The sequence below is a fragment of the Ruegeria sp. YTSA219 genome, from assembly GCF_059609985.1.
This window is the reverse complement of the sequence record NZ_JBXWMT010000005.1, coordinates 1-56,497: the sequence shown is the minus strand read 5'-3', so window position 1 is coordinate 56,497 and position 56,497 is coordinate 1. Positions and strand designations below refer to the sequence as shown.

Below are 56,497 nucleotides of genomic sequence, written 5' to 3'. Positions count from 1 at the left end.
CCAATGGCAGTTTTGTCCGCATAGCAGACCTTGAAGCCCTCAGAACCGGCTCAATGTCCTACTGAAAATGTCGGATGACCGGTCTGAGCCCAACCTGTAAATTCGAATTTCTCGCTGCGTGCGCACGCAGCACCAGAAATGCAGCATGCACGTGAATTTCGGTGCCACCGCGTAGCGGAAGGACCGGTCATTCATGTTGACCGCAGCGAGGATCAGACGCCGAATTCACCAGGAGCGGACAATTCTGCCATTCGGCCTCGCGGTCCGAACGGCAGGTTTGTATTCCAAGCAAGTTTTCTTAGCTCATAGCGTTATACGTAATCAGGCGCATCCAACGTTTCGCCGTTCATATTGCCTTCGATGGCAGCAACGTAGGCCTTTGCAGTGTCTGCCGCCGATAAGCCCGTGCTTGAATCCATACCCATCATCTCCATCGTTTCTTTGACGAAGACGGGGCTGACGGTGTTTACGGGACCCATTCGCTGCGCCGCACCAAGGCAGCCGAGATTTATCGAAAGACCGGCAACCTCCGCGCCGTGCAGCTTTTGCTCGGACACACGAAAGTCGATAGCACAGTGCGATACCTTGGGGTTGAACTGGAAGATGCGCTGAGTATTGCAGAGCGGATCGACATCTGAACTATGTCGGCGGGCGGCACCTGCCGTTCGCTGATTCAGAACGGACCTATGACCTCCCGGCGACGAAAGAGGAATGAGAGCCCATTTTGACGGATACTGCACATCGAACGAATGACGGCTTACACAAGCTCAAGAAACAGTTGCATAATAGGTTTCAGGCAACCGCAATAATGTTCGGATAATTGTCGACTACTTGAGAAGCTCAAATAGACTTGTGAAAGGGTCAACACTATACACCAAATAGCCCGACATAGTTCAGCTTGGAGCCGATTTCTGCGGCACCGCTCTCGGTGCCGCAGTGCTCTTTAGATCTAGAACGACCAGCGAAGTCCGGCGCGCAGGAATGGCCCCTGAGCGTCGCTGCCGATTTCCTGTTCCGCCGTCAGTTCAAGCCGCATGTCCTGAATGAGATCTTGCTCGTATCCGACCACGACACTGGCGCCGGTAAAGTCGGTTGACGCAAAGGCCAGAGACTCGGTCTGAGAGAAGACGGTTACGTCGCCCTCGGAACTGCCTAGGTCGCGCCGCAACACGCCGCCAAGCTGACCGCTGAGAACACCGCCGTTTTCAAGGTCCTTTGATGCCTCAACCCCCAAACGGGCCTCGACAACTTCGGTGGTGATATCGCCGACGGTGGCATTCGCAGATGACCCCGTCTCGGTATAGCCGTCATCCTTTTGGTTGGTGTAACGGGCGCTGGCAAAACCAAGCAAACCGAAATCGTCACTGAGGTCGAATGCACGCTCGACCCCGATGTTCGCGGTCAACAGCCTGCTGTTATAATCGGCCTTAGCGTCAGAGCTGCCCGAGATCGACCGGCTACGATCAGTCGTGAGCCAACCAATGCCAAATCCGGCATCCAGCGTGTAGGCACCAAACTGGCGACCCACTGCGGCATCAAGATAGAAGCCATTTGTGTCAAAGTCGGTGGTGCTGTTGTCACCATCCGACGCGAACACACCCATGGCAACAGCCAGAGACACTCCGTTATCCATCTGCCCCGTATACCCGGCGCTTCCGCTGAACATCGTCACGTCCGTGTCATCGTTCGAGCCGGACTCGAACTCTCGATACTGGGCGTCGATCATTGCGAAGGGCCGGAAACCAGCGAAGGTTGCGCCCTGCGCGACCTGCGGTCCCTGACCATAGCTAAGCGCATTGCCACTGCCGCCGACAATGCTGCCGAAGAAGGCCGCGACATCGCCCGATGGTGCAATGTCATTGCCGTCGACCACAGAATAGATCGGGGCAGCGCCGCCCTTGTCCTGCACGAACCAAGCGGATTGCCCGTCAGACACGGTGGTCTTGAAGGTACCCGTACCCGGCGCGGCATCTTCGAACGCAAACACGCCACTGCCGCCTTTGGCTTCTAGGTTCACGTCATGGTCCTGAACGCGGATCAGACCCTCAACGTCGTCCATTGTATCGACATTCAGCGTCCCCGTGCCGGTTCCAAGGTAGACGGCGTAGACCTCATCATTCCCCGAAACCCTGATGGTCCCGAGATCATGAATCGTTCCGTCGAAATTGTCGAACTGAATACCGGCTGCACGGGTGCCGGAACTGCCGGTCGCGTGCACGGTAATCGGGCCCGTGTTCGAGAACGTTCCCTGCATGTCGCCGGCGTACACGCCGAATGCCTCAGATGCGTTTGGCGGTGGCCCACCATTCTGTTGCGCGCCATTGGCGGTGACGGTGATGCTTCCGGTGTTCTTGATGTCACCGGTTACGATTTCATCAACATAAATCCCATAGGCCTCGGCAGAGGTGTCATGCGAAATCGCAGTCGCTGTAATCTCGCCCGTGTTTGCCAGAGAGCCGCTTAGGTTATCGGTCAGGTAAATCCCCGAGGCTTCTGCAGAATCTTCGGCAGCTTCTGCGAAAAGCGTCATAGTGCCCGAGTTGCGAATTGTACCGGAAACGTCATCCCCGGCATAAATGCCCGTCGCGGTCGCCTCGTCCGCGGTGTTGAGAGACAAAGCCGTGGCCGTAATCGTGCCCGAGTTTACCACGATCCCGTCAACAAGGTCCTCAAGGTAAAGCCCGCCCGCATATGCAACGTCATCGGTATCCGCGCTGGCAAAGGCCTCAATTGTACCGCTGTTATGTACGGACGCGCCGGACAATACGTCATCATCGACGTAAATGCCGAAAGCAGAAGCGTCGGATTCAACACCGATTGCGGTTACCTCGATAGAACCGCTGTTATCGATCTGACCGGACAGGTCACGATCGACCAAAATTCCATAGGCAATCGCCTCATAGGTCGAAGGGGCAGAGGCCAATACTTCCAATGTGCCGGTATTGCGGATCACACCGTGCGCATTGCCATTGACTTCGATCCCATAGGCAGACGCGGTACTGTCACTGGTCGATATGGCAACCGATTTGATTGTTCCCGAGTTCACGATCTGACCGGTTTCTTCCAGGTCACTTTGCACGTAAATGCCCCAGGCATAGGCATAATCATCGGCGAATGATCTGGCGCGGACATCAATCGTGCCGCTGTTTCTGATCACACCCGCGACGTCGCGGTCGACCGCAATACCGTAGATTGATGCGGTGCTTCCGTCGGTGATCAGCCCATCAACCTTGATCGTCCCGGTGTTGACGATCTTACCTGTTTCAGAAACGTCACCGTCAACGTAGATACCCCAGGCCTCGATATCGCCATCCGTGGACAACACGTCGACATCAATCGTTCCGGTGTTTTGGATTACCCCGTCGGCGTCACCGTTCACCAGCAAGCCATAGATATCCTGAGGATCAGACCCGGTGACATCTACAGAAATGGTGCCATTGTTCATCAAAGCACCGGATTGCTGCAAATTTCCGTCCAGCAAAAGTGCCGTCGCAGTATCGGTATCCGTTGCCGTGACCGAAATCGAGCCGTTATTCGTAAATGTGCTCGAATAATCTGTCGTGATCGTCAAAGCTGCAGCGGTGGAAGAAGTTATCTCGATCGCGCCGCTTGCCGTTACTTTGTGATCCGCATCGGTCGAGAAAACCTGAGGTGTCGTCACCACATTCGAGATCGTATCCGCATGTACGTCCCCGGCCATCAGGGCAACCATTGATACTTGCGCCAGCAACGCAGCTGGAGCCGCGCTGACAATTTGGCCTTTCCACTTGAAAATACGCCCCCCACGGAGCTTGGGGGCGTTCGCCCTCGACCCATTATTAGACATTTACTATCCCGTTAGATTATCTTGTTTTTTTCTCGAAACTCGTCGCGTTTTTGCAATCGGCTCCGCTTACGAACCGTTAATAAATCGTTAACATGTATGCAATCTACCAATTTTCCATTGCACAGGATGACCTATTGCTGTTGGAAATTCGTAGGAAAACTGCAACACAATGTGGCGACTTGAAGGCGCTTGAGATCAGGCTGTCGTCATGCGCCAGCCCGGAGCTACTTGAATGCCTAAAAACCAGACATTATCCATCGGTGAGGCCTACAACCAAGGAGTTCAGGCCTACGATACAGGGCATTTGAATAAAGCTGTCAATGTTCTGAACCAAGTGCTCAAGGCTGCGCCCGAATACGCGCCAGCGCATCAACTGCTTGGCGTAATTGCGTTTCAAACCGGTCAAAGCGGGCCAGCTGAAAATGCTATGCGCGAAGCGATCCGATTACAGCCGGACAATGCTGGGTTCCTGTCGAACTTCACCGAGGTGTTACGCACGAACGGAAAACCTGAAGAAGCGATCAGGGTTGGCAAACGTGCAGTCCAGCTTGCTCCGGGGGTTGCAAATGGGCATTCAAACCTTGGGCTTGCCTATTACGATATAGGTGATTTATCCGAAGCCGAGGCATCTCAGAAGAGAGCGCTGGCCCTTAATCCAGATCTGATTGCTGCGCTGAATAATCTTGGATCAATCGCGCGCGACAACGAGGACAGGGAAGGGGCAATCTCGTTCTATCGTAGGGTGCTAGATTTGCGCCCGGACTATCTCGAGAGTGTCAACAATCTCATTTCTGTAATGATAGAAGCTGAGGAGCTAGAAGAAGCCAGAGATTTTGCAGATGACTGTCTTGGCAAGGGGCATATTTCCGCAGAGTTGCACCGCAATCGGGGACGGTTACACGTTTTGCAGAGCGAATGGGACGAAGCCGAACGCTGTTTTCGAAATGCGATTTCGCTAGATGAAAAAAAGCCCGAAGCTTATGTCGGGCTTGCGCAGGTCCTGATCGAGAAAAACCTGCATGAACTTGCCCTTGTCGAGGCAGAAAAAGCGCAGCACATAGACCCCGGCCACGCGCCTGCATACCACTATATAGCCGTTTGCAAATCGCACCTTGGCGACCTCGAGGCCGGTTTTGCCAACTACGAGAAGACCCTTGAGCTAAAACCGGAATTCTCGGCCACAATGATCGCATTGGGCCATCTGGAGATGGAGCAGGGCAATTTTGACGCTGCCCGCAGCTGGTTCAACAAGGCCGCAGAAAGGGACAAGGCGCGTTTGAATGCGCAGATCGCGTTGGTTAAGTTGGATAAAGTTACCGAAGACAACCTTGATTTTCAGGGTCTTGTGGCTGCGTTGCCTGAAGCCGACAAGATGCTTCCTGAACAATCGGTATCGTATCACTACGCATTGGGAAAATGTTATGAGGACCTCAAGCGCTACGACAGCGCTTTTGAGCATTTTGCAAAAGGGGCTGCAATAAAGCGCAGCATTATCGATTTTGATGCCGACCAAATCGAGGAAACGGCAGACGACCTGATCACGGCCTTTACACCGGAACTGCTCGAAAAACTTCACCAGAGCTCGGTGGACAGCAGCCAGCCAATTTTTGTTGTTGGCATGCCGCGGTCTGGAACGACGTTGACGGAGTCGATCCTCGCCAGCCATCCAGACGTATTCGGAGCCGGAGAGCTTAACTATTTGCACAAACTTTTCACCGATCAACTGCGCGGTGGAAACAAGAAAACTGGAAGTCTGATTGCGGCTCTCTCGGATCAGGAGCTTTCAAAACGCGCCCAACGATATGTCCAGCGGCTCGATGCGCACGCTCCTGGTAAACCTTATATCGTTGATAAGATGCCTGCGAACTTTCTGATGGTTGGCCTAATTCATGCGATCATGCCCAATGCGCGGATCGTGCATGTCGCGCGCAATCCGCTAGATACGTGTCTGTCCTGCTTCACCCGAGTGTTTCAGCGCAGTCAGCTCCACAGCTACGACCAGATCGAATTGGGTCGATACTTTAATGCCTATGTGCGCGTTATGCAGCATTGGCAGGAAGTTCTCCCCGCCGGCAGCTTTCACACCATTCACTATGAGAGCCTTATCGATGATATCGAGTTCGAAGCGCGACGCTTGATAGCATATTGTGGCCTCGAGTGGGATAATCGTTGTCTCGAGTTTTACAAAGGGGCACGACGTGTCCGCACTGCAAGTGTTCATCAAGTGCGCCAGCCATTATACAGCTCGTCAAAGGAGAAATGGCGAAACTACGAATCTCACTTAGCACCGCTTATCGAGACAATCGGAGAAGCAAAGATTCCGTTTTGATGATCTTTGGATGGATATTGGTTCTAAAAGGTGTCGGATCTACTAAGGCGTGCTGTTATTGAGGCAAATTCCTTTGAGCCGCACATGAAATTGAGTGCAAGCAATCGAACTTTGTTCATCCAGCCACAAGCGACGGAGAGCCAGCAAACCTAGCTTCTAACACCAAATTTTTGGCCGCATCTTTTCTCTTGGTTAGAAAAAGCATTCATTCGAGTCAAAATCATCAAGGTCAGCAAAGTCCCGCTCAATGGTTGTCTCTCAAAACTGCGGCGAAGGGACAATTTGGAAATCGCCGATTCTCGCACCATTGAATGGCGGGAAACGGGAACCCCGCTGCGGTGACTCGAAACTTATGCTGCGCTTGCGAATAGATGCTGCGCCAGCGTTCTTCGAAAATCCAAAGTCGGGAATGTCCGCATAGCAGTCATTTATGCCTTGTACAGCGATTGTCTACTTGAGCCCAAAGAGTCAAATGCTGCATCTTGCTTAGATGTCAGTTCCCAGGCGCAAAACCAAAGACGGGTTTGTCCTAGGTAGAAGCGACGCAAACAATCTGATCGAGGTTGATTTGACAGTAGAATTGCAGAACCTGATGCTAGGACAGCGAAATTAGGAGTGTTTGTATGTCCTTCAAACAACAGTGCCAGGAGGTATTCGACCACTATGTCGCCTGCTACCGACAAGGGGACGCCAATGGATGCGCTTCCGTGTTTGCAGCGCAAGCAGAGATGTACTCTCCCTTCGGCCCACCTTCCATTGGAAGGCAAGCTATTGAAGACACACATGCAGAGTGGGTCGCGGAAGGTGGAGAAGACAAAAAATCAATGTCTCTAGTGCAGGTCGAGACGGCGAACTCGGCTGGTGTCTTGCAGAATTTAGCGAAGGCACGACAGGTGAAGGCGTTTCGCTGAATGTGCTTGAGCGACAACCAGATGGTCGATGGCTAATCACCCTATGCAGTCTTAATGAGACGCATCCCTAGAATTTAAACAGCTTGCTGCCGTCTGTTCCCATGCGTCGAATTGCCGATGTTAAATAGTTTTTATCTAAACCAACCGAGCCGAGCTAAATTGAAAGGAATCTACCATAGCCTCGCAATTGAGTTGTTTGTTCGGTTTTGGGTTGAATTGTTCCAAGAATAACGCACTTTTGGCTGAGTTATGGTGCGTTCAAGTTGATCAAGCCACTGTACGACAATCGAAAATTGAGCGCGTATAGTGAACCGTGCAATCTTATGGGAAAATCGTGCAAACCTATGCGCAAATGCTGTGCAAAATTATGGGCGAAGACACCCAGATTTTCTGAATAAAATCAATGATAAGAATGCAGCGTTATGCGCGTCCCTACAATTTTTGTGTAGGATCGCCCAAATTCCTGTTTTGACCCAAAGCTCTGACTAAATTGCCCAAAGTTCTATTGGCGATGCAATCAAGAGTTGAAATTTTTAGTTTCTTGAGTGCGAACTCAACTTTTAGGCGATAGCGAATGCGTGGCGGCTGCGGCATCCTCTGATTTGAAATCTCCAATAGGCCCACTGATCGCGGCAACAAATCACCGCGGCCAGTTGGGCGCTGTACCTATCGAACCCTGAGGTGACCCTTTGGCAGTCAACGGTCGGCTTCGGATGACTGCACGACCTGGGTCTGATTTGGCAACTAGGTCCAATGCAATGGCTAAATTCTACCGTGCGCACCTGAAGCAGTTTGTGTCTGATCACAACGACGGATGGGCAGCACGCTTGGGCGTTGTACCCACGGAAACTAGGATTCTCAAAAGATGAAAACCCGGTGGGGGAGCTGTAAACCTGCCACAGGCCGCATCCTACTGAACCTCGAACTTGCCAAGAAGCTGTCTAGCCCCCATGTTGTGGGCCATTTCGGACTAGAGTTTCGGGGACTGGTGGGCTTTGTAAGGGTGGAGAGTTGCTTAAGTTTGACGCTGAAACAACGAAATTACTAGAAACCGCCTATCAGGGAGCCGAATTGACGCGGCGACGACAGGTGTCATTTGATGCGCTGTGCCCTTCTCCCGGTGAAACTATTTTGGACATCGGATGTGGCAACGGGCTGTTGACAGCAGAGTTGGCTCGCGCAGTTGGCTCGGATGGCTGTGTCATCGGGATCGACCCAAGCACTGACATGACAGCGGCCGCTAAAGAACGATGCAGCGACTACGCAAACGTGGAGTTTCGTGCTGGTGCTGCAAATAGCTTGCCCATTGAGAATGAGAGTGCTGACAAAGCGGTCTCGGTACAAGTCTTTGAGTACATCGAAGACGTAGACGGTGCGTTGGCTGACACGCTGCGGTGCGTCAAACCCGGCGGGCGGCTTGTCATCAGTGATCTGCACTTTGGTAGCTTGATTTGGTTCAGCGATGAGCCCGACAGAATGCAAAAGATGCTGACTTCCTGGAACCAGCACTTTGTGAGTGGTTCCCTCCCGGAAAGACTGCCCGCACTGATAAAGGCTCGCGGCGACCATGTGGAAGATGTCTTGTCGTTCACTATGACAGATCACCAGCTAAAGCCTGATGGCCTCGCAATCATGATGATGCACCTCATGAAGCAATACGCTGTCGCAAATGACTATGTTGATCCCGCAGTTGCGCAATCGTGGTTTGACGAACAGTTCAGCCTTGCAAAAGTTGGACGCTTCTTCTTTTCGATGACCCAATTTGTCGTCGTGGCGCGTAGAAAAGGGTGATCGAGCGAAGTAACTCGGCATAGGTTCTTCCGCAGGCTTCCTGAAAGTCGCGGTTGAAGAGACCCCCATTGGTGTCACAGTCGCCCCAATTGGTGCTGCAAATCTTTTGTCCATATTTAATTGTCGTCGGTGATGCCCCAAGGAAGTGCCAGACGTGCAGGCATTGATCAGACGTTCGAACGACCGCAGTGATAGGTGTGATGACAGAAGGTCTCGTGTTGCTACTTACTCTATGGCGACAACACAGGTGCGTGGCTGTCACTTCCAGCTTGCAGCTGCATTTTGGTGCGATCTAATCGCCTTATTCGGCCGATTGTCACCAAGTGTTGTCAGAACTTTCCTGGATACAGGTTCATCATGTTCTGCACGTCAAGCTCACTCGAAAACGCATCGGGATTACTCCAGATCACGTCATTAATATAGTCGCGTTCCGCGTGAAGATCGTTGGCTGTAGGCCGCAGCTTCCGGGTTTCGGGGAAGGCTCTTTTGGTCCAACCGAACAGTCCACCAAATACGGCCCAGAGGCTGGGTGACATTGTATGGGAAGCCATCTCATGGTCCTTTCCGAGTTAATTGCGCTGTCGCAACAACAGTAACTGTTCTCCCGTTTTTCTGGTATCCGGCACAAAATTGTGCTGTTCTACAAAAATGAAGAACGGGTTCCGAAATTGGTCGGATATTCGTGTGTTCCTCTCTGTCTTCAGAGAAGGGTCGACGCTTGCGGCCTCTAGAAAGCTAAAGGTCTCCCAACCAACGGTTGCCCGACGCATTGATGTTCTCGAAAGAGAAACAGGCTTGACGCTTTTTGAGCGCGGTACGCACGGGTTCAAACCGACCCCAGAAGCCCTTCGCCTCGTTCCCCTCGCCGAAGCAATCGAGACTTCAGTCCTTGAATTTGCCGATTGCGCGAAAGAATTGACGTCGACACAACCCATCCGTATCACCGCTTACTCAGCAAACTTCTCTGCACGCATGATTGAAATCGTAAACGAGTTTTCCGCCGACAATCAGGATGTCGCATTCGAGTTTTTGTCCAGCGTTCGGGCGCTGGACCTGATGGCGGGCGAGGCCGACATTGCTTTGCGCCTTGCAAGAACTGAACCTGATCCTGACCTGATCTGTCGTAAGATCAGCACGGCCCGCTGGTCTTTGTTCGGCAGCAGAAATTACGCGGACAAATTTGGCTTACCGGGGTCAACGAATGATCTGGCCGGGCATCAGTTTGTTACCTTTCAGCGGGACGATGTACCAAATGTATTCCACGAATGGTTGACCAATCACGTGGAGCCGGACCAGATCGTCATGTCTTTCACTGAACTGGAGCTAATGCATGCGGCGATCAGGTCAGGGCAAGGCCTTGGGATCAGCAATGTCAAGCTGGTGGAAACAGACATGTCTTTTATCCGATGTTTCGACGAAATCCCCGAACTTGCGGTGCCGCACCTAATGCTCATTTCGCCGGAAGCCTATCGTCGGCCAGAGGTTAGAGCCTTCGTTAAGTTCTTCGCACCTCGCTATGCGGCAATCTACAAGTAGTTATTTAGGCAAAAAAGGATTGAGAACACGCGAACAAGCTAGTTTGCATGTACGCCACGACCGCAATTGCGAATAGAAGCCTTATGTGGCGAGCCCAAGGATACTTTTGAAGATGACAAAGGGAGGTCGAATTGATCGCCGCGCCCAAGTCGCTGCAAACCGCCTTAACTCCGACATGCCATCACGTGGTGCATGACCAGGTTAAGAACTTCAACATCGTTCTGGTTAAATGTCTGGTATCGGAATTTGACCGTTCCCCGGTCTGGCTTCGAACGTGATGGTGTAATTGCCTCAACCGTGACTCGCACGCTGATCGTGTCACCGGAATACACCGGAGCCAGCCACCGCACCTCGTCCATACCATGTCCACCCAGATTGGTGCCGGTAAGTACACCAGTGTCGCGGAACAACCTGAAAGTAAGCGCAATTGTCTGAAATCCACTGGCGATGAGACCGCCGAAAATCGACTCTGCGGCAGCCACTTTGTTAACGTGGAAGGGCTGCGGGTCATGAACCAGTGCGAAGTCAATAATCGCTCCCTCGGTCAGCGTAACGCCACCGGTTTCGAAGGTTCTGCCAACCGACAAATCGTCGATGTATTTTCCGCTGGCCATGGCAAAAGTATAGTTTGATGCACACTCAACCGTCAACGCGGAGCCACGGTCGGCAGCCACTAATGCCGCATTGTCATTCGACCATGGTAAAGATCGTAATTGAGAACTGAGCCAGTGGTCGTTGACCTATGCCGTGGCGACAAAAAGGTGCGCTTCTTGCGGTACGTGCAATACGCCTTCTTTGTCATATCTAGACAAAGCGTCTGCAACCTCTTCCACGACCTTGTTGGTGACGTCGGCACCTGCATCCCTAAGATCAGTTTCGATTGGCAGCGCCAGGATCTGCGCACGAAGATCAATAAATCTTCGCTCTAGTACCAACGGCTCGTGACGAGCTATCTTGAAGCCTGCATCGACCAACAAGTTCGATATGAGGTCCCCATCTCGAAACGAAAAAGGCGCTCTGGCCTTGACTGCGGCATCTGTTCCAACATGCCGTTCGAGAGCTTTTGAAAGCGCTCCATTGAAGGGCGACACAGCGCGCCAACATGTCAAAAATAGCTGACCGTCATTGCGCAAGATCCTATGAACTTCTTGCAACGCGGCGGATTTGTCAGGGAAGAACTGAAGCCCCTGTTGTATGAAGGCATAGTCAAACGTAGCCTTTCCAAAAGGTAACTCGGTAACATCTGCTGCATACCACTCGAGCACATGACGACAATCCGGCTGATTGGACTGCGCGACCTCAATCATGGTTTCGTTCAGATCTACGCCAACAACCCGGCCTTCGCCGGTCAGTTTCCTTGCTATCTCTCGCGTCAAAGCCCCGGTGCCGCATGCAATGTCGATGACACAAGCGCCGCTTCGAAGCTGAACCTTCTGCATGGTTGCTTCAGCCAATGGGCCAAACATCGCAGGCACACTATGGTTGTTGTACTTCTGCGCAGCTTCTTTGGTCAGCCGGAAATTGTCCGTCATCAAAAATATCCTCCTAGCAACGCGTCAATAATTGGATCACCCAAAGTGACCCAAAATCGTAGTCTCACGAGGTTTCAACCGGAAGGCTCTCATCGGCGCTCCATTCAGCCCAGGAACCATCATAGAGGCGCGACTTGTCGAACCCCATGTGGCGAAGCGCAAGGAGACCGCAAGAGGCGGCAATACCGCGACCGCAATACGCGATAACCTCGTCGTCGGTTTGAATTCCCTTGTCCTGATAGTGCTGAAGGAGGCGGAGGCGATCCGCCAACCTGAATGAGCCTCGTTCCTTTAGTTTCGCTGCCCGCTCAGCAATGGGTGTGTGTGCCAAATCCGGATCGATGTTCGATATCGCCGGTATGTTAACTGCACCGGGGATATGTCCCGAGCGACCTCCCCATGTGTGAACACCGTCGCCTCGGAAGAGGTCGTTTGGCAGAAAGTCCACAACTCTGACCTCAGGCCTTCCTATCGCGTCCAGAACGTCAGTTTTGCTGGCAATCCAATTGCTCTGCACCTTGGGAGCGAAGTCGCCAGGCTCAACGGATGGATCGCCAGTTTCAGTGGGTCGACCTTCGAGTTTCCATTGCTGCAAGCCGCCGTCCAAGACCTGCGCGTTTTTATGGCCATAGTGCGAAAGTGCCCACCAAAGACGCGCTGAAGCCAACGGAAGCCCGGAATCATCGTAGACCAAGACATGACTGTCGTTGGAAACACCCAACTCGCGCATCTTTTTCCCAAAATCCTCTGGCCCGAGCATCATATCGGGAACGTTCTGATTGCTGTCTGCAAGCTCCGTCGACATGCCTACATACACGGCGCCGGGAATGTGCTCGGCTTGGAACTCGCTCCTATCGTCATAGGCCAAGCCTTTGCCGTTTTCCTCCCTAAACTTCCAGCGAACATCAATGATGCGTAGTTTCGGGTCAGTCAGGTTATCTGCCAACCAAGCCGTATCAATGAGCGGGCGAGTTTGGGTTGTCATACCTACGTTCTCCTCTAACCGGACGCGGGCCGGGCGGTATGGAATAATCCCCAAAATTGCTTTCGGAGTCCAATTTTAGGAAATTGGGATTTGATGAAGCAACTATGGTTTGATTGGCATTTCGATGATTTCATGAGACTTCTGAAAGAAACGGATGCTGAAATCAGGGCGCCTCGCAACGTCGATTTCCTTTGACTCGTTTATGGCTAGGCATGCTCATATAGCTCACTGACGGACAGGTTTGGTACAGATAGTGGAAGGTTTGGATGCTTGAAGATCGGTACGGAAGCCCGCTAACGACCACATCACAAGCTGCGCGAGACGCCTACGTTGAAGGCATCGATCGTTTTCTGGGTGCTTTTGATGATGTTGAAGAAGCTTACCGTTCTGCAATGCAGGCAGATGATAGTTTTGCCATGCCCCATGTTGGGCTTGCGCGATACCTTGTTACCGTCGGGCGTGGACAAGATGCAAAGCGTGAAATAGCCGTCGCAAAGGAACTGTCGCATGGCGTCAGCTCGCGCGAAGCCGCCCAGATCGACATTATCAGCGATCTCATCGAGGGGCGTGCACCGCAGGCTTACAGGCGCATCCGGGATCACGTCGCTGACCATCCACGAGATATTTTGCTTGCTCAGACCTGTACCAGCGTATTTGGCTTAATAGGGTTTTCAGGTCAGGCTGGACGCGAGGCGGAGCAGCTTGCGTACACGACCATGTTAAAGCCACACTATGGCGACGACTGGTGGTTTCTCTGTCAGCATGCATTTGCCCAGATGGAGGCCGGACAGATTGGCCCGGCCGCGGAAAACATCGAGTGCGCACTTGAGTTGAAGCCAGACAGCGCACACACTGCACATGTCAGGGCCCATCTCTACTATGAGAACGGTGAGACGGACGCTGGCTACGCTTATCTGCGCGAGTTTTGGCAAGACTATCCCTCCACAGCGTATCTGCACTGCCATCTCAGTTGGCACGTCGCTCTGTGGGCGCTTGAGAGCGGCGATGTGGCGGGTATGTGGAAGCTGTTCGATGATTATGTTTCCCCCGACCGACCTCCTGCGCCACCACTGAACGTTCTGACTGATAGTGTGGCAATTGTTCACCGCGCCTTTTTGGCTGGCGAGCAAATTCCCCAGGAGCGTTGGCAACAACTCAGCGACTATGCTGTTGAGTTCTTTCCTTCACCTGGCTTGGCTTTTGCGGATGTTCACGCTGCTCTTGCGCATGCGATGGCTGGAAACAGAGAGCGTCTGGAATCAACCATTGACGGCGCAAAGGGACCCGCAGGCCCCACCGTTGTTTCTGTCGCAGGCGCATTCCGTGCGTTGGCGGATGGAAATGCGGATGAAGCGATTGAGAAGTTCGTAAGTGTCATGTCTGAGCACGAACGCCTTGGTGGTAGCCGGGCGCAACGCGACATTATTGAGTTTTCATTGGCGCATGCGTTGGCAATTTCGGGACAATCGAATGAAGCTCAACGCATTCTCAACATGCATCGACCGCATACCTCTCACGACCATGCAGTTGCCACGCTCGAAGAATAGGGTCCCCCGTATTTTTGACGCCCGCAATGAGCGCAAATTACAGGTTTTCAACGCCACTTTGAACGGAAGCTGTCGCACGACGCTACTAGGTCCCAAAAGTGTTAGTTGGCGGAAAAGAACAATCTGACTGCTGACATCAGCTTTCTCAAATGCCCGTCTTAGGTGTGCAAGCGGTGATTGTGGTCTTGTCGGCGGGCTACTGTGGAGGGATTGGACCGTCCGTCACTCACGCGGCCGACAAGTTTATCAGTTGCCAAGAAGAGTGCTTCGATCAAATGGGGCTCATATAAGTCGGGTCTATGCCTTAGGTCGGCTTTGATGTCGCCAGTATCGAGAAACAGCCCATTGTGGTAAACTCCTCCCTTTAATTAGGGGGTTATTGTGATGGAATACTATGATCTCGGTCGCTACAGCCGAAAGATCACAACCTCGTCGGACGAAGCCCAGCTTTGGTTTGATCGTGGTTTGGCTTGGACTTACGCGTACAACCACGAAGAAGCGATTGTATGCTTTCAGAATGCCGTGGCTGCGGATCCAAATTGCGCAATGGCGCACTGGGGCATCGCGTATTGTATTGGGCCGAACTACAACAAGCCCTGGGAAACATTCGAAGAAGACGAGAAGCCTGACTGTATCGCCTTGGCGAAAGCGTCAATCGAGGCTGCTGCCTCGTTAAAGGACCGGCTGACGCCTGTTGAACGCGCGCTAATCGATGCCATTCCAGCGCGTTATCCATCCTCGTCGGATATTGAGGATTTCAGCCCGTGGAATGACGCCTTCGCTGATGCGATGCGAAAGGTTCACACCGAATTCGATCAGGACCTGGACGTGTCTGCGATTCTGGCCGAGTCGCTCATGAACCGGACACCCTGGCAGCTTTGGGATTTGCCGACCGGAAAGCCCGCCGAAGGGGCCGATACGCTCGAGGCAATATCCGTGCTCGAAAATGCGTTCGATACACTTTCCGGAGCATGGGAGCACGCAGGACTATTGCACATGTACATTCACCTTATGGAAATGTCGCCCCACCCCGAACGGGCACTGCGTCAGGGCGATGTGCTCAGCACGCTGGTGCCCGAGGCCGGGCATTTGTTGCACATGCCGACCCATATCGACGTGTTGTGCGGAGACTATATGAACGTAGTACTGCGCAATCACAAAGCCATATTGGCAGATCGCAAGTTTCTGAAGCGCGAAGGCCCTGACAATTTCTATTCCGTCTATCGGTGCCACAACTATCACTTTAAAATATACGGTGCGATGTTCTTGGGGCAACCATCGGCAGCAATCGAAGCTGCCGATGAGCTGATCGACACCTTGCCGTCAGACACTCTTCAGCCGATGGCGGACTGGTTTGAAGGCTTCATTCCAATGAAGCAACATGTGCTGATCAGGTTTGGTCGCTGGCAGGATATTCTCAATCAGGATCTGCCAGAGGATGAAGAGCTTTACAGCGTGACCATTGCCATGATGCGGTATGCAAGGACGGTTGCCTTGGCCAACCTACACAGGGTCGCCGAAGCCGAGAGTGAAAAAGCCAAGTTCTATGATGCTCTGGCCAGAGTTCCTGAGACCCGAATGCTGTTCAACAACACATGCCGGGACATTCTGAAGGTCGCTGAACAAATGATGCTGGGTGAGTTGGCCTATCACACAGGAGAGCACGAAACGGCCTTTGACCACCTGCGAAAGTCAGTCGAGATCGACGACAACTTACCATACGACGAGCCCTGGGGCTGGATGCAACCCACCCGTCATGCGCTGGGTGCTCTTCTTCTTGAACAAGGCCAGATGGAGGAAGCCGAATCTGTTTACCGTGCAGACCTTGGCCTGGATGCAACGCTTAGCCGGGCCTGTCAGCATCCGGGCAACGTCTGGAGCCTGCATGGTTTGCACGAATGTCTCACCCGGCGCGGTGAAACGGTCGAAGCCGCCCACATTAAGCCACAACTGGACAAGGCCACTGCTCGCGCCGAGGTGCCGATCAAGGCATCGTGTTATTGCAGGCAGAAGGCTTTGGCCGCCCAGTAATCACTGATCAACAGCAATGGCCGGGGTATTTGCGAGGCCCGCTTCTGCCGTTGACCGGGACTTATTTAACTTCGTTGATGGCAACAGTCTGGACGACGACAAGACTGCCAAGCATCGCTTCGGTGCCGATTTGCGGTAAATCAGCCGCATGGTAGCATAGCGCAGGATTTGCAGTCGGGGGGCAATATGGTCTTAACATTCGCACAAATGGAAGCTCAGGAAATATCCAAAGCAAATCCGATTTCAGCAACTGACGCGCTGGCAGTACTGATCGAAGACCCCAACGCACTTGTAGTGGACGTGAGGGATAGCGCTGAAATGGCGGCTACAGGTATCAGCCCTAGAGCAATTCCGGCTCCTGGTCGCGCCGTCGCTTGGATGGCAGACCTTGAAAGTGAATACAGATCTCAAGAGTTACAGGATCGTGGAAGGCGAATTTTCACCACTTGTGGCGGAGCTCCAAGCTACCGAGGCGCGGCAGCGGCAAATGTATTGACAGCGATGGGTTTTCAAAACGTGCAGTTCATCGATGGAGGGATGGCGGCTCTGATCGCTGCTGGCTCCTCCACAGAGCAGCCTTAAGAAACGGCGAAACCAACGGTCTTGAGCAAACAGAGCAGGGGGGGGGAATTAGATACGTCTCAGCTTCCAGAGTTGTGTCTCGATACGACTTGCGACTGAGATATAAGCCAGTTGACGAACACCTTAGCCTCGGGACGCTGAAATTCTGCTTGAGTCTGGATGTAATAGACGCCGAAGAGTGGCTCAGAGAACAACTCAATCATCCGACCAGATGACAGATCGTCCTCAAAAAAAGCTCTGGCAGAATACGTGATACCGTCACCCCGGCGAACCGCAGTCATGATCAGGTTCCCAGGCATGTGATTTATGGTCAATGGCTCGGCAGGAACAACCCCGTGATAGGTGAACCAGTCAGCCGCCTCGTTTGTGCCTAGTTCCTGCAACCAGGGCAGTTTCGTTAAAGAGGCCGGGTCACGCAGATCTTGGCCTTCCACCAGTGAAGGTGCTCCGATCACGACCATGTCGGATACAAGGACAGTATCCTCTTCTTTTCTTGGCATGCGTCTATCGTGATACCGAATGGCGACATCGATACCACCTGGCTTTATCTGAACCAGTTCAGAAGTTGGGTTCAGCATCAAAGTGATCTCTGGATGTTGTTGTTGAAACTCTGCCATTCTCGGCAATAGCCACTCCACCGCGAATGCTGGTGACATGGTCACTTGAACGGGACGGTGTGCTGCATGTTCCGCCAGTCGTTCGACACCCCTTCCGATAATTTCAAAGCCGATACCCAGTTCACGTGAAAGAATGATGCCTGGCTCTGTCAATTCAATGCTGCGCCCACGTCTGGCAACGAGAGCTACACCCAAATGTCTTTCCAACGATTTCACCTGCTGGCTGACAGCCGCTTGGGTCACGTTCAAGCGTTCAGCCGCCACGGTGTAACTCCCTGCTTCCGCAACTGCTGAGAAAGCGCGCAAAGCGTTCATCGGGGGAAGGTGCAACCAATCCATACTGTAGATTTTCTAATGCTTGGTTAAACTATTTGAGTCGCATGATATCGGTTTTCTTGACAATATTCATATCGAAATCTGTTTATAAGCTCCAAGAAAAATAGGTATAGGCATCATCATGGATGTCAGCCTAGCCGCATGCCAGGAGATCTTCATACGATGGAAAAACTTCAAGGTGGATGCTACTGTGGTGCGGTTCGATATCAGATCGCGACACCACCTGTCTGGTCGGGACATTGCCATTGTCGTTCATGCCAAATGGCCCTTGGCGGCGCCTTTGTAACTTGGGCTAAGGTAGCCGCCGAAGACTTCGCCGTTATCAAAGGCGAAATCCAACACATTGAGAAAACTCCGGGTATTCGCCGCGGGTTTTGTCGGGACTGTGGAACGACGTTGACCTATGCCGCCCTAAATGAAATTGAGGGCCAAGACTGGAGCGCTGACGCTTGGTTTTCTGCTGTAACGTTGGACGACCCATCGATTGCGAAACCCAAGGCCCACGTCTTCGTGTCACATCAGCAGCCATGGATAAAACTCGACGACGGTCTGCCGACGTTTCTTGAGTTCTAACCAACTTTCCGAGCGCACGGAGGAGAAAGCGATGATCACTGCATACTCATATGCCTGCAAGGATTGCGAGGGCATGGAGGCCTGCCCAGGCAAAGTGGTTGCAGCGACTAAGGACGAAGTATGGAAACTCATGGAACTGCACGCGGTAGTCGCCCATGGAGAAGATCCTAGTTCGTGGGACGCCGATACTCGAGAATATCTGGAAACACTGATAAAGCCCGCGTGATCAAATAAATTAGGCTTCAAATTCCTGCGGATACGCGCCACAGTTCACATCGCCAGCAATTCCTGATGAATTGCGACCATTGCCCAGGTGTCGCGCGTGCAATACGCCACAAGATCAGCATATACCTTAGGGCTGCAGCCGGACGCACCTGCGGACTGCCGTTGAAGACAAGTATTCGGAGCGCCTTTAATGCCGAAAATAGGCAGTTATTTTAGGTGATTAACGACCGGATACGAGAAGATCAGAGGCTGTTGAGCCGATGCTTTTCGAGTATCCCGCAAAGCATAGCCTGTGCTTGCAGCCTGTGTTCTCGATGACGTTCACGGGCGGCATCTGGACGACCTTCACTGATCGCTTGAAAAACAACCCGGTGATCTTCATTAGATTTAACGGGCAGGGGCCTGATGAACAACGTCGTTGCGCGCGCGCGACGTACCTGGTCGCTCATCATGGCGACAATCGCTTCGACTCGTTTGTTGCCGCCTAACCGAACGAGCTCCTGGTGAAACAACTCGTCGGCCTCGGCCCAGGCTTCAAGGTCTTCGGCTTCGATGGCTTGGTCCATCTTTGCAATTGATCCGGCAAGTACCGCCAGTTCATCTTCGCAGTAGCCCGCTTCGGCAGCGCGCTGTGCTGCGAGACTCTCGAGTTCCGTTAGGATGTCGTAGATTTCGCGCATATCATCTGATGAAACAGGCAGTATCCGAACGCCCTTTCGGGGTCGCATTTCAAGCAACCCTTTACTTTCCAACATCAGCGCAGCTTCCCGTATCGGGGTGCGGGACATGCCAAGGGTTTCGGCGAGTTCCGATTCCAGATGATCAGTTCCGGCCGCAAGTTCGCCGGACAGGATCATCTGTCGCAAATCCCTGACAGCGCGTTGTGTATTAGAAAGAGTTTTTGCGTCCTGATCCTTCACGGGGTCTCCAGGTTGATTTTTCGTCCTTCCGCAGCTGAGAGATAGATATTCTCTTCAATGCGGATCACATCCAAATATTCTCGGGCCGTGTTTTCCAGCGGCGTGCCCCGTAGAAGGCCCGAAATGACGTGACTTTGCAAGGCGTGGACGCAGTCTCCTCCAAATCCATCATGATCGCTTGGAGGTAGAATCTGCTGTCGCTCCTGTTTTCCAAAACCGCGGAGTTCTACTGAACCATCGCCATTAAGAACCAGTGATCCTTCCGTTCCTTCGATGAGCGCTTCGCCCATGGTCTGACGCAGGTTTTTGGCGCTGTGGTCAAGGCATCTGTTGCCATCGAACAGAGCATTCAAACCGTTTGGGTGGTCAAACAGGATGAATCCTGCATCCTCGCCCGCGATAACGGGGTTAATTTGGCGCAAGTCCGCATAAACGGCGCTTGGCGCATCGAATAGAAACCGGAACGTGTCTACCCAGTGAACCGCTGTTTCATGAACCAGGAAACGCGGCATTTCCTGAAAGTACGGCTGCCGGTCTAGGTAGGCTCGTGGTCCCTGTCCGTCGCCGGGCCGAAGCCGGAAAGTAGCTTGGAGAGGTGTACCAATTCGACCCTCGGTCATCGCCACCTTGATCGCACGATACCAGGGCTGAAAGCGAAAATTCTCATGCACGACAATAGTTGCACCTACCGCCTCAGCCTCTGAAACAATCTTCTCAGCTTCATCCAGAGATAAGCAAAATGGCTTTTGGCAGATCAGCCACTTGATACCAAACCGCAATGCCGAGCGGATTGCCTCGGCCTGCGCCACAGGCGGAAGGATGATGTCCACGAGATCTGGTTTTTCCGCCTCCAACATTCTTGACAGATCATCGTAAGCGGCCAGTCCTGTTTCTTTCGCCTTGTTGATATCACGGTTGCAGGATGCAATCGGAACCGCACCGGGCATTCGGGACCAGCTTTCGTAGTGGAACCTGCTGAAATACCCCGCACCCACACACGCGACACTGATGGCTTGTTGAGTATTCATGCCCGCATTGCTTCCAATACCGATGCGGCGGCACCCTTCGTTCCGGCCGTTCCACCTAGGTCACGGGTCAGGTTCTGTCCGTTCGCCGTCACCTTTTCCACGGCTTCACGCAATCGTTCGCCGTCGCTGGACAGGTCTGGATGATCATGGGTGAACCCCAACCATTCAAGCATCATTGCTGCGGACAGGATCATCGCAAAAGGGTTTGCAATACCCTGTCCCGCAATGTCCGGGGCGGAACCATGGCAAGGTTGGAATACAGCGTGATTCAACCCGATATCCGCTGATGGCGCCAGTCCTAGACCACCCATGAGACCCGCACCAAGGTCTGAGAGGATGTCTCCGAACATGTTCTCAGTGACCAAAACGTCAAATTCCCAAGGCTTTTGAACCATCCATAGAGCGGTGGCATCAACATAGGCATGGTCAGCTTTCAAATCGGGATGGCGTGCGGCCTCCAAGTCAAAGATAGATCTGAAGAATGCAAAGGCCCTGAAAACATTGGCTTTGTCGACACATGTAACCCGTCCTTGGCCGCGACCGGATGCCTTGCGGTTCTTGGCGAGTTCAAACGCGAAACGGAACAGTTTTTCGGACACCTCACGAGTGATCAGCAGAGTTTCACGTGCTTCGTGTTCCGTAACTTCGCCAGCGCCTTGGGTGAAGAACAGTCCTTCTGTGCTTTCGCGTATCAAGACAAAGTCGATCTCTTTTCCGGGGGGCAGCGTCAAGGGGGTCATTTGTCCGCTGCTTACTTTTACAGGACGCACACCAGCGAAAAGTCCCAGTTGCTTTCGCAGATCAATTTGCGGTGAAATTTCGGTTCCGTCAGGATATCGCACATCCGGCAAACCCATTGCAGATAGCAGAATCGCGTCGGCGTTGCGTGCAGTTTCGAGTGACCCAGCCGGAAACGATTCTCCAGTTTTGGCGTAGTGGCCTGCGCCTGCTGGTGCGTCTGTAAACGCCAGTTCGTAGGAAGGACTGCCGCGCGAAAGCTGGCGCAGAATTTCAAGCGTAGGGGCCATGATTTCCGGGCCGATTCCGTCCCCTTGGAACACTGCCACATCATAATTTTTCTTCATCTTAGCCCGCTTCCTTCCCGTTTCGCATTCATAGCGCGATTTCAGCTCTCACTACAGTCCGTTGACAATGCATTCTTTAATGTATACGCAAATAAATGCAATAATAAACGCAAAGTTGTTTGGGAGGACTTGGAAATGAAACTAAAGCTAGGGCGGTTGGCGGCCGCAGCCGTGATGGCGACCGGGATTACAGGGGCAGCTGCTGCGCAGGATTATCCCTATCGTGATATCACCACAGCTGTGGTCTGGGGGGCCGGTGGTGGCACGGACACGATCAACCGAATGATCATGGCCGAGATGGAAAAACATCTTCCGGTCTCGATCAATGTGATCAATCAAACAGGTGGTGTCGCAGGCTCCAACGGTATGGTTTACGTGATGAACCAACCAGACGATGGCTATACATTGGTCGGTTTGTCAGAGTCGAACGTCACCGCTGCTGTGCAGGGTGGTTGGGATAAGAAATTTGATTTTTGGTATCCGTTCATTGTTGGTGGATCACCTGATCTGATCTCGGTCCCGGCGGACAGCCCTTACAATACTCTGGAAGAACTAGTCGACGCAGCGAAAGCAGCTCCTGGCACTATTCCTGCGGCGGCTTCCGGCGCAGGTTCGATCCACCACTTGAATCTTCTGGCAATCGAAAAAGGGGCCGGTGCAGAATTCAAGTTTGTTCCATACAAAGGCTCAGCGCCCGGTCAGGAAGCTGCGATAGCGGGCGAAGTCGCGTTGGTTGTGACGTCACTGGCTGAACAGGCTCCGTTGATTGAAGGCGGTCAACTTAAACCGCTCGCGATGTTGACGCCCGAAGATGCGCAGATTGCAGGGGCATCAGTGCCTTCTGCCTTTGGCATCTATGACGGTCTTGATCAGTATTTGCCGCTCAAACAGGCCATCGGGTTTGCAGTTCACAGTTCAGCCGGGGACGATGTAAAGGCCGCGCTTGGTGATGCCTTCGAGCAAGCTATTGCCTCCGACACCGTCGCCGAATGGGCCTCTGCAAACAATTATGATGTCGGTGGTCAACACGGTGAAGAAGCTCAAGAACTGTTTGCGAACCTCGAGGCTACTTTTGCCTATACCTTGCAAGACCTTGGCGCTGCCACAGTGGATCCGGCCTCGCTGGGTATCGAGCAGCCCTAATCCGATCAATTTTGAAGGGGCGCGCTTGATCGCGCCCTTTCCCTCAGGAGGCAGGCAATGGACAAACCTGACGAAACACTGGTCATGCGGTCGCGCGACTTTTGGGCAGCAATTGTTCTTATAACAGTGTCCGTCTTTTTTCTTTGGAAGACATCGGACATTCCACTTTGGGGCGAAAACCGCGCAGGTGTAAGTGGATCGGATTGGTACAACTCGGCTGCAATTGTACCGCTGTTCATCTTCGGTGGATTGCTTGGCTTGTCCTTCGTTTTGCTTGCTATTTCAATCCGCTCAGGTGGTGCCCAAAACGCGCTTAGTGCTTTGGGCATCGGATGGGATAAGTCGGAAGCCTATCGAGCTTCAACAATAGGCCTGATCCTTCTTGCATATGTCGTCGGACTGGTTCCCAGAGTGGACTTCATTCTGTGTTCTGGGTTGCTGATTACAGCTTTGACTTACGGCTACTACGGGGGTCATGCGCGGCGTGCTTTGGTGGCCTGTAGCGCGGTTGTCTCTGCCGGGCTATTTGCGTTTGCTGTTTTCCCCGCGCAGGCGGACTGGAACGCACTCAGTGATGATTGGTTTACACTGGCTCTATGGGTCTCGCTTACACTTTTGGTGTTGAGCAAGGCGGCTTCCGAACACGTTTTGCGGTTCGTTCCGTTGGTGGCAATACTTGCCCCGCTCATCCTCGTTTGTGCGATGGCCTTTGTTTTCCGACAGAACGTGCCCGCGCGCGGCGGGCTGATCTTCAAGCAAATCGAGTACCACTACTACGTGACGCTTCGTCCGCTATGGAAAGATTGACCGGATGGACTTTATCCTTTCGCAACTGGCTGGATTTGGGACCACATTCGTGGGCCTGGCAGTAGACCCGCTGACCTATCTGTATTTGATTGCATCCGTGTTCCTGGGTATAACGTTTGGCGCATTGCCCGGCCTGACCGCAACGCTGGCAGTGACGATCCTGACGGGTTTCTTCGGCAACAAGATCCCATTGGACTATTCGCTGATCGCTTTGCTCGGGGCCTATGTCGGCGCGATTTACGGTGGCTCTTATCCGTCAATCCTGCTGAACATTCCGGGCACGGCGGCCAGTGCGGCGACGGCCATGGATGGATACCCTCTGGCTAAAGCGGGTCGAGGGGGCGAAGCACTAGGGCTGACCACAACGGCCAGTTTCATTGGTACAGTTATCGGGACCATCACGCTTTTGATCTTTGTCTGGGCGTTGCTTTTGGTTTCAAAAAACATCGCAAGCCCGGAGAAAGCACTGCTGGCCCTGTTCGGCATTCTGCTTTCTGGCACTTTGATGAGCGAAGACCTGGTGATCAAGGGATGGATCGCCGGTCTGATCGGCCTTGCGATGTCCATGGTGGGGCTTGACCCTCTGTTGTCTGAACCGCGCTATACCTTCGGCTGGTCTTACTTGATGAGCGGGTTTCAGGTCGTGCCGGTTTTGATGGGGGCATTTGCCATTCCCCAAATCATCGACGGTTTAAGGCACGTTGAGGCCGGGAAAGCTCTGGCCCTGAAAGGTCGCATCCTTCCGAATCTACGCTCCATCCGACGCTACCTGCCCACCATTGGCCGGTCAGGGGTGATCGGGACAGGGGTAGGAGCACTTCCCGGCGTCGGCGAAGATGTCGCCGGTTGGGTCAGCTACGGTGTCGGTAAGACCGTATCTGCTGAGGGCGATAAGTTTGGAAAAGGGTCATTGGAAGGTCTGCTGTGCTCTGAAACGGCAAACAACGCCTGCATTGGGGGCGCACTAATCCCGCTTTTGGTGTTGGGCATTCCCGGTTCACCACCCGCCGCGGCTTTGATGGGGGCTTTCAAGATCAACAACGTGATCCCAGGTCCGACGATAGACCCCGAGATCATTCTGCGCGTGGTTGCAATACTTGTGTTGGCCTCCCTGACAATGTTCCTGATGGGCTTGTTCACTGCTCGGGTTTTCATCAGAATACTCGCCATCCCGCAGACTATCTTCTTGCCGGTTGTGATGGTTCTAACAACAATTGGGTCTTTCAGCGTCGGTGGTGGCATCAATGATCTTTACCTGATGCTTGGCGTCGGCGCCGTTGCCTATTTCATGAACCTGATGAAATACCCAATCGCGCCATTGGTTATCGGGGTTATTCTGGGCAGCCTGTTTGACGAAACCTTCCGCCGGTCGCTGTTCTTGTCGGACGGGGATCTTTCGGTCTTCTTTTCACGCCCGGGTGCGGCCATTCTGCTGGTGCTCAACATTAGCCTGATCCTCAGCCAACTGCCCGTTGCGAAGCGCGCTTTCTCACGTCTGAAAGGACTTTCCGTCTGATGTTTGTGGTTACTGTCACCTTCACTCTCAAGCCCGGTACGAGAGACATCTTTTTGCCGCTGATGGTCGAAAACGCTTCGACCTCTTTGTGTGAAGAAGCCGGATGCCAGCAGTTTGACGTTTGCCTCGGCGGCAATCCCGATACAGTTTTTCTCTATGAGGTTTATGATGACGGCGCTGCGTTCTCCGCCCACCTGGAAAGCGCGCATTTTCAGGCCTTCGATACGGCAGCGGCTGATATGATCGCTACCAAGGTAGTTCACCAGTACTCCGAGGTCATCCGATGAACGATTGGGAAATCCACGCCGTGAAATACGCGGATCGAAATGCGCGGACGCGAGCAGATAGTTTCATCATCGATGATAATCACAGCGCGCCTCATGCGATGGATTACTTCGTTTGGGTGCTCAAACGCGGCAACAAAGTCATTCTGGTCGATACTGGCTACGACTCCGATGAGGCCGCCGCCCGTGGTCGTCCCATTGCGATGGATCCTCGCGAGGCTCTGCGGCCCCTAGGCATTTCACCGGAAGCGGTAACCGAGGTTATCGTGACCCATCTTCATTATGATCACGCGGGGGGGCTGCATATGTTCCCGAACGCGAAGTTGCATATGCAATCGGCGGAGATGGCCTTCGCCACAGGCCCCTGCATGTGCCACGACCATCTGCGCGCACCTTTCACGGCTAGCCATATTTGCGAGGTCGTAAAGCGTCTCTATTCAGGGAACGTCGTGTTCTACGATGGAGAAGCCGAGATTATAGATGGGGTCACGGTGCACTGCATTGGTGGGCATTCGCGAGGGTTGCAATGCGTTCGCGTAAGGACGGAAGCCGGGTGGATGGTGCTCGCCTCTGATGCCTCGCATTACTATGAGAATTTCATGGCGCGCAAAGCCTTTCCCATTGTCGTCGACCTACAGGACATGATGGATGGTTTCGAGACACTCGAGAGGTTGGCCTCGCATCCTCGACTTATCGTGCCCGGCCATGATCCACTTGTGCGTGAGGTTTTTCCAGTCGGTGCAGCGCCGCATATCTATAGGCTAGACCCAGGGCCGACGAGGGACATCGAACTATGAAAATAGGTGTCATAGCGGATGATTTTACTGGTGCGAGTGATATTGCGAACACCTTGGCGAAGGGCATGGAGCCAGAAGGTGGGATACGAACCGCGCAGTTTCCGGGTGTTCCTAATATCCCGGTCGACGAAGAGATCGAAGCGGGTGTGATCTCACTCAAAAGCCGCACTGCACCGGTTGAAGAAGCCATTGCAGACAGTCTGAGTGCTTTGCGGTGGCTCGCGGATCAAGGATGCCAGCAGTTCATCTTCAAGTATTGTTCGACCTTCGATTCCACGACGGAAGGAAATATCGGCCCAGTTGCGAAAGCGCTTGCCGACGAGCTGGACGCGCAAAAGGTGGTTTTCTGCCCGGCCTTTCCGACAACCGGGCGCACCGTCTATCACGGTCACCTATTTGTGCAAGGTAAGCTGTTGCACGAGTCGGGGATGGAAAATCACCCTCTTACTCCGATGACGGATGCTAACATCAGGCGATGGTTGCAGTATCAGACCCAAGAAGCGGTCGGGTTGGTGTCAATTGACGCCGTGGAGCAAGGATCAGAGGCGATTGCTGATGCTTTGCAGAAGGCCGGCGAACGATTTGTAATTGGCGATGCGATTTCGGATGAAGATTTGTTGGCCTGGGGAGAAGCTCTAAAGGATGCCAAGCTCATTACTGGGGGATCGGGTATAGCACTGGGACTACCAAGAAACTTCCTGAGAGAGACTTCATCCAAAAGTGCTGGCACTGTGTTCACTGGTATCGCAGGGCCTGCCGCGATCCTTGCGGGTTCTTGTTCAGGTGCGACCCGCAGGCAGATTGAAATTCACGCGAAGTCCCATCCGACTTTCGCAATTGATGTTTCGGGTGTTATGTTCGGGGATGTGACCACGCAAACGCTTCTGGATTTCTTTGAAGAGCATTCGGGTCAGGCGCCGCTCGCGTATTCATCGGGGAGCCCGGATGATGTGCGTGCGATCCAAGGTCAGTTTGGTCAGGAAGCCGTAGCGGAAAAGCTGGACAATCTCTTTGAAGATACCGCGCGAGAACTTGTCCAAAAGGGCTACAAGCGGTTGGTTGTAGCTGGAGGTGAGACGTCGGGAGCTGTCGCCCAGGCTGTCTCTGAGGCACTGGGGTCACCGGCTATGTCAATCGGGCCAGAGATTGACCCGGGCGTACCTGTCCTGAGCGTTGGAAAAACTGAACCCATTGCAATGGCTTTGAAATCCGGCAACTTTGGCGCTCCAGATTTCTTCTCGAAGGCACTGAGAATGATGGAGGCAGGCAAATGAGTTCTGAAGAACAGGCACTGCGACGGCAGATGTCCGAGCTGTGCGCCTCGCTGTTTGTGCGTGGCTTTTCCGTTGGCACCGCGGGCAATGTCTCTGCGCGTTTACCGGACGGGATTCTCATGACGCCAACGAATTCGACTTTGGGCAATGTTGACCCCGAGCGAATTGCCAAGATTGATTTGGATGGCAACCACCTGTCCGGTGACAAGCCGACCAAGGAGATCTTTCTGCACCAAGCCTTCTATGAGACGCGACCTGAAGTGGGCGCCGTGGTTCATCTGCACTCGACCTGGGCGACCGCGCTGTCGTGTCTGGAAGACACCGATCCCAATGACTGTATTCCGCCGCTTACACCATACGTGGTCATGCGCGTAGGCACGGTTAAACTGGTTCCATACATTAAGCCGGGTGATCCAAAATCCGGTGATTTGATCCGCGAACTGGGCGGCAAGTATAGTGCTGTTCTGCTGGCCAACCACGGTCCCGTCGTATCAGGAGAGGATCTCTTTTCAGCGGTCTGTGCAGCGGAAGAGTTGGAAGAAACAGCCAAGCTGCTCGTGGCACTGCAGGGTATGCGAACCCGGATGTTGGATGTAGAACAAGTCGCAGAACTCAAAGAGGCTTTCGGAAGGATGTAGTTGGACACAGATAGGGAGAGTGTGCAAACTTTTGGGTAAATCGTGCAAAATTATGCGCAAATACCACGCAAAGTTATGGGCAAGAACATCTGAATTTAATGATTGAAATCAATAGCAGAAGCGCAGCGTTATGCGCGTCCCTACAATTTTTTTTGTGCGCCCATAGCTTTGCAACTCGTCCAAAACCTTGGGCGCATTAACCTACAACTTTTTTGGTTTGAGGTTCGATATCTTCGGGTCTCATTCTTGGCTGGTTTCGCAGCATAGTCGTAGTACCGGGGAAGATTTTCGGATAGCCGCTACTAGCCCGAAGCGGACATCCAAAACTAGTCTTTGCAGTTTCCGAGATGCAGACTTTTCTGCCGTTCGTGGCAATCTGCCGAACTGGTGTTTCCGGCCCTTACCGGACATTCACCCTTCTATCGGAATGGTGCAGCGCGGCCCGTCGAAGCGAACAGCCAACTCACGCGGGGAAAGCTCACTTTCCTTCAGGGCCAGATCCCTGATCTTCTCGCGCACTGGCGTGGGAATGCGGTTCCAGACCCGTGACGGCCGGGGGCAGCGGTCTTCAAGCGCCTCAGGACCACCGGAAAGATATTGGTCGTACCAGCGTTAGAATGTAGTCATCGGGATACCCAGCTTTTCCAAAGTGCGTTTGGTCGGCAGATGGGATTGTTCGACCAGCTGGATGATCTCCAGCTTCTCAGATGCGGGGTATCTCATTCGTCGTCGTCCCCATCCGCGATCATGCTTTTTTTGAGAAGCCGCAGCTCAAGGGCCTGTTCAACAACAACCTCCTTCAGATCGCGCGCCTCACGGCGCAGATCCTTGACCTCGGTTGATGTCGCAGCACGTGCCGTGTCGCCAGCCAAACGTTTCTTTCCGGCTTCCGGGAACTCCTTGGACCAGCTGAAATACAGGCTCTGAGCAATGCCTTCGCGACGACATAGCTCTGCAATGCTGTCCTCGCCCTTCAGGCCATCCAGAACGACCCTGAACTTCTCTTCGGCAGAATACTGTTTGTGCGTCGCGCGGCGGATGTCTTTAACAACCTTCTCGCCGTGGCTCTGCTTGGTTCCGGGTTTCTTTCCCATCTCCACTCCTTGGCGGTTACGATGAGCCAGAAACCCTCTCTTATCAAATCAACCTAAACTGTCCCATTGGCGCTGACGTCAGACACTCAGTTAAGTACGCTAAAGAGTGCTGCGTTGAGTGCCCTGATCTTGCTTTTCTTGCCGGTGGCAGAAAAAGCAGGGGAGTCACGAATTTGCCAGATGTTGTACGACGTATGAGTGACCAAAAGCTAAAACTAAGCTGCCATCAGACAACCAGCTTCGCCTGCGATATCGACTATGCAGTCATCGCCGGTCTGAATGCGAATTGCCGGACTTTCCCCTCCGAGTTCCAATTTGGGTGAGGTTAACCAGAACGCGCATTGCCACGGCGTCATTTCACGTGGCAGGGCTTTCAACACTTTTTCCATCAAAGGAAGCGGGGTTCCATCCTCAGCAAACTGGAAAGATGGATAGGCGTTGGCCCCTTTGTAAGGCAAAGAAAGTACCTTCCCGGTTCTTGTCCAGATATCGGCTATCCGCGTGATTTGCCAGGAGCCATTTTGCCATTGTGCGTGCACGCCGGCATCGTCCAACAACGGATACTCAAGCGCAAAATCATCCATCCGGATGTCATTGACTGCGCTACAATGTCCCTCGAAACTATGCAAATACATCTACTTACTCACCGAACTCACTAACAACTCATGAAACGATACTGACAAGAAATCGTTCTAGCCAAAGTTAAGAAGTTCACATTGGGCGAATTAAACTTCAGCTAACCTCGCTATTTTAACCTAGCGCGCTGAAATTATTGTTGGTTTGCTTACAACGGCCCGCCGTACTGATGCTCATAAAACCAGTTCTGAATTCGTGGCTTTGTTACTCATTGGGGTAGTAATCCTCACAATTTGAGGGCATTGGCCATGGATCTACCGAACCAATCTCTGGTTTGTGAGTGATCAACATCTACGTATTGGACAAAGCCGCCAGTCACTCTGTCCAGTGTTGGAAACGAGTACCGAGCGTGGCCTCTCTTTTCTACGAACACGATCCTCTTCGTCTGACACTCCCGCAAGAAGACTAACAGTCCTGATCCTAAGATTAGCGTGACACCAAGCGCGCCGGGGAGGTTTTGCATTTCCACGGACCTAAATTCCTTTCTCTGGTCACAATACGGACTGACCATTCCAAAAATTCCCTACCGCCACCTTGAATTTCTGGGCCAACCATTCCACATCTTGCTCATGAGCAAAGAAACTCTCGCAGTTGGCGACATCAAATCACCCGCAGGCCCGGGTAGGCCTCGCGCCTTTGACGAAGCTGAGGCTTTGGAAAAAGCCTTGTGCGTTTTTTGGCACAAGGGCTACGAGACCGCATCTGTGGATGATCTGACCAAGGCCATGGGTTTGAGCCGGTCCAGCTTCTATGGAACGTTCGTCAACAAGCAGACTTTGTTTCACAAAGCCCTCAGGCACTATTCAAGGCGTGGTTTGAAAAATCTGCGTGACGTTGCAGATGCGGGCGGAAATGACCCCGTTGGTGCGATTATGGAAGCTTTGGCGAACCCGCAAGGCGGTCGTGACGGCTGCATGCTGATCAATTGCCTTACGGAACTTGCCCCGCATGACAATGAAGTGGCGGCTCTCGGGCGACAGCATTTGGAGAGTATTGACGAGATTATTGCAAGAGCGCTTGAGCCTTCGGATCCGGGACAGGTACTCAACAAGGCACGCGCCTTTGCCTCCCTTGCAATCGGCACACTAGCCTTGCGCAAAGCGGGTGTTCCCGCGGATCAGATATCACAAACCCTGAAACAAGCCCGGTTGGTGATTTCGCCATAAGGCCTCCCCTAAAAATAAGGGTATGAAACGTAACACAAACTCAAACAAGAGACAGTGACCCTAATATTGGACTAATTGGTCCAATAATATCTGAACGAAGTTTACCAAAGAAGGAAGCAGCAATGGCTGATGAAAAACTGTTCTCCGGCATCAAAGCTGGTGCAATCGAGCTGAAAAACCGCGTTGTCATGGCGCCACTGACCCGCAACCGGGCAAGAGCCGAAGATGACAGCGTCCATGAATTGCAGACCAAGTACTACGTGCAACGGGCGGGTGCTGGATTGATCATCACGGAAGCTTCGCAAATCTCGCCCCAAGGCAAAGGCTATGCCTGGACACCTGGCATTTATTCTGAAGCACAGATTGACGGCTGGAGAAAAGTGACTGAGGCCGTCCATGCTGAGGGCGGCAAGATCGTGATCCAGCTTTGGCATGTGGGCCGGATTTCGCATACCAGCTTACAGCCGGATGGTGGTGCCCCTGTTGCGCCATCTGCGATCGGCGCTAAGGCCAAGACCTTTGATGGTGAGCAGTTCGTCGAAACATCCGAGCCGCGGGCTCTGGCCGTCGAAGAAATTGCTGGCATTGTTGCTGACTACCGGAGGGCCGCGGAAAACGCCAAGGAGGCCGGTTTCGACGGTGTCGAGGTCCATGCAGCCAACGGATACCTTATCGATCAGTTCCTGCGGGACGAATCCAACAAGCGTGAAGACGAATACGGCGGTCCTGTCGAGAACAGAGCACGGTTTCTGAAAGAGGTCATGGACGCAGTTGTTGACGTGTGGGGCGCCGACCGTGTTGGTGTCCGCCTAAGCCCGTTCTCGGACGCCAACAACATCTCCGACAGCGACCCGCAGGCGACATTCACTCATGCGGTCAAATTGCTGAATGGGTATGGGCTGGCCTATCTCCATCTTGTGGAGGGGCAGACCGGCGGCCCCCGCGAAATTCCGGAAGGTGGCGATCTGAAGGCGCTCTATGAGTTGTTTGACGGTGCGAAAATGGGCAACAACGCTTATGACCGGGAAATGGCGGTTGAAGCGGTTGAAACCGGAGCCGTCGATCTGGTGGCCTTTGGCCGGCCGTTTATTTCCAACCCTGATCTTGTCAACCGGTTGGAGAAAGGCGCCGCTCTGAATGAGCTCGATCCAACCACGCTCTACGGCGGCAATGAAAAAGGGTACACCGACTACCCGGTACTGGAAGAGAAAGCTGTTGCCGCAGAGTGATACATCGCTCTTAACTCCGTAGTGACAAGCAATACCAAGCAAAGTGAGCGCGTCGGTTTGGACGCGCTCACTTGGCAATTACGGGAATATCCATTCTTGAAGCGAGGATCTATCACAAGCCCTCGAAAGAACTGCTTCCCTATGATCAGGGTCGAATATTTCCAATAAGAATTTACTCTTGATTGAGAAACGCCCGGCTTTAGTTGAAGAAGATGTTTGGTGACTACCATCAATTGAGCGCGTTTCTCGAACCGCGCAATGTTATGGGCAAATCGTGCAAATTTATGCGCAAAAGTCTTCAATTTTTGTGAGTGAAATCAATGGCGGCGATGCAGCGTTATGAGAACACCTACAATTTTTATGGGTGCGCGCCAATTTGCAGTGTCAGAACCCCTGCGCCGCGTTTGCACGTGATACGTCACGGAACTGCGCGGTCTTGGCCCGCGACTGATCTCCATGTGTTTTGACCGGTTACTCTGACGTGGACGTCTGCGCGACGTAGTCTGCTATCGCAGCGCGGCTGCCATGTCTCCAGATCTTGGTCAGCCAAAAAGAAAAGTCCTGACCAAAGCGGGTATCACGGCCAATCTCGCCGTAATATTGATCCTGCTCGATCCACAGTTTCGGATCATCTCTGGACGCCAGCGCGATGTGCTGAAGAGTGTCCCAATGGGGGTCGTTTGGCGCAATTTCAGACCCATCCTCGCGCCTGCCTGCACACATCCGGCACCAGAATGCCTCGGCCAGGGCCAGCCCGCTGGGGGCAGGGTCCGAGGCAACTGCGTCACGCAGCGAAGGCAGCAAGAACCCGGGATGCCGTGAGGATCCGTCAAACGCGACGCGGCGCGTGGTGTCATGGATGGCGGTGTTTGCAAATCGCTTTTCGACCAGATCAAGATATTCACTTGGTTTAGCGCCGGGGACAGCAGCGACATGCGGGAGGATTTCTTCTGCCTGAATTTTAGCGAAAAACGCCAGGATATCAGAGTCCTGCATGCATCGTGAAATCGTCGGGACGTTCAGGATTTCTCCGACATTCGCAAGCAGCTGATGACCGCCGTTCAAAATACGCAGTTTCATCGTCTCATAGCTATGAACATCGTGGGTCAGTGTGACACCGACTTGTTCGAGCGGCGGACGCCCTGCGCAAAAATTGTCCTCGATCACCCATTGGCGAAAGTTTTCATGTGAGACAGGGACGCGGTCATCGATTCCAAGTCCGTGGCATTGCGAAACAACCTGCTCTGTCGTAGCAGGCACAATGCAATCCACCATCGAATTGGGAAATGCGCCATATTGGTCGATCCATGTGGCTAGATTCGGGTCAGACATACGCGCCAAACCAACAATGCAGTTTCGCAGGATCACCCCGTTGCCCTGAAGGTTGTCGCAGCTGAGCGTGGTAAAGGGTTTCAAACCCTCCTTCTTGCGCTGTCGAAGAGCTGCAACAATGGCGCCAAACGCGGTTCGCGGCTGGTCTGGATGGGCGGCATCGTATCGAATGTCTTCGTGATCGGCGTTGAACGCGCCGGTATTGGCGTCCAGAAAATAGCCGCCCTCGGTCACTGTAAGCGACACAATCCGGATGGACGGATCGGCCATCTGCCGGATCAGCGTCGCATTGCCCTCTTCGATTGGCAGGTAGTCGATCATGGCTCCGACAATTTCGGCGGATATTCCCTTTGGGTCCAGCTCGATCAGTGTTGTCAGACAGTCCTGCGCCAGCAACCTCTCTCGCATTTCGGCATCATAGCTGCGGACACCGGCCCCAATGATCGCCCAGTCCAGTGCTTGGCCCTGTTGCATCAACTGGTGAATATACCAGGCCTGATGCGCGCGGTGAAAATTGCCCAGCCCGATATGGACGATGCCGGGTTTCAGGTCTGTGGGCAGGTAACTCGGTGTCCTGACAGCCGCAGGCAAGTCTGCAAAGCTGTCGCGCCGCAGCCGCACCGGGGGATTTGCGTTTGCCAGAGGATCCATCAGCTCATCCAGTTCCCGCCGTCGACATTATAGGTTTGCGCGACGATATACTGCGCCTCGTCTGAGGCCAGAAACACGGCCATTCCGGTCAGGTCCTCGGCACGGCCCATCCGTCCGAGCGGCACCGCTGCGGCTACTTCGCGTTTCTTCTGCCCGGGCTCTTTGCCCTCATGCTTTGCAAAAAAGGCGTCCACACCATCCCAGTGTTCGCCATCGACAACACCCGGAGCGATGGCATTCACGTTAATGCCGTGTTGGATCAGGTTCAGCCCTGCAGATTGGGTAAGCGAAATGATAGCGGCTTTGCTTGCGCAATAGACGGCGACCAGAGGCTCGCCCCGTCGTCCGGCTTGCGATGCCATGTTGATGATCCGGCCTTTGGTCCCGTGTTTGACCATATGGCGCGCGACGGCCTGCATCGTGAACAAGGCGCCTGAGACATTGATGTCGAAAACTCGGTTGTAGTCGGTGCGCTCGATTTCGATGATGGGTGCTGCGGTAAAGATGGCAGCGTTATTGATCAGAATGTCGATGGGACAGAAATGTGAAGCCGTCTTTGCCACCGCCGCATCGATGCTCTGCTGGTTGGTCACATCCATCTCGATAGCCAAAGCGGCCTCACCGATATCGGCGGCCGCGGCTTGCACGCGCGCGCCGTCAATGTCGGCCAGCGCGACACGGGCCCCTTCGGCAACATAGGCTTTGGCAAAGGCCAGTCCGATGCCACGCGCGGCCCCGGTAATCAGGGCGGTTTTACCGACCAGACGTGTCATTCGATCCGCAGGCCCTTTGCGTCAAACCGATGGATCACATCCGCGCGTGGCGTCAGATAGATACGGTCGCCATGGTTGAAGCCAACTTCACCCCCCGCTCGTACGGTGATCGTGTCCGCAAGGCCGGTTTCGTGAATGTGGAAGAACGTGTCCGAGCCCAGATGTTCGGAAACCCCAACCACACCGGACCAGGTGCCGGAACTGTCGGATACCTCCAGATGCTCGGGGCGGACCCCGATCGTATGGGCGTCATGTTTCGCGGCCTCTTCGCCCGCAATGAAGTTCATTTTGGGTGAGCCGATAAAGCCCGCGACAAACAGGTTTCGCGGAGTCTTATACAGCTCGAGCGGGCTGCCCACCTGTTCGATCACACCGGCCTGCAGCACGACGATCTTGTCGGCCATCGTCATCGCCTCGACCTGATCATGGGTCACATAGATCATCGTGGTTGCAAGACGCTTGTGTAGCTCGCTGATTTCAAGCCGCATTCCAACGCGCAAGGCGGCGTCGAGGTTCGAGAGTGGCTCGTCAAACAGAAACGCCGCAGGCTCACGTACGATGGCGCGGCCAATGGCAACGCGCTGGCGTTGACCGCCGGACAGTTGGCCCGGTCGGCGATCCAGGTAATCGGTCAGGTTCAGAACATCGGCAGCGCCCTCGACGCGGCGGTCAATCTCGGCCTGATCCAGTTTGGCCATACGCAGCGGAAAGGCGATGTTCTTGCGCACGGTCATATGCGGGTAGAGCGCGTAGGATTGGAACACCATGGCCAGACCGCGCTTTGCGGGCGGGACATCGGTGGCGTCCGCCCCGTCAATGTCGATATTGCCCGAGGTGATATCCTCCAGCCCGGCAATCAGCCGCAACAAGGTGGATTTACCACAGCCCGAGGGGCCGACGAAGACAGTGAACTCGCCATCTTGAATGGTCAGGTCCAGCGGCGGAATGACTTCAACGTCGCCAAATTTCTTGGTCACGGATTTGAGTTGAATGCGTCCCATGCGGAGTTTTCCTTATTTCACGGCGCCGAAGGTCAGGCCGCGGACAAGTTGTTTCTGGCTGAACCAGCCAAGGATCAGGATTGGTGCGATTGCCATGGTCGATGCCGCGCTGAGTTTGGCAAAGAACAGGCCCTCGGGGCTGGAGTAGCTGGCGATGAAGGCCGTCAGCGGTGCCGCGTCAACTGCGGTCAGGTTGAGGGTCCAGAACGCCTCGTTCCAGGCGAGGATAAAGTTCAACAGGATGGTCGAGGCGATACCGGGCACCGCCATCGGCGTCAGCACGTAAAGGATTTCTTCCTTCAGCGTTGCCCCGTCCATGCGGGCGGCTTCCAGGATCTCGCCGGGGATTTCGCGGAAATAGGTGTAGAGCATCCATACAATGATCGGCAGGTTGATCAGCATCAGAACCACAACCAGACCTGCGCGACTGTCCAAAAGCCCAAGCCGGATGAACAGCAGGTAGATCGGGTATAGAACACCGACCGCAGGCAGCATCTTGGTGGACAGCATCCACAGCAGGATGTCCTTGGTGCGTTTTGATGGCACAAAGGCCATCGCCCAGGCGGCGGGCACCGCGATGATCACGCCCAATATGGTCGAACCACCCGCGATGATCACCGAATTCCACAGGAACCGCATATAGTCCGAGCGTTCCTGAACGATGGCATAGTTTTCCAGCGTCCAGTCAAAGTTCAGAAACAGCGGCGGGCTGGCGATGGCCTGTGCTTCGGTCTTGAAGCTGGTCAGGATGGTCCAGAGGATCGGGAAAAAGATCAGCAGACCAACGGCCCATGCCAGGGCGGTGTTAAGCGACTTGCGACGGGGTGTAACTGAGCGGCTCATATCGTTACCTCCTCACGCGTCCAGGTTCTTGCCGACGATGCGCATCAGGAAGATCGCAACGATATTGGCAAGGATGATTGCATAGACACCTCCGGCTGATCCAAGGCCGACGTTCTGGCCCTCTAGCACGCGCTGGAAGATCAGGTAGGTGAGTGTACGGGTGCCGAAGGCGCCGCCGGTGGTCACGAAGATTTCGGCGAAGATCGACAGCAGGAAAATGGTCTGGATCAGGATCACGATGGTAATCGCGCGGCTTAGATGCGGCAGGATGATATGGTAAAAGCGCTTGAGCGGTGGCGCGCCGTCCATTTCTGCGGCCTCCAACTGTTCACTGTCCAGCGACTGGATCGCGGTCAGCAGGATCAGCGTCGCAAACGGCAGCCATTGCCACGATACGATCATGATGATTGACGTCATCGACGCCTCGGATAGCCAGGAAACTGGCTCAGCCCCGAAAAAGCGCCACAGATGAGCCAGCAACCCGTTGACCGGGTCCATGAACATGTTCTTCCAGACCAATGCGGAAACGGTCGGCATCACAAAGAACGGTGCGATCACTAGGATGCGGACAACGCCTTGGCCCCACATCGGCTGATCCAGCAGCATTGCCAGAAGGATGCCCAGAACAACCGTGATGGCAAGCACGCCGCCGACGATCATCAGCGTGGCCTGAACCGCGGGCCAGAAGGAACTGGAGGAGACGAACCGGACGTAGTTGTCCAAGCCGACCCATCCCAGATCACCGCCGCGCAGGGGCAGGTATTTCTTGAAGGAAAAATACAGCGTCATCGTCAGAGGCACGAGCATCCAGCCAAGAAGCAGGATCACCGCAGGTGCCATCATCAGGCGTGCAACTGATCGGGAATGTTGAGTAGCCATGACGCAAAACCTCTCTGTTCAGGCATAGCTCAGCCTGCGAGAAAAACGCGAGTTGTGGAAGGGTGAAGCGGGGGACAGACCTCTGTCCACCCGCTGGGAAGGAGGCCTTAGTAGCCTGCGGCTTCCATTTCTTCGGCAGTGAAGGCTTGCGCTTTGGCAAGAGCTTCTTCTACTGTCTGCTGCCCGGCATAAACTGCCGAGAACTCCTGGCTCACCTGCGTGGCAATACCTGCGAATTCCGGGATCGCTGCAAACTGAATACCAACGTAAGGCACTGGCTTTACAGTCGGATTGTTCGGATCAGCCGACAGGATCGAGTCCAACGTCATCTTGGCGAACGGAACCGCCTGATAGTCCGGATTTTCGTACAGCGACGTACGTGCACCCGGAGGCACGTTGGCCCAACCTTCGTTCTCGGCTACGAGTTCGATGTAGTCTTTGGATGTTGCCCACTCGATGAACTGTTTGGCCGAGTCTGCCTGTTCCGTACCAGCCGGAATTGCCAGAGCCCACGCCCACAACCAATTCGAGCGCTTGCCAAGCCCCGTGTCGGGTGCAAGTGCAAAGCTGACGCTATCCGCGACTGTCGAGTCTGTCGGGTTGGTCACGAAAGAAGCCGCGACCGTTGCGTCGATCCACATGCCGCATTTGCCCTGCTGGAACAACGACAGGTTTTCGTTAAATCCGTTAGTGGCGTAACCTGCGGGGCCGGACTCGTTCATCATACCTACGTAGAAGTTCAACGTGTCAGCCCATTCAGGCTGATCGAACTGCGGCTTCCAATCTTCATCAAACCAGCGCGCACCAAAGGAATTGGACATCGCTGTGATGAAAGCACCGCCTTCGCCCCAACCCGCCTTGCCGCGCAGGCAGATACCGTTGATATCAGCGTCGCGATCGGTCATCGCAGCAGCCGCTTCGCGGATGAACTCCCAAGTAGGAGCATCCGGCATTTCCATACCGGCTTTTTCCATCAGGTCAGTGCGATACATGATCATCGAGCTTTCGCCGTAGAACGGAGCCGCGTAGAGCGTTCCATCATGGCTAAGGCCGCCTGACATGGCGGGCAGGATGTCACCTACGTCGTATTCATCCGACAGCCCGTCTAGGGGAACCAACCAGCCGTTCGCGCCCCAGATCGGCGTCTCGTACATACCGATGGTCATGATGTCGAATTGGCCACCTTTGGTCGTGATATCCGTTGTCACGCGCTGGCGCAGCACGTTCTCTTCCAACGTAACCCACTCGACTTCGATGCCGGTCGCTTCGGTGAATTTATCGGTATAGCCCTGCATCCGGATCATGTCGCCGTTGTTCACGGTCGCTATTGTTAAGGTATCCGCTTGGGCTGCTGCCGTGGCGACGAAAGTCATTGCTGTCGCCGCACGAAGTGCGTTCTTGAGATACATCCTTGTCCTCCCTGAGCTTGGATGTTGTTTGGACAGGGTAAGGGGAAAATTGTCGCGGCGTCAATAAAAACTTTACGCGCGTTAATTTTTGATCATGCGGAGTCTCTCAAAACAAGTCGTGCAGGAAACAGTGTTTCCGTCCTCTCGTTAAATTTCCCTCCATTTTCAATGAGTTCAAAGAGAGTTTCGACGCTGCGCCCCGCTACATTGTCGTAGTCATGGGCGGCCGTTGTCAAAGACGGGCAGGTAAACCTTGAGAAGGGATGGTCATCGTTTGAAGCGACCCGCAACGCGCAGTCTTTCTTGCGACCGACCCGAATCCCTTGTTCGTAACATGCCGAAAGAAACCCGATTGCCAGGCGGTCGTTGCTGCATAAAACCGAATCCGTTTTCAGCTCTTGCCGCTCCAGAACTCCGGCGGCTCCATGTTTGCCAATCTCTTCAAATGCCCAACCCTGGCCGTCGATACTAATGACATGTGGTTCAAAGCCGAGCTGTTCCATCACTTCAATATAGGCGTGGCGCCGCTTATTAGCATTGGGGTTCGCTGGCGTTCGCATCTCAAAAAATGACGGCGGTTCGCCGGTGCGGGTCATGTATTCGACGGTTTGTGAGACGAAACTGAAATTGTCCGACCCGATAAAGGCCGCGCCCAGGCCTTCGAGATTACTGTCAAACAGGACGGTCGGCACATTGGCGCAAAACTTCTCGATCGCTGACCGATCCGAGGTGCGCCCCAAGGGCGCCAGCAGCACTCCAGCAGGCTTCATGGATTTCAACCCGTCGAGAATTTCGATTTCCAGCTTGGGATCACCATGCGAGCTGAACAGCGACGGGCGATACCCCGCAGCAATACAGCTTTGTTCCAGATAGCGCGCGATTTCGGCAAAGAACGGATCGGCAAGATAGGGAACCACGATGCCGATATTCTTGGTCAGCTTTCGGTTCTGGTTCACCGCATAGATGTTGGGGCGATAGTCGAAGCGCTCAAGCGCCTCTTCGATGCGGAGCCGTGTTGTGGGTCGGACGCTGTCCGGATCCTGAAAATACTTCGATACGGTGGGCCGAGAGATGCCGCTGAGGGCCGCAAACTCTTCCATGTTCCTGATCTTCGTCATGCCAGTCTGTTCGTCCACCTTGATCTTATCATAATTTTACATATTCTTTGCGCGCGCAAAAAAAATCAATAGCCTGGCCGGTGATATCGGAATTATGCAAGGCAAGGGGTGTGAATGTATCTTGGGATCGACATCGGAACGTCAGCGGTCAAACTCCTCTGCGCGGATGCCGGCCGAATTCTTGCGACCTCGTCAGTCGGCATCGGGACTTCGTCGCCACAGCCCGGCTGGTCCGAGCAGAACCCGGAGATTTGGTGGCAGGCGACGCGCGATGCGTTGGGCCTGCTTGCTGGCGAAATCTCCCTGTCGGATGTGAAAGCAGTCGGATTGTCGGGGCAGATGCACGGGGCCGTGCTGTTGGACCGCAACCAATGCCCCATCCGTCCGGCGATTCTGTGGAATGACAGCCGCGCGGTCCGCGAATGCGACGACATTCGCGCGGCACAGCCGCAGGTTGGTCACATCGTAGGCGTCCTGCCCTTGCCCGGCTTTACGGCGCCCAAGATTGCCTGGCTGAAACGGCATGAACCGCACAATTATGCCCGACTCTCCCATATCCTGCTGCCCAAGGATTATGTCGGCCTGCGTCTGCATGGAGAGCTGGCAACCGATACTTCCGATGCCGCAGGAACAATGTGGCTCGATCAGGCTTCACGCCGCTGGCATACCGGAATGGCGGAAGCCACGGATGTCGCTGTTGACTGGCTGCCGCAGATGTTCGACGGCCACAATGTCGTTGGCACGGTAACAGTTCGGGCTGCAGCTGAGACCGGATTGAACTCCGGCGTGCCTGTCGTGGCCGGGGGAGGGGATGCGGCAACCGGTGCGGTGTCATTGGGCGCAACTGAACCTGGACGTGGGTTTATCTCGTTGGGGACATCCGGTCAGTTGTTTGTTGCGGATCGTAAATACAAGCCCAACCCCGAACGCTATGTCCATGCGTTTGCGCATACATTGCCCGACCGCTGGTATCAAATGGCGGCGATGCTGAACGGGGCAAGGCCCATTTCGTGGATTGGTGATCAGCTGGGGCTTTCGGCTGCCGAGGTTGTCGGGCTTGCTGAAACCGTCAGCGGTGATCGCGTGCCCATTTTCCTGCCCTATCTGACAGGTGAGCGCAGCCCCCTTGGGGACCCGCATATTCGAGCCTGTTTCTTTGGCCTTGAGGACGCCACCACACGTGCCGAGATCTGCCGTTCGGTGGTCGAGGCAATCGCCTTTTGTTTCGCTGATGCGGCGCAGAGCTTCGGCGACACGATAGACAATTTGCCCGAGCTTGCCGCCATAGGCGGGGGCAGCCAATCCGACCTGCTGCTGGGTCTGATCGCCGCTGTGACCGAAAAGCCCATCGTGCGTTCAGCGGGGGCGGAATCCGGCCCGGCCTATGGTGCCGCCCGGCTGGCAGCCTGTGCTGACGGCGCTCTGACCATTGCCGATCTGGCCGAGCAACCGGCGACCACCGACAGGTTCGAGCCTGCAGAAATGCATGCATTATCTGAACGGCTGGGACGGTTTCGGCGGCTTTACACAGCCGTAAGCGCCGTGGACTGAGCGCCCCTCAGGTCAGGGTTTTGAACATAAAAGTAGTTGGTTCCAGCTGATCATTTTCCGGGTTGCGGCAGTAGTTCGGAATTTCTCCGGCAATTTCAAACCCAAGGCTTTGATAGAGGAGGAGCGACGGGTCCGTGCTGCGCGTGTCCAGCACCAAAAGGGACCGCCCCAGTTCGCGTGCCCGCGCCTCAACCGTCGCCATAAGCGCCCGCCCAATGCCCCGCCGTCGCGCGCGGGGATGAACAAGCAGCTTGGACACGTCGGCGCGATGCGCTTGGTTGGGCATCGCGGCAGGCACCAGCTGTGCGGTGCCGACAATCCGTTCGCCATCACGATAGACGAATATCTCGGCCGCGCCGGTCTGGATGTTTGGCCAGACATGGGACTGCCAATAGCGCAGCGCGTCGCCCGACGGAAATGGCTGAATGAACCCGATACTCGCCCCGTCATGCACGCAGGCGTGCAGTATCTCTGTCAGATCGTTTAGGGCTTGGTTCAGATCATTGGCCGCCAGTCGTAAGATCATATCAGCACCATCAGGTACCGAGCACCTCGGTCGGCTTGGGTTTCGAACCGTGTCGGGCCAGACAGGTGATAGCGCAGGCAATCCCCGCTCGTCAGATGATGCGCGGTTCCATCCACGGTCAGGGTCAGGCCACCGTCCAGCATGATCAGGTGATGCTCCTGCCCGTGTTTTGGCGGCGTGTCATAGGTGATCACAACGCCTGGGGGCAGATGGCCTTCCATGACCTCTCCGCCAAGACCCGCGGCCGGAGGGGAGACGGATCGGCGGGTAAAGCCGGTTTCGGGGTCGCGCCATTCGGGTTGATTTTCGAAGGGAACGCGGGGGGCGAAACTGTCCTCGACCATCATCAATAGACGCGACATCGGCAGCCCATAGGCGGCACATAACCGGCCCAGAGTTTCCGCGGTGGGGCTGACATCCCCCTTTTCCAAGCGCGACAGGGTGGCCCGGCTGACACCGCTGTGTTCCGCCAACTGATCCAGCGACCATCCCCGCGTTTGGCGAAGTTGATTCAGGTGGTTTGCAAGGCGGTCGGATAGGGTATCAGGCATGGCTCGTATATGGGAATCATTTCCGTATATGAGATTATTGACCAGAAAACATAACTTCACAATAGAAAAAGGGCGCAGAAAACTGCACCCTTCTGCTCGATAGAATGAAAGATTACTTCCAGCCGGCCTCGTTAAAGATCTTCTGTGCCTCGGGGATGTTTTTGGCGACCTGGGACAGGTTGATCTCGTCGGCTTTGAACTCACCCAGCGCTGCCACGTTATCCGCAAGGGCGACGCCTTCGACCGCCGGGAATTCGTCATTGCCGTTCGAGAAATAGACCTGCGCCTGATCGCTGGCGAGGTATTCCAGGAACTTGATCGCGTTGTCCTTGTTCGGGGCATTTGCGGCCACGCCGGCACCGGACAGGTTCATGTGCGCGCCTTCGGCTTCTTGCGCCGGGAACTGGACGCCGATCATGTCAATCTCAGCGCTCAGGCCTTTGACGTCTTTACGCATTGCACGGGCAAAGTAGTAGGAGTTCGAAACGGCGATCTCGCATTCACCCGAAACAATGCCGCGCAGCTGGTCAGTGTCGCCGCCTTGCGGTTCGCGCGCCATGTTCGCGACCATGCCTTCGGCCCAGGTCTTGGCGGTTTCCGTGCCGTGGTTTGTGATGATCGAGGCCAGCAGGGTCTGGTTATAGGTGTTGCTGGACGACCGGATGCAGACCAGACCTTTGTATTCGGGCTTGGCCAGATCCAGATAAGACGCGGGCGGGTTGGTCACATCGGCCTTGTCAAAGAAGATGATCCGCGCGCGCTGCGAAAAGCCATACCACTGGTTGTCTTCGTCCTGCAGGTTGGCGGGAATACGTTCTTCCAGAACCGCGCTTTCGACCGGCTGCAGGATACCCGCGTTCTTGGCACGCGCCAGACGCGAGGTATCAACGGTCAGCAAGATATCTGCGGGTGAGTTCGCGCCCTCGGCCTCCATCCGAGCAATCAGCTCGTCCGCTTTGCCTTCGATGCGGTTGATGGTGATACCGGTGGCCTCTTCGAAATCGGAATAGAGGCGTTCGTCAGTGTCGTAGTGGCGCGAAGAATAAAGGTTCAGTTCGCCCTCGGCAGCGGCAGAGGTCGCGATCAGGGCCGTCAGGGCGGCGGCAACGCAGGTAGAGGATTTCAGCATCATGTGTCCCAACATTGAAAATCGGCGCGGGTAATAACCCGACTGAAATGGTCAATTAAACGATTCTCAGGGGGATGCAAGAAATTCCGACAAAATTAGTTGGTCAAATCACTGCCAACATGTCGCTGGCCCCGACCAAGTGGTACTGCACAGCGGGGCCTGAGGGTCGGCAAAGCCGATCCTGGCTACGCCGTCATGGCTGACCTAGTCGTGTTGATTTAAGAACTGAAAGATCGAGAGATGCTGCTTAGCGCTTTCGCTGTCTTTTTTCAGGTTCAGGTGGAGACGGGTCCGGGACAGGTGCGGGGGCCGGCTCAGGGTCTGGGTCATCGGTCAACACCGGTTCTTTTTTCAGCATGACCTGTGTGACAGCTTCCATGTATTTTTGCAGCAAGACCGGAGGATCGGCCGGGGCCAGTTTGATGGTCAGCCTGCTTGCGCCTTCTTGGCTGTAAGCATAGCGCGAGGAATAGCTGGCATTGACCTGCGCTGCGACAGGGCCCCAACCACCTTTGACCGAAGCGCTGCCCGCTTTTTCGGTTTGCTTAGTCATTGAGATCGCCATTTTGACCTCAATTTCGGCTTCTTGCACCGCGTAGAATGCGGGTAGAAAGCCCATGGAAACCAAACTGAATTCTTTGGGGGGGCCATTGGGATTGGACAGGTCCGGAAGCTGGATCTTCTGATCGGCCATATATTTGGCGACATCTGTAGAATGTCGATCCAACTCGGTCTGCGACTCGGCAACGGAAAGCGCAAGCTTTTGAACCATTTCCGCAAACGGGACGTTTAGCAGTTCCTGCCCGATACTCATTTCCAATCTCCTCTGTTAATTCAGTCTTTCTCAATAATTTGCGTGGCGGTCCGCCTCCTGACGGAAAAAGTGACTTTGGATGCGTTCTGGCTGATCGCCTGCTTTCGGGCATTCGTCGCGATTTGGGCTTTGGTGCCGTCCTGACCCAACCCAACAACCGCTTCGACTTTGACGTTGTCGATGGTGAAATCACTGCTGCCATCGGACCCGGCGAGGATCTGTTCACCCAGGGCTTGCGAGAATTCCTGCGCGTTGACGACCTGTGTGTCAGGATCGTCCGCTCCTATTGCCGCGCGGCCCTCGGCCATCGGGTTCATCACCGGGTTACCCGCGCCCATAAACATGCCGCCGCTGCCTTCTTCCAGATCGTCGATCCGTTCTTGCAGGTCGTTGATCGTCTCGAGCAGCGCGACTTCGCGCGCCTCCATTGCCGTCATGCGGTTTTCAAGTGACTGAAGCAGAGTGGTGAATGCCTCGGGCATCTCGGTGACGCGGACATCTATGGGCGCTCTTTTGGGGGCTTTGACTTTCTTAGTTGCCATCATTGCCATCCAAAGATCTGCTCTCATCTACGGGACCGGGCGCGAAACGCATTCGCATCGTGGACGCGCTTTTGGAATCGAGCGTGTCTGTCTGAGTCAGCTTCGGGCCAAAAATAAAGGTGCCAATCCTGCTGCGTTGGCCTTCTTCGGTGGAACTGCTCATCTCCATGACGACCTTCAGTTCCACATCGACATCCTGCATGTGATAAAAGACCGGCGGGATGCCAAGATCGCGCAGTTCCTGGGGGTAGTTCTTCAGCGCTTTCAGCTGATCAATGCTAAGCTGTTCGGCCGCCTGGGCCACACTGCGGCCTATATCGGCTACCATGTCGGTCAGAGTTGTTCCGAATATCTTGTCCAGATCATCGTTGGCCAATCCGACCTCCCGTCATAAAATCACGGAAAGCGTAGCACGAGATCGTCCTATCACAACGTTGAATCTCAGAACCGAACTTTCTGAGCGAATTCCTGCAGTTCCGTCCGCATTACATCTGGTTGAAATGCCGGACAAAAAAAAACCGCACCCGAAGGCGCGGTTCTTTGAATTCAGTATGTGCAGTTCTTAGCCCTGACGAGCTTTGAACCGACGCTGCGTCTTGTTGATCACGTAGACGCGGCCTTTGCGACGCACAACCCGGCAATCACGGTGCCGGTTCTTGAGCGAGCGGAGCGAGTTCTTGACCTTCATGGGTCTGTCTCCAATCTGCGGCGCCTTCATCAAGGACGTGGCCAGCGCCTGGGTTTGCGGGTGCCCCGGAAATCCGAAGCAGTGAGTTCATGGTGGGCGGTACAAGGATCGAACTTGTGACCCCTTCGATGTCAACGAAGTGCTCTACCGCTGAGCTAACCGCCCATGAAACCGTCGCGTGGCCAACCCCATAACGAAATGGGGCGCGGAACCCCGCGCCGGTAGCGGGGTCTATAAAAGGAGTCGCAAAAGGGTTCAAGGGGTTTGGTAGAACTATTTTCCGGTCTATGTTTGGTGCGAACAAGGAGTCGCCATGCAAAACGCTGCTTACCTACTGGATATGCCTGCCAAGCGCACGTCCTGTGTGGTTTTTTCCTCTCCGCATAGCGGTCGAAACTATCCAAATGGGCTGATGAAGCGGTCGGTTCTCAGCCAAGATGTGATTCGTTCTTCCGAGGATGCTTTTGTGGATCAGTTGTTTTCATCAGCGGCGGACCATGGTGCGCCACTGATTTCGGCGATGATGCCACGCGCCTATGTCGATCTGAACCGCAGCGCAGAAGAGCTGGATCCAGCCCTTATTCAGGGCGCGCGCCGCCAAGGCCATAACCCGCGGGTAGCGTCCGGGCTGGGGGTGATTCCGCGTGTGGTCGCCAATGGTCGAGAAATCTATCGCGGTAAGCTGACCATGGATGAGGCGCGTCTGCGAATCGATACCTGTTGGCGTCCCTATCATGCCCGGATCAAATCGTTGTTGGCAGAGTCGCATCAGGAATTCGGGCAGGCGATTCTGATCGACTGTCATTCGATGCCGCACGAAGCCGTGGCCCTTGCGTCAACAGTCAATTCCAGACGTCCCGAGATCGTGCTGGGGGATCGGTTCGGTGCCTCTGCAGCGCCAGAGGTCGTCGAACAGATAGAGGCCGCTTTCGTCTCGGCGGGTCTGAGTGTGGCCCGAAATACGCCGTTTGCCGGTGCCTATGTGACCCAGACCTATGGACGCCCCAGCCGCCACCAGCATGCTGTACAGATCGAGATCGACAGATCCCTGTATATGGATGAAAGCAGGATCGAGCCGAATGACAATTTCGCTGCCTTCAAAGAGACCCTGGGCGAAATCATCATGGATATTGCGCGGATCGGACCTGAGCCGCTGCAGCTCGCAGCCGAATAACCTCAGCGCAGGGCACGTCCTTTGACGATGGCATCCGTCCCAAAACGGCGGCGAATCTCATCCGTGGCGCGTTCGGCCTGCGACCTGCGCGAGGCATCCGGATCCAGCAGATCCCCTGAAATATCCGCCTGATCCTCGGGGCACAGATCCGACAGGCCACACCCCAACAGCCGATAGGGGCCCTGATCACCAACCTGATCGAACAGCGCCCGTGCTGTGCGATAGATCCGATCGGCAATCTGTGTGGCATCGCGAAGAGAAACGCGTCGCGTAATGAGTTTGTGATTGGCTCTTTTCAGTTTGAGCGTCACAACCCGCCCGGCCAGCCCCTTGGCCTTGGCCCGATCCGAGACTTTTTCCGCCATCCGCCAAAGGTGCCCATCCAGAATGTCGGCATTGGCCGTATCCTCAAAAAAGGTCGTTTCGTTGCTGATGGACTTCATCGGTTCATGTGCCGAAACCCGGCGCTTGTCCTGACCGCGGGCCAGATGCCACAGCCGGTAGCCCATGGAGCCAAACCGCGCGGTCAGATCCTCTTGGTCCCAGCGCAGTAGGTCCGAGAACAAGCGTATGCCTGCGCGGTCCAGCGATTCCTGCGCCGCAGGGCCTATGCCCCAGATCAGGCGCACTGGCTTGTCGTTCAGAAACGCGGATGTCTCTTCTTTGCCGATCACCGAAAATCCGCGCGGCTTGTCCAGATCGGATGCGACCTTGGCCAGAAACTTGTTATGTGACAGCCCGATTGACCCGGTCAGCCCCAGCTCGGCCTTCATCCGCTTGACCAATCGTGCAAGCATGACGGCAGGTGGAGCGCCGTGCAGACGTTGCGTGCCGGATAGGTCCATGAACGCTTCGTCCAGGGACAGCGGTTCAACAATCGGCGTCAGCTCGTCCATCATCGACCTGATTTGGCGCGAAGCCTCGGCATAGACCGACATGCGCGGTTTGATCACGACAGCGTCGGGGCATAGTTGCAACGCTTTGAACATCGGCATTGCCGAACGGACGCCGCGAATCCGGGCTACATAACAAGCCGTAGAAACAACACCGCGCTTGCCGCCCCCGATAATGACGGGTTTGTCGGCCAGCTCCGGATTGTCCCGTTTTTCGACAGAGGCGTAGAAGGCATCGCAATCCATATGTGCGATGGACAGGTCAAACAATTCAGGATGCGTTTTGACGCGCGGGCTGCCGCAGACCGGGCAGCGGCGTTCCTTGGTCAGTTCTGTCAGGCAATCTCGGCAGAGGCCGGGCATTTTCTTTTCCCGTCTTCCATGCGGTCCGTAAGGTTCGGTGACTATATCATTCGCATGCCACGGGCAAAACCCGCACAGTGAGGGTAGGAACCAGATCTGCCAAAAGAAGGCCCCCCGCAAAGTGGCGGGGGGAGGTGACGGACCTCAGGAAGAGATGGTCCGCGGGGAGTATCACCTACTTAGATTCTCTCAAAATCGAATTTTTCGATAGAACCCAGTTCACACAGTGGAAACTCGTGTTTTGCATGTGTGTTTTGGGGCACAGGGACGATTTGGCGCGGATCAGGTGAAAAGTGACCTAAGGTCAACTGTTTGCGGGTTGTTCTTGCGAAAATTTAGCCTGATTTAGCCGGATTGCCCTAGTGTGGGGATAAGGAATTTAACTCTGCAAGCACCGCCTCTGCGGCGGCTTTAGGGTCTTGCGCCTGATAGATTGGGCGCCCGACGACGATGTGATCGGCACCATCACCGATGGCATTTGCCGGGGCTGCGACCCGTTTCTGATCTCCCAGAGCGGCACCGGCGGGCCGAACGCCGGGTGTCACGATCAAGCGGTTTTCGGCTTGGGGCAGGGCACGGATCAGCGCGGCCTCTTGCGGGCTGGCGATGACGCCATCGGCACCCGCCTCCAACGCTTTGGCTGCGCGTTCGACAACCAGGTCCCGGACATCGCCCGACTTCAGCAGGCTGGCATCCAGATCATCCCGGTTCAACGAGGTCAGGATGGTCACGGCCAGTATCTTGAGGTCTTTGCCAGACGCACCCTCTTTGGCGGCCCGCACCACGTGCGGGTCACCATGTACGGTCAGGAAATCCAAATCGAACTGTGCCAGACCGCGCACCGCATTTTCCACCGTATTACCGATGTCGAACAGTTTCATGTCCAGAAAGATGCGCTTGCCCTGATCCTGCTTTAACTCGTTCGCCAGGGCTAGCCCGCCCCCTGTCAGCATTCCCAGACCGATCTTGTAGAATGAGACACTGTCCCCCAACCTCTCGGCCAAGGCCAGACCGTCCAGGGCGTTGGGGACATCAAGGGCTACAATCAGGCGGTCATCGGACATTGGGGGCTCCTTTTTGGCAAACGTCTGCGTCCTAACGGTTTCGTGCGCTTCTGTCCATGCGCGCCTTGCGTGATTCAGATCACGGCAGAGGTTTCCAACTGTGCTATTATCGCGTTGTGCAACTGGGACGGAATTCGGAATGAGACAGTTTACGAAACCCACTATCGCAATCTGCGCGGGGCTGATGCTGGCCGGGTGTCAGGACATGGCGCTGGAAAAAGAGGCTGCTGATACAGTCCTGAGGTCTCCGACAAACGACAACCTCCGGCTGATTGGTGGTTATCGTTCGATGGATGATGACTGTCAGGTTACAGGGGAATCCGCCTTTACCGTGGATTTTCTGGATGACGCCGCCGATCTGGTTTCCTGCCCGACAGGCAGCGATGCGGCGCAATCGCTTGTCGATATGTACGGTGCGCGTTCTGTGGCGAAAACTGGGGGGTATACAGTTTATTCTGTGCCGCGTCGGTAGGTTGGATTCTGTTGGCAGACCCCTTGAACCGCGCGAGATATTTCCCAGATTGAATATGAGGCCCAGACCGACGCGCGCTGCCAGGCGGGCGCGTCAAAACCGGGCGCTTAGAGAAGGAGCAAAATATGGACTTGAACAAGTTCACCGAGCGGGCACGAGGTTTCGTGCAGGCAGCGCAAACGATTGCGATGCGCGAGGGGCACCAGAGGTTGACCCCTGAACATATACTCAAAGCCTTGATGGACGATGATCAGGGGCTGGCCAGCAATCTGATCACCCGCGCAGGCGGAGCGCCCAGCCGTGTCGTTAACGCACTGGATGCGTCCATGGCCAAAATTCCCAAGGTCAGTGGCGATGCGGGCCAGGTTTATCTGGATGGTCAGACCGCCAAAGTTCTGGATGAAGCTGAAAAGATCGCCACCAAGGCAGGCGATAGTTTCGTGCCGGTTGAACGTATTCTGATGGCGCTTTGCATGGTGAAATCCAAAGCCAAGGATGCTTTGGAAGATGGCGCGGTGACGGCGCAGAAACTGAACGAAGCCATCAATGACATCCGCAAGGGCCGCACTGCTGACACCGCATCGGCGGAAGAGGGCTATGATGCGCTCAAGAAATACGCGCGTGACCTGACCGAAGCGGCGGCTGAGGGCAAGATCGACCCGATTATCGGGCGGGATGAGGAAATCCGCCGCTCGATGCAGGTTCTGTCGCGCCGCACCAAGAACAACCCCGTTCTAATCGGCGAGCCCGGCGTGGGTAAAACCGCGATTGCCGAAGGTATGGCCCTGCGCATCATCAATGGGGATGTGCCGGAATCGCTAAAGGATAAAAAGCTGCTCGCGCTCGACATGGGTGCGCTGATCGCAGGTGCGAAATACCGTGGTGAGTTCGAAGAACGCCTCAAGGCGGTTTTGACCGAAGTGACCGAAGCCGCCGGTGAAATCATCTTGTTCATTGATGAGATGCACACGCTGGTGGGTGCGGGCAAATCCGACGGCGCGATGGATGCTGCCAACCTGATCAAGCCTGCGCTTGCCCGGGGTGAGCTGCATTGTATCGGTGCCACCACGCTGGATGAGTATCGTAAATACGTGGAAAAAGACGCGGCTTTGGCGCGCCGGTTCCAGCCGGTTGTGGTTCAGGAACCGACTGTCGAGGACACGATCAGCATCCTGCGCGGTATCAAGGAAAAGTACGAGTTGCACCATGGTGTGCGTATCTCGGACTCGGCTTTGGTGTCGGCAGCGACCCTGTCGCATCGCTACATCACTGATCGCTTCCTGCCCGATAAAGCTATCGACCTTGTCGATGAAGCGTCGGCTCGCTTGCGGATGGAAGTGGACAGCAAGCCCGAAGAACTCGATCAGCTGGATCGCCAGATTCTGCAGATGCAGATCGAGGAACAGGCGCTGAAGCTCGAAGATGATGCGGCATCGAAGGATCGTCTGGAAACCTTGCAAAAGGATCTGGCCGATCTGCAGGAGCAATCTGCCGAGATGACTGCCCAGTGGCAAGCCGAACGTGACAAGCTGGCTGGTGCGCGCGATCTGAAGGAACAGCTCGACAAGGCACGGGCCGATCTGGAAATCGCCAAGCGCGAAGGCAACCTCGCCAAGGCGGGTGAGCTGTCCTATGGCGTCATCCCCGAGCTTGAGAAGAAGCTGACCGAAGCCGAAAACGCCGAAAGCAGCCAGATGATGGCCGAAGAAACGGTGCGCCCCGAACAGATAGCAAGCGTTGTCGAACGCTGGACGGGAATCCCGACCTCGAAAATGCTGGAAGGTGAGCGCGAAAAGCTGCTGCGGATGGAAGACGATCTGCATTCACGCGTGATCGGTCAGGATGCAGCGGTGACCGCCGTGTCCAACGCTGTGCGCCGTGCTCGTGCAGGTTTGAACGACGAAGGCCGTCCGTTGGGTTCGTTCCTGTTCCTCGGACCAACCGGCGTGGGGAAAACCGAGCTGACCAAGGCAGTGGCAAACTTCCTGTTCGACGACGACAACGCGATGGTGCGCATCGACATGTCCGAGTTCATGGAGAAACACGCGGTTGCCCGTCTGATCGGCGCCCCTCCGGGCTATGTCGGCTATGACGAAGGCGGTGTGCTGACCGAAGCCGTGCGGCGCAGGCCCTATCAGGTTGTGCTGTTTGACGAGGTCGAAAAGGCGCATCCGGATGTGTTCAACGTGCTGTTGCAGGTACTGGATGATGGTGTGCTGACCGATGGTCAGGGCCGTACCGTGGACTTCAAGCAAACGCTGATCATCCTGACCTCGAACCTCGGCTCTCAGGCGCTCAGCCAGTTGCCCGACGGTGCCGACAGTGCACAAGCGCGGCGGGATGTGATGGATGCGGTCCGGGCGCATTTCCGGCCCGAATTCCTGAACCGTCTGGACGAAACGATCATCTTCGACCGCCTGAAACGGGGTGATATGGATGGCATTGTCGATATCCAAATGGCACGCCTGCAAAAACGCCTGGCCGCGCGGAAGATCGAGCTGGTTCTGGACGACGGGGCTAAGGAATGGCTGGCCAACGAGGGCTATGACCCGGTCTTCGGTGCTCGCCCACTGAAACGCGTGATCCAACGCGCCTTGCAGAACCCGCTGGCCGAGGCGCTGCTGGCGGGTGAGATCAAGGATGGCGAGTCTATTCCGGTCACCGCCGGGGCCGAGGGCCTGATCATAGGCGATCGGCTGGGCACGTCTGAGCGACCACGACCGGATGATGCCGTGGTGCATTGAACCTGAACTGATTGTTGAATGGACCCGCTTGACTGGTGGGTCCATTCTTGAATTTACCCGCGTTTTTTTGCGACTAACCCCCGGCTTGTCCGAGAGGGTGGGCCAGATGGGAAAGAATAGACCGTTTCGCAATCAAAACCTGCTTCATCTAGCAGCTCTAAGATCTCCGCGCGCTGAAACGTTCTATGTCGCCATTGCAACCAGATGATGGCGTTACACCAATGTGGCTTTGATACCACCAAAAACAGGCGACCCCCCGGGCGCAGCAGTCTGTGAATGTCTTGCAAGGCTTGGGACGGATCTGCGCAATGTTCAATCACATGGGCCGCAAGAGCAACGCTCACGGGGTCTAGATTGACTTTACCTAGCACCCCTTGGGCTAGTTCTGGTTCAACCCCCCGCGCCCGCAGAGCCTTTTGGCCTTGCCTGATCATCCCTGCGCTGGGTTCAAGTAAGGTTATCCTGGCCGGTTTTCCGCGGACCGCTACCCAGGCCTCGGCGAAGGACGCAGTGCCAGCCCCAATATCGATCACATGTGTCACGTCGTCAGCGACAGGCAATCCCGAGGTCAGGAATTCTAGGTAGCCATCATAGTACCCAAGCGCGCGCATCTTGTCCCGCCACCGGGGCGCGGCTGTATCGTAACGATGCGTGATTTCGGCAATGGGTTTGGGCATCGGTCCGTGCTTTGAAGGTATGCTGCATCACTAGTGCATCGTGGCTTTAGACCAACGCGAATATCCGTGCCGGACCTCCGGTGCCGCCAGCATGTTTCGGTGCGCCGATGACCAGCGTGGCCCCCGCGGCCGGAACCCGATCCAGGCCCGCAAGGCATTCGATGCCAAACCGACCCGAGGGCAGCCAGGCATAGTGGGTGGCGAAATCAGCAGACATGCCGTGATCCAGCGACAGGGTATCCACCGCAATCGACCGCGCGCCGGTGTCTTCCATTAACATCTGCGCCGCTTCGACGTGAAACCCGGGATAGTGCTGCGCCTCACCGTCGAAATTGCGGAACCCGTCCGTGGCGGTCTTGCCGGACCAACCGGAATGCATCGCTACGCAAGCGCCGTCGGGGATGTCTCCGTTGGCCGCAATCCACGCCTTCAGATCGTCCGGGGTAACGCGGGTGTCGGCGTCTTCGGCCGCGCGGGCGGCGATATTGACGACACAAAGCGGCGCGACCAGATCGGTCACCGGGATCTCATCAACCGACATGCCATCTGCGGAGAAATGCAGGGGCGCATCTATATGCGTGCCGGTATGTTCGTTGATCGACAGATTGAACAGGTTAAAGCCGTGATCCGCGAAGTTGAACGCCTGTTCGGCCGAAATGCCGGGTTCGCCTCCCCAAGTCGGAAAGTCGGGGCTGAGCGTATGGGTCATGTCCTCGACCCCGCCATGACCTGCGGCCAGCGCTGCTGGTGCAATCGCTCCGGTGGTCGCAGCCGCAACGCTCGTGGCGGCAGCAGCTTTTAAGAAACTCCGCCGCGACAGCATTCGATCTTTGACGGCATTCATAACGCAGATGTCACACATTCTTCTTCTCCCACTGGTGGATTTCAATCGTTGGATGGGTCGTCCATCTTTTCCCTTGTTGGTAATACCTGCGGCCCAGCCTGCATTTTTGAGGCCTGCGTTGTAAAGGTGGTGACCACAGGTGGTGCCGCGACAACAGCCTCACCCCCCTGATACGTTACAAACTGGTCGCTCAATCGTGAGGCCTGTTTCCTTGGCTCTGTGCTATCAGCGGACTACCTCACCTCAGAGGATGTATGAAGACGGAGACTTAGATGGCGCATCGCTGGACCAACACATTGACACATGCCGACGTCACCCCCCGGGCGGCGTTTCTGAACCGGCGCCAGATGATGGCCGGGATGGCGGGTGTCGGATTGGCAGGGCTGGCGCAGGGGGCAGCCGCGCAAGAGGCGCTGGAGCCGAATACCTGGGAAGAGATCACCGGTTATAACAATTATTACGAGTTTGGTACTCGGAAAGAAGATCCTGCAAAATACGCCTATACTCTTGTTACTGAGCCGTGGAGCATCAAGATTGACGGTCTGGTGGACAAGCCCGGCGATTACAATTTCAAGGACATCCTGTCCGAAATGACCGTCGAAGAACGGATATACCGGTTTCGCTGTGTCGAGGCATGGTCGATGGTGATCCCTTGGAACGGGTTTGAACTGGCCGACCTGCTGAACATGGCCGGTGTTCAGGAAGGCGCCAAATACGTTGCCTTTGAAACCGCTTATCGTCCAGATGAAATGCCGGGTGTTCAGTATCCGGTTCTGGACTGGCCGTACCGTGAAGGTCTGCGGCTGGACGAAGCAATGCACCCGCTGACCCTGATGGCCAGTGGTATTTATGGCCGGCCGATCCCGAACCAGAACGGCGCACCGTTGCGTCTGGTGGTTCCGTGGAAATACGGGTTCAAATCCATCAAGTCGATCGTGCGCATTACGGTGTCAGATGTTGAGCCGCCGACAAGCTGGAACATGGCCGGTCCGCGCGAATATGGTTTCTATAGTAACGTGAACCCCAACGTGGATCACCCGCGCTGGTCGCAGGCCTCGGAGCGTCAAATCGGCGGTGGGCTGTTTGCCAAGCGCATCCCGACGCTCATGTTCAATGGCTACGAGGACGAGGTCGCCGGGCTTTACGAAGGCATGGATCTGTCCAAGCATTATTGAGAGTATGAGCGCGCTGAACCAGATATTCCGTCGGATCCCTGTTTGGGCCGTCTATTTGCTGGGGGTCCTGCCGGCACCCTGGCTGTTCTATCAAGGGCTGACCGGAGGTTTGGGTGCCGACCCGATTGAGGCTCTTGAGCATAAGTACGGCAAACTGGCATTGCAGTTTTTGATTGTTGTTCTGGCTATATCGCCCCTGCGCAGGTTTGTCGGCGTGAACCTGATCAAGTTCAGGCGGGCGCTGGGCGTTTTGACATTTATATATATCAGTCTGCATCTTTTGGTTTGGCTGGTATTGGATGTGCAGGCCCCCGGGCAGATCTGGGCGGACATCCTGAAGCGCCCCTATATAACTGTGGGTATGGCGGCATTTGTTCTGACGCTGCCACTGGCCGTGACGTCGAACAACTTTTCAGTACGGCAGCTTGGCCCGGGCTGGCGCGCGCTTCAGCGTTTGGTCTATCCGGCAGCAGTTCTGGGGGGCGTGCATTATGTAATGCAGGCCAAAGGATTTCAGATCGAACCCTTGATCTATTTGTCCGTGATTTTGGCTTTGCTTGCTTTGCGCCTACCGATCTCGACCCTGATGAGCCGATTCCGAGGTGCGATTCCGCCCGACTCGGCCTGAGTCTGCCAGCAAGCCTGTGCGAAACACAATTTTCCGTACGCATCTTGGCGGTTGGTCGCCGTATTTGGGCGCGGTTCTATTTGTAAGCATTTGTTTTATTTCAGTAAATAATTGTTTTGAAGATTTTCGAGAGTTTCGGGAATTTTCTGCTTGCGGTGTATGTTTGTAATGCTTAGAACCCCCTTCACCGGCGCTGCTGAGGCGCTTGTGACACACTG

53 protein-coding genes, 1 tRNA gene and 2 pseudogenes are annotated in these 56,497 nt (G+C 54.9%); 26 read left to right on the top strand and 30 right to left on the bottom strand.

Translation table 11 applies throughout. The features are described from left to right. Positions 1-467: 467 nt before the first annotated feature. A pseudogene (locus tag AC2FFB_RS09220) lies at positions 468-638 on the top strand (tyrosine-type recombinase/integrase); the annotation flags it as partial. A gap of 311 nt (positions 639-949) precedes the next feature. On the opposite strand, the gene AC2FFB_RS09215 reads toward AC2FFB_RS09220, so the two are convergent. Next, the gene (locus AC2FFB_RS09215) at positions 950-3,712 is read right to left on the bottom strand and encodes an autotransporter family protein (RefSeq protein ID WP_496874814.1); all 2,763 of its coding nucleotides are present in this window, start codon (positions 3,710-3,712) and stop codon (positions 950-952) included. Positions 3,713-4,058: 346 nt separating this feature from the next. Here AC2FFB_RS09215 and AC2FFB_RS09210 point away from each other — a divergent pair, with 346 nt between their 5' ends. The 4 genes from AC2FFB_RS09210 (at position 4,059) to AC2FFB_RS09195 (ending at position 8,857) form a co-directional block, all read left to right on the top strand. Continuing rightward, on the top strand, positions 4,059-6,155 hold the full coding sequence (locus AC2FFB_RS09210) for a tetratricopeptide repeat-containing sulfotransferase family protein (protein WP_496713843.1): 2,097 nt from the start codon (positions 4,059-4,061) through the stop codon (positions 6,153-6,155). A gap of 623 nt (positions 6,156-6,778) precedes the next feature. Continuing rightward, the gene (locus tag AC2FFB_RS09205) at positions 6,779-7,066 is read left to right on the top strand and encodes a Cif family virulence factor (protein ID WP_496874813.1); all 288 of its coding nucleotides are present in this window, start codon (positions 6,779-6,781) and stop codon (positions 7,064-7,066) included. An 865-nt stretch (positions 7,067-7,931) separates the two neighbouring features. Then, complete coding sequence (locus AC2FFB_RS09200; protein WP_496694109.1) at positions 7,932-8,114, top strand: hypothetical protein; 183 nt, start codon at positions 7,932-7,934, stop codon at positions 8,112-8,114. Next, positions 8,078-8,857 carry a methyltransferase domain-containing protein gene (locus AC2FFB_RS09195; RefSeq protein WP_281973673.1) on the top strand — a complete coding sequence of 260 codons (780 nt, stop codon included), beginning with the start codon at positions 8,078-8,080 and terminating at the stop codon, positions 8,855-8,857. The genes AC2FFB_RS09200 and AC2FFB_RS09195 overlap by 37 nt, the downstream gene beginning before the upstream one ends. A 329-nt stretch (positions 8,858-9,186) precedes the next feature. Here the strand turns inward: AC2FFB_RS09195 and AC2FFB_RS09190 are convergent, their stop codons facing one another. Further along, positions 9,187-9,408: a hypothetical protein gene (locus AC2FFB_RS09190; RefSeq protein ID WP_271951927.1), complete on the bottom strand. Its 222-nt coding sequence runs from the start codon at positions 9,406-9,408 to the stop codon at positions 9,187-9,189. Between the two features lie 22 nt (positions 9,409-9,430). On the opposite strand from AC2FFB_RS09190, the gene AC2FFB_RS09185 reads away from it, so the two are divergent. Further along, a complete protein-coding gene (locus AC2FFB_RS09185) occupies positions 9,431-10,393 on the top strand; it encodes a LysR family transcriptional regulator (RefSeq protein WP_142639591.1) in 963 nt (320 codons plus the stop codon). Positions 10,394-10,557: 164 nt separating this feature from the next. Here the strand turns inward: AC2FFB_RS09185 and AC2FFB_RS09180 are convergent, their stop codons facing one another. From AC2FFB_RS09180 to AC2FFB_RS09170, 3 genes are all read right to left on the bottom strand, one after another. Next, positions 10,558-11,067: a MaoC family dehydratase gene (locus AC2FFB_RS09180; RefSeq protein ID WP_496708326.1), complete on the bottom strand. Its 510-nt coding sequence runs from the start codon at positions 11,065-11,067 to the stop codon at positions 10,558-10,560. A gap of 66 nt (positions 11,068-11,133) precedes the next feature. Next, the gene (locus AC2FFB_RS09175; protein WP_271951922.1) at positions 11,134-11,925 is read right to left on the bottom strand and encodes a class I SAM-dependent methyltransferase; all 792 of its coding nucleotides are present in this window, start codon (positions 11,923-11,925) and stop codon (positions 11,134-11,136) included. A gap of 64 nt (positions 11,926-11,989) precedes the next feature. After that, positions 11,990-12,910, bottom strand: coding sequence for a sulfurtransferase (locus AC2FFB_RS09170; RefSeq protein ID WP_496689829.1), 921 nt, complete (start codon positions 12,908-12,910; stop codon positions 11,990-11,992). A 266-nt stretch (positions 12,911-13,176) separates the two neighbouring features. On the opposite strand from AC2FFB_RS09170, the gene AC2FFB_RS09165 reads away from it, so the two are divergent. From AC2FFB_RS09165 to AC2FFB_RS09155, 3 genes are all read left to right on the top strand, one after another. Continuing rightward, the gene (locus AC2FFB_RS09165) at positions 13,177-14,457 is read left to right on the top strand and encodes a tetratricopeptide repeat protein (protein WP_142639585.1); all 1,281 of its coding nucleotides are present in this window, start codon (positions 13,177-13,179) and stop codon (positions 14,455-14,457) included. Positions 14,458-14,841: 384 nt separating this feature from the next. Beyond that, the gene (locus tag AC2FFB_RS09160; protein ID WP_496874812.1) at positions 14,842-16,488 is read left to right on the top strand and encodes a hypothetical protein; all 1,647 of its coding nucleotides are present in this window, start codon (positions 14,842-14,844) and stop codon (positions 16,486-16,488) included. Between the two features lie 186 nt (positions 16,489-16,674). After that, complete coding sequence (locus AC2FFB_RS09155) at positions 16,675-17,070, top strand: rhodanese-like domain-containing protein (RefSeq protein WP_109313327.1); 396 nt, start codon at positions 16,675-16,677, stop codon at positions 17,068-17,070. A gap of 59 nt (positions 17,071-17,129) precedes the next feature. On the opposite strand, the gene AC2FFB_RS09150 is transcribed toward AC2FFB_RS09155, so the two are convergent. Then, complete coding sequence (locus AC2FFB_RS09150; protein WP_496710123.1) at positions 17,130-18,002, bottom strand: LysR family transcriptional regulator; 873 nt, start codon at positions 18,000-18,002, stop codon at positions 17,130-17,132. A gap of 162 nt (positions 18,003-18,164) precedes the next feature. Between AC2FFB_RS09150 and AC2FFB_RS09145 the strand changes: the two genes are divergently transcribed. Beyond that, positions 18,165-18,596: a GFA family protein gene (locus tag AC2FFB_RS09145; RefSeq protein ID WP_496874811.1), complete on the top strand. Its 432-nt coding sequence runs from the start codon at positions 18,165-18,167 to the stop codon at positions 18,594-18,596. Between the two features lie 31 nt (positions 18,597-18,627). Further along, a complete protein-coding gene (locus tag AC2FFB_RS09140) occupies positions 18,628-18,822 on the top strand; it encodes a DUF1059 domain-containing protein (RefSeq protein ID WP_496689825.1) in 195 nt (64 codons plus the stop codon). Positions 18,823-19,063: 241 nt separating this feature from the next. Here AC2FFB_RS09140 and AC2FFB_RS09135 read toward each other — a convergent pair whose 3' ends face one another. From AC2FFB_RS09135 to AC2FFB_RS09125, 3 genes are read right to left on the bottom strand one after another with little or no spacing between them, the layout of a single operon-like run. Continuing rightward, positions 19,064-19,741, bottom strand: a complete 678-nt coding sequence (locus AC2FFB_RS09135; RefSeq protein ID WP_142639574.1) for a GntR family transcriptional regulator — start codon at positions 19,739-19,741, stop codon at positions 19,064-19,066. Beyond that, positions 19,738-20,769, bottom strand: a complete 1,032-nt coding sequence (locus AC2FFB_RS09130) for a Gfo/Idh/MocA family protein (protein WP_142639572.1) — start codon at positions 20,767-20,769, stop codon at positions 19,738-19,740. Before AC2FFB_RS09130 ends, AC2FFB_RS09135 begins: the two co-directional genes overlap by 4 nt. Next, on the bottom strand, positions 20,766-21,854 hold the full coding sequence (locus AC2FFB_RS09125) for an isocitrate/isopropylmalate dehydrogenase family protein (protein ID WP_496694118.1): 1,089 nt from the start codon (positions 21,852-21,854) through the stop codon (positions 20,766-20,768). Before AC2FFB_RS09125 ends, AC2FFB_RS09130 begins: the two co-directional genes overlap by 4 nt. Before the next feature lie 135 nt (positions 21,855-21,989). Between AC2FFB_RS09125 and AC2FFB_RS09120 the strand changes: the two genes are divergently transcribed. The 7 genes from AC2FFB_RS09120 to otnC are packed head-to-tail and all read left to right on the top strand — an operon-like array spanning position 21,990 to position 28,313. Further along, a complete protein-coding gene (locus AC2FFB_RS09120; RefSeq protein WP_496694119.1) occupies positions 21,990-22,997 on the top strand; it encodes a Bug family tripartite tricarboxylate transporter substrate binding protein in 1,008 nt (335 codons plus the stop codon). 57 nt (positions 22,998-23,054) lie between these two features. Further along, positions 23,055-23,804, top strand: coding sequence for a hypothetical protein (locus AC2FFB_RS09115; protein WP_281973682.1), 750 nt, complete (start codon positions 23,055-23,057; stop codon positions 23,802-23,804). Positions 23,805-23,808: 4 nt separating this feature from the next. Beyond that, entirely contained in the window at positions 23,809-25,320 is a 1,512-nt protein-coding gene (locus AC2FFB_RS09110; RefSeq protein WP_496874810.1) for a tripartite tricarboxylate transporter permease, read from the top strand. Then, positions 25,320-25,607: a putative quinol monooxygenase gene (locus AC2FFB_RS09105; protein WP_496694120.1), complete on the top strand. Its 288-nt coding sequence runs from the start codon at positions 25,320-25,322 to the stop codon at positions 25,605-25,607. Before AC2FFB_RS09110 ends, AC2FFB_RS09105 begins: the two co-directional genes overlap by 1 nt. Further along, positions 25,604-26,401 carry an N-acyl homoserine lactonase family protein gene (locus AC2FFB_RS09100; RefSeq protein ID WP_142639560.1) on the top strand — a complete coding sequence of 266 codons (798 nt, stop codon included), beginning with the start codon at positions 25,604-25,606 and terminating at the stop codon, positions 26,399-26,401. The genes AC2FFB_RS09105 and AC2FFB_RS09100 overlap by 4 nt, the downstream gene beginning before the upstream one ends. After that, positions 26,398-27,675: a 3-oxo-tetronate kinase gene (gene otnK, locus AC2FFB_RS09095; RefSeq protein ID WP_271951899.1), complete on the top strand. Its 1,278-nt coding sequence runs from the start codon at positions 26,398-26,400 to the stop codon at positions 27,673-27,675. The genes AC2FFB_RS09100 and otnK overlap by 4 nt, the downstream gene beginning before the upstream one ends. Beyond that, complete coding sequence (otnC, locus tag AC2FFB_RS09090; protein ID WP_496689821.1) at positions 27,672-28,313, top strand: 3-oxo-tetronate 4-phosphate decarboxylase; 642 nt, start codon at positions 27,672-27,674, stop codon at positions 28,311-28,313. Before otnK ends, otnC begins: the two co-directional genes overlap by 4 nt. A gap of 435 nt (positions 28,314-28,748) precedes the next feature. Here the strand turns inward: otnC and AC2FFB_RS09085 are convergent. Together AC2FFB_RS09085 and AC2FFB_RS09080 are read right to left on the bottom strand one after the other, a co-directional pair. Then, a pseudogene (locus AC2FFB_RS09085) lies at positions 28,749-29,407 on the bottom strand (transposase); the annotation flags it as partial. A 215-nt stretch (positions 29,408-29,622) separates the two neighbouring features. Next, positions 29,623-29,991 carry a hypothetical protein gene (locus AC2FFB_RS09080; protein WP_142639554.1) on the bottom strand — a complete coding sequence of 123 codons (369 nt, stop codon included), beginning with the start codon at positions 29,989-29,991 and terminating at the stop codon, positions 29,623-29,625. A gap of 621 nt (positions 29,992-30,612) precedes the next feature. Here AC2FFB_RS09080 and AC2FFB_RS09075 point away from each other — a divergent pair. Continuing rightward, on the top strand, positions 30,613-31,209 hold the full coding sequence (locus tag AC2FFB_RS09075; RefSeq protein WP_496689819.1) for a TetR/AcrR family transcriptional regulator: 597 nt from the start codon (positions 30,613-30,615) through the stop codon (positions 31,207-31,209). A 122-nt stretch (positions 31,210-31,331) separates the two neighbouring features. Continuing rightward, positions 31,332-32,438, top strand: coding sequence for an alkene reductase (locus AC2FFB_RS09070; RefSeq protein ID WP_496714174.1), 1,107 nt, complete (start codon positions 31,332-31,334; stop codon positions 32,436-32,438). Between the two features lie 471 nt (positions 32,439-32,909). On the opposite strand, the gene AC2FFB_RS09065 is transcribed toward AC2FFB_RS09070, so the two are convergent. From AC2FFB_RS09065 to AC2FFB_RS09035, 7 genes are all read right to left on the bottom strand, one after another. Then, positions 32,910-34,421, bottom strand: a complete 1,512-nt coding sequence (locus AC2FFB_RS09065; protein WP_496874809.1) for a mannitol dehydrogenase family protein — start codon at positions 34,419-34,421, stop codon at positions 32,910-32,912. Then, complete coding sequence (locus AC2FFB_RS09060; RefSeq protein WP_496874808.1) at positions 34,421-35,194, bottom strand: L-iditol 2-dehydrogenase; 774 nt, start codon at positions 35,192-35,194, stop codon at positions 34,421-34,423. The genes AC2FFB_RS09065 and AC2FFB_RS09060 overlap by 1 nt, the downstream gene beginning before the upstream one ends. Continuing rightward, on the bottom strand, positions 35,191-36,195 hold the full coding sequence (locus AC2FFB_RS09055; RefSeq protein ID WP_142639543.1) for an ABC transporter ATP-binding protein: 1,005 nt from the start codon (positions 36,193-36,195) through the stop codon (positions 35,191-35,193). Before AC2FFB_RS09055 ends, AC2FFB_RS09060 begins: the two co-directional genes overlap by 4 nt. Positions 36,196-36,207: 12 nt before the next feature. Then, positions 36,208-37,038: a carbohydrate ABC transporter permease gene (locus AC2FFB_RS09050; protein ID WP_142639541.1), complete on the bottom strand. Its 831-nt coding sequence runs from the start codon at positions 37,036-37,038 to the stop codon at positions 36,208-36,210. Positions 37,039-37,050: 12 nt separating this feature from the next. Continuing rightward, positions 37,051-37,917 carry a carbohydrate ABC transporter permease gene (locus tag AC2FFB_RS09045; RefSeq protein ID WP_142639539.1) on the bottom strand — a complete coding sequence of 289 codons (867 nt, stop codon included), beginning with the start codon at positions 37,915-37,917 and terminating at the stop codon, positions 37,051-37,053. Positions 37,918-38,024: 107 nt separating this feature from the next. After that, positions 38,025-39,326, bottom strand: coding sequence for an ABC transporter substrate-binding protein (locus tag AC2FFB_RS09040; RefSeq protein ID WP_281995994.1), 1,302 nt, complete (start codon positions 39,324-39,326; stop codon positions 38,025-38,027). 92 nt (positions 39,327-39,418) lie between these two features. Continuing rightward, positions 39,419-40,444, bottom strand: coding sequence for a LacI family DNA-binding transcriptional regulator (locus tag AC2FFB_RS09035; RefSeq protein ID WP_271951883.1), 1,026 nt, complete (start codon positions 40,442-40,444; stop codon positions 39,419-39,421). Positions 40,445-40,558: 114 nt separating this feature from the next. Between AC2FFB_RS09035 and xylB the strand changes: the two genes are divergently transcribed. Continuing rightward, positions 40,559-41,995, top strand: a complete 1,437-nt coding sequence (gene xylB / locus AC2FFB_RS09030; protein WP_496874807.1) for a xylulokinase — start codon at positions 40,559-40,561, stop codon at positions 41,993-41,995. 7 nt (positions 41,996-42,002) lie between these two features. On the opposite strand, the gene AC2FFB_RS09025 is transcribed toward xylB, so the two are convergent. The 8 genes from AC2FFB_RS09025 to AC2FFB_RS08990 form a co-directional block, all read right to left on the bottom strand. Beyond that, the gene (locus AC2FFB_RS09025; RefSeq protein WP_496874806.1) at positions 42,003-42,521 is read right to left on the bottom strand and encodes a GNAT family N-acetyltransferase; all 519 of its coding nucleotides are present in this window, start codon (positions 42,519-42,521) and stop codon (positions 42,003-42,005) included. Next, positions 42,518-43,072 carry a helix-turn-helix domain-containing protein gene (locus AC2FFB_RS09020; RefSeq protein WP_496693108.1) on the bottom strand — a complete coding sequence of 185 codons (555 nt, stop codon included), beginning with the start codon at positions 43,070-43,072 and terminating at the stop codon, positions 42,518-42,520. Before AC2FFB_RS09020 ends, AC2FFB_RS09025 begins: the two co-directional genes overlap by 4 nt. A gap of 112 nt (positions 43,073-43,184) precedes the next feature. Continuing rightward, complete coding sequence (locus AC2FFB_RS09015; RefSeq protein WP_496874805.1) at positions 43,185-44,201, bottom strand: Fe(3+) ABC transporter substrate-binding protein; 1,017 nt, start codon at positions 44,199-44,201, stop codon at positions 43,185-43,187. Between the two features lie 247 nt (positions 44,202-44,448). Further along, positions 44,449-45,015, bottom strand: coding sequence for a hypothetical protein (locus AC2FFB_RS09010; protein WP_271951874.1), 567 nt, complete (start codon positions 45,013-45,015; stop codon positions 44,449-44,451). Positions 45,016-45,035: 20 nt separating this feature from the next. Continuing rightward, complete coding sequence (locus AC2FFB_RS09005) at positions 45,036-45,557, bottom strand: hypothetical protein (protein WP_496874804.1); 522 nt, start codon at positions 45,555-45,557, stop codon at positions 45,036-45,038. Beyond that, a complete protein-coding gene (locus AC2FFB_RS09000; protein WP_271951870.1) occupies positions 45,547-45,933 on the bottom strand; it encodes a hypothetical protein in 387 nt (128 codons plus the stop codon). Before AC2FFB_RS09000 ends, AC2FFB_RS09005 begins: the two co-directional genes overlap by 11 nt. Positions 45,934-46,119: 186 nt before the next feature. After that, complete coding sequence (gene ykgO, locus AC2FFB_RS08995; protein ID WP_008562923.1) at positions 46,120-46,245, bottom strand: type B 50S ribosomal protein L36; 126 nt, start codon at positions 46,243-46,245, stop codon at positions 46,120-46,122. A 90-nt stretch (positions 46,246-46,335) separates the two neighbouring features. Then, positions 46,336-46,410 (bottom strand) — tRNA-Val (locus AC2FFB_RS08990). Between the two features lie 148 nt (positions 46,411-46,558). Between AC2FFB_RS08990 and AC2FFB_RS08985 the strand changes: the two genes are divergently transcribed. Continuing rightward, a complete protein-coding gene (locus AC2FFB_RS08985; RefSeq protein WP_282022428.1) occupies positions 46,559-47,419 on the top strand; it encodes an N-formylglutamate amidohydrolase in 861 nt (286 codons plus the stop codon). A 2-nt stretch (positions 47,420-47,421) separates the two neighbouring features. Here AC2FFB_RS08985 and AC2FFB_RS08980 read toward each other — a convergent pair whose 3' ends face one another. Both AC2FFB_RS08980 and pyrF read right to left on the bottom strand, forming a co-directional pair. Further along, complete coding sequence (locus AC2FFB_RS08980; RefSeq protein ID WP_496694126.1) at positions 47,422-48,675, bottom strand: DNA polymerase IV; 1,254 nt, start codon at positions 48,673-48,675, stop codon at positions 47,422-47,424. A 359-nt stretch (positions 48,676-49,034) separates the two neighbouring features. Then, a complete protein-coding gene (gene pyrF / locus AC2FFB_RS08975; RefSeq protein ID WP_496874803.1) occupies positions 49,035-49,739 on the bottom strand; it encodes an orotidine-5'-phosphate decarboxylase in 705 nt (234 codons plus the stop codon). Positions 49,740-49,878: 139 nt separating this feature from the next. On the opposite strand from pyrF, the gene AC2FFB_RS08970 reads away from it, so the two are divergent. Both AC2FFB_RS08970 and clpB read left to right on the top strand, forming a co-directional pair. Then, entirely contained in the window at positions 49,879-50,211 is a 333-nt protein-coding gene (locus tag AC2FFB_RS08970; RefSeq protein ID WP_142639515.1) for a hypothetical protein, read from the top strand. A 125-nt stretch (positions 50,212-50,336) separates the two neighbouring features. Next, on the top strand, positions 50,337-52,955 hold the full coding sequence (gene clpB, locus AC2FFB_RS08965) for an ATP-dependent chaperone ClpB (protein WP_142639513.1): 2,619 nt from the start codon (positions 50,337-50,339) through the stop codon (positions 52,953-52,955). 53 nt (positions 52,956-53,008) lie between these two features. On the opposite strand, the gene AC2FFB_RS08960 is transcribed toward clpB, so the two are convergent. Both AC2FFB_RS08960 and AC2FFB_RS08955 read right to left on the bottom strand, forming a co-directional pair. Then, on the bottom strand, positions 53,009-53,566 hold the full coding sequence (locus AC2FFB_RS08960; protein WP_496874866.1) for a class I SAM-dependent methyltransferase: 558 nt from the start codon (positions 53,564-53,566) through the stop codon (positions 53,009-53,011). A gap of 112 nt (positions 53,567-53,678) precedes the next feature. Further along, complete coding sequence (locus AC2FFB_RS08955) at positions 53,679-54,494, bottom strand: cyclase family protein (RefSeq protein WP_281995989.1); 816 nt, start codon at positions 54,492-54,494, stop codon at positions 53,679-53,681. Between the two features lie 254 nt (positions 54,495-54,748). Here AC2FFB_RS08955 and msrP point away from each other — a divergent pair, with 254 nt between their 5' ends. Further along, positions 54,749-55,651 (top strand): protein-methionine-sulfoxide reductase catalytic subunit MsrP, encoded by a 903-nt coding sequence (gene msrP / locus AC2FFB_RS08950; protein ID WP_496874802.1) that lies wholly within the window; start codon positions 54,749-54,751, stop codon positions 55,649-55,651. Between the two features lie 4 nt (positions 55,652-55,655). Next, a complete protein-coding gene (gene msrQ / locus AC2FFB_RS08945) occupies positions 55,656-56,279 on the top strand; it encodes a protein-methionine-sulfoxide reductase heme-binding subunit MsrQ (protein WP_271951856.1) in 624 nt (207 codons plus the stop codon). The last annotated feature ends 218 nt before the right edge of the window (positions 56,280-56,497 follow it).

Bases quoted from the DNA above. Each gene is read 5' to 3' on its own strand.
- AC2FFB_RS09145 (WP_496874811.1), top strand. From the start codon at position 18,165: ATGCCAGGAGATCTTCATACGATGGAAAAACTTCAAGGTGGATGCTAC.
- AC2FFB_RS09215 (WP_496874814.1), bottom strand. From the start codon at position 3,712: ATGGTTGCCCTGATGGCCGGGGACGTACATGCGGATACGATCTCGAAT.
- AC2FFB_RS08985 (WP_282022428.1), top strand. From the start codon at position 46,559: ATGCAAAACGCTGCTTACCTACTGGATATGCCTGCCAAGCGCACGTCC.
- AC2FFB_RS09015 (WP_496874805.1), bottom strand. From the start codon at position 44,201: ATGCTGAAATCCTCTACCTGCGTTGCCGCCGCCCTGACGGCCCTGATC.
- xylB (WP_496874807.1), top strand. From the start codon at position 40,559: ATGTATCTTGGGATCGACATCGGAACGTCAGCGGTCAAACTCCTCTGC.
- AC2FFB_RS09075 (WP_496689819.1), top strand. From the start codon at position 30,613: ATGAGCAAAGAAACTCTCGCAGTTGGCGACATCAAATCACCCGCAGGC.
- AC2FFB_RS09115 (WP_281973682.1), top strand. From the start codon at position 23,055: ATGGACAAACCTGACGAAACACTGGTCATGCGGTCGCGCGACTTTTGG.
- AC2FFB_RS09150 (WP_496710123.1), bottom strand. From the start codon at position 18,002: ATGAACGCTTTGCGCGCTTTCTCAGCAGTTGCGGAAGCAGGGAGTTAC.
- ykgO (WP_008562923.1), bottom strand. From the start codon at position 46,245: ATGAAGGTCAAGAACTCGCTCCGCTCGCTCAAGAACCGGCACCGTGAT.
- AC2FFB_RS09205 (WP_496874813.1), top strand. From the start codon at position 6,779: ATGTCCTTCAAACAACAGTGCCAGGAGGTATTCGACCACTATGTCGCC.
- otnK (WP_271951899.1), top strand. From the start codon at position 26,398: ATGAAAATAGGTGTCATAGCGGATGATTTTACTGGTGCGAGTGATATT.
- AC2FFB_RS09060 (WP_496874808.1), bottom strand. From the start codon at position 35,194: ATGACACGTCTGGTCGGTAAAACCGCCCTGATTACCGGGGCCGCGCGT.
- AC2FFB_RS09140 (WP_496689825.1), top strand. From the start codon at position 18,628: ATGATCACTGCATACTCATATGCCTGCAAGGATTGCGAGGGCATGGAG.
- AC2FFB_RS09080 (WP_142639554.1), bottom strand. From the start codon at position 29,991: ATGGATGATTTTGCGCTTGAGTATCCGTTGTTGGACGATGCCGGCGTG.
- AC2FFB_RS09200 (WP_496694109.1), top strand. From the start codon at position 7,932: ATGAAAACCCGGTGGGGGAGCTGTAAACCTGCCACAGGCCGCATCCTA.
- AC2FFB_RS09210 (WP_496713843.1), top strand. From the start codon at position 4,059: ATGCCTAAAAACCAGACATTATCCATCGGTGAGGCCTACAACCAAGGA.
- AC2FFB_RS09010 (WP_271951874.1), bottom strand. From the start codon at position 45,015: ATGAGTATCGGGCAGGAACTGCTAAACGTCCCGTTTGCGGAAATGGTT.
- AC2FFB_RS08970 (WP_142639515.1), top strand. From the start codon at position 49,879: ATGAGACAGTTTACGAAACCCACTATCGCAATCTGCGCGGGGCTGATG.
- AC2FFB_RS09155 (WP_109313327.1), top strand. From the start codon at position 16,675: ATGGTCTTAACATTCGCACAAATGGAAGCTCAGGAAATATCCAAAGCA.
- AC2FFB_RS09105 (WP_496694120.1), top strand. From the start codon at position 25,320: ATGTTTGTGGTTACTGTCACCTTCACTCTCAAGCCCGGTACGAGAGAC.
- AC2FFB_RS09170 (WP_496689829.1), bottom strand. From the start codon at position 12,910: ATGACAACCCAAACTCGCCCGCTCATTGATACGGCTTGGTTGGCAGAT.
- AC2FFB_RS09125 (WP_496694118.1), bottom strand. From the start codon at position 21,854: ATGAAGAAAAATTATGATGTGGCAGTGTTCCAAGGGGACGGAATCGGC.
- AC2FFB_RS09065 (WP_496874809.1), bottom strand. From the start codon at position 34,421: ATGGATCCTCTGGCAAACGCAAATCCCCCGGTGCGGCTGCGGCGCGAC.
- AC2FFB_RS09020 (WP_496693108.1), bottom strand. From the start codon at position 43,072: ATGCCTGATACCCTATCCGACCGCCTTGCAAACCACCTGAATCAACTT.
- AC2FFB_RS09110 (WP_496874810.1), top strand. From the start codon at position 23,809: ATGGACTTTATCCTTTCGCAACTGGCTGGATTTGGGACCACATTCGTG.
- AC2FFB_RS09160 (WP_496874812.1), top strand. From the start codon at position 14,842: ATGGAATACTATGATCTCGGTCGCTACAGCCGAAAGATCACAACCTCG.
- AC2FFB_RS09055 (WP_142639543.1), bottom strand. From the start codon at position 36,195: ATGGGACGCATTCAACTCAAATCCGTGACCAAGAAATTTGGCGACGTT.
- AC2FFB_RS09005 (WP_496874804.1), bottom strand. From the start codon at position 45,557: ATGGCAACTAAGAAAGTCAAAGCCCCCAAAAGAGCGCCCATAGATGTC.
- msrP (WP_496874802.1), top strand. From the start codon at position 54,749: ATGGCGCATCGCTGGACCAACACATTGACACATGCCGACGTCACCCCC.
- AC2FFB_RS08980 (WP_496694126.1), bottom strand. From the start codon at position 48,675: ATGCCCGGCCTCTGCCGAGATTGCCTGACAGAACTGACCAAGGAACGC.
- AC2FFB_RS08955 (WP_281995989.1), bottom strand. From the start codon at position 54,494: ATGTGTGACATCTGCGTTATGAATGCCGTCAAAGATCGAATGCTGTCG.
- msrQ (WP_271951856.1), top strand. From the start codon at position 55,656: ATGAGCGCGCTGAACCAGATATTCCGTCGGATCCCTGTTTGGGCCGTC.
- AC2FFB_RS09035 (WP_271951883.1), bottom strand. From the start codon at position 40,444: ATGACGAAGATCAGGAACATGGAAGAGTTTGCGGCCCTCAGCGGCATC.
- AC2FFB_RS09050 (WP_142639541.1), bottom strand. From the start codon at position 37,038: ATGAGCCGCTCAGTTACACCCCGTCGCAAGTCGCTTAACACCGCCCTG.
- AC2FFB_RS09040 (WP_281995994.1), bottom strand. From the start codon at position 39,326: ATGTATCTCAAGAACGCACTTCGTGCGGCGACAGCAATGACTTTCGTC.
- AC2FFB_RS09120 (WP_496694119.1), top strand. From the start codon at position 21,990: ATGAAACTAAAGCTAGGGCGGTTGGCGGCCGCAGCCGTGATGGCGACC.
- pyrF (WP_496874803.1), bottom strand. From the start codon at position 49,739: ATGTCCGATGACCGCCTGATTGTAGCCCTTGATGTCCCCAACGCCCTG.
- AC2FFB_RS09190 (WP_271951927.1), bottom strand. From the start codon at position 9,408: ATGGCTTCCCATACAATGTCACCCAGCCTCTGGGCCGTATTTGGTGGA.
- otnC (WP_496689821.1), top strand. From the start codon at position 27,672: ATGAGTTCTGAAGAACAGGCACTGCGACGGCAGATGTCCGAGCTGTGC.
- clpB (WP_142639513.1), top strand. From the start codon at position 50,337: ATGGACTTGAACAAGTTCACCGAGCGGGCACGAGGTTTCGTGCAGGCA.
- AC2FFB_RS09100 (WP_142639560.1), top strand. From the start codon at position 25,604: ATGAACGATTGGGAAATCCACGCCGTGAAATACGCGGATCGAAATGCG.
- AC2FFB_RS09070 (WP_496714174.1), top strand. From the start codon at position 31,332: ATGGCTGATGAAAAACTGTTCTCCGGCATCAAAGCTGGTGCAATCGAG.
- AC2FFB_RS08960 (WP_496874866.1), bottom strand. From the start codon at position 53,566: ATGCGCGCGCTTGGGTACTATGATGGCTACCTAGAATTCCTGACCTCG.
- AC2FFB_RS09130 (WP_142639572.1), bottom strand. From the start codon at position 20,769: ATGAATACTCAACAAGCCATCAGTGTCGCGTGTGTGGGTGCGGGGTAT.
- AC2FFB_RS09175 (WP_271951922.1), bottom strand. From the start codon at position 11,925: ATGACGGACAATTTCCGGCTGACCAAAGAAGCTGCGCAGAAGTACAAC.
- AC2FFB_RS09045 (WP_142639539.1), bottom strand. From the start codon at position 37,917: ATGGCTACTCAACATTCCCGATCAGTTGCACGCCTGATGATGGCACCT.
- AC2FFB_RS09025 (WP_496874806.1), bottom strand. From the start codon at position 42,521: ATGATCTTACGACTGGCGGCCAATGATCTGAACCAAGCCCTAAACGAT.
- AC2FFB_RS09165 (WP_142639585.1), top strand. From the start codon at position 13,177: ATGCTTGAAGATCGGTACGGAAGCCCGCTAACGACCACATCACAAGCT.